At 69.8% G+C, this 57,671-nt stretch carries 46 protein-coding genes (2 of these 46 running past the window's edge); 28 read left to right on the top strand and 18 right to left on the bottom strand.

Annotation, left to right across the window (positions count from 1 at the left end; translation table 11 throughout):
• From BLU09_RS12435 to BLU09_RS12420, 4 genes are all read left to right on the top strand, one after another.
• Positions 1 to 866 carry the 3' portion of a TfuA-like protein gene (locus BLU09_RS12435; protein ID WP_090489547.1) on the top strand. 298 nt of this gene lie to the left of the window's left edge, so the window shows 866 of its 1,164 coding nt (coding positions 299-1,164); its start codon lies beyond the left edge, outside the window; the stop codon is at positions 864 to 866.
• A 191-nt stretch (positions 867 to 1,057) separates the two neighbouring features.
• Positions 1,058 to 3,115 carry a serine/threonine protein kinase gene (locus BLU09_RS12430; RefSeq protein WP_244171650.1) on the top strand — a complete coding sequence of 686 codons (2,058 nt, stop codon included), beginning with the start codon at positions 1,058 to 1,060 and terminating at the stop codon, positions 3,113 to 3,115.
• A gap of 50 nt (positions 3,116 to 3,165) precedes the next feature.
• Positions 3,166 to 4,080 carry a DUF2381 family protein gene (locus tag BLU09_RS12425; protein WP_090489543.1) on the top strand — a complete coding sequence of 305 codons (915 nt, stop codon included), beginning with the start codon at positions 3,166 to 3,168 and terminating at the stop codon, positions 4,078 to 4,080.
• Between the two features lie 50 nt (positions 4,081 to 4,130).
• Entirely contained in the window at positions 4,131 to 4,913 is a 783-nt protein-coding gene (locus BLU09_RS12420; protein ID WP_090489541.1) for a DNA-methyltransferase, read from the top strand.
• Here the strand turns inward: BLU09_RS12420 and BLU09_RS12415 are convergent.
• A complete protein-coding gene (locus BLU09_RS12415) occupies positions 4,892 to 5,530 on the bottom strand; it encodes a 2OG-Fe(II) oxygenase (RefSeq protein ID WP_090489539.1) in 639 nt (212 codons plus the stop codon). The genes BLU09_RS12420 and BLU09_RS12415 overlap by 22 nt on opposite strands.
• 80 nt (positions 5,531 to 5,610) lie before the next feature.
• Between BLU09_RS12415 and BLU09_RS12410 the strand changes: the two genes are divergently transcribed.
• The 3 genes from BLU09_RS12410 to BLU09_RS12400 all read left to right on the top strand — a co-directional run bounded on the left by BLU09_RS12410 (position 5,611) and on the right by BLU09_RS12400 (position 9,445).
• A complete protein-coding gene (locus BLU09_RS12410) occupies positions 5,611 to 6,888 on the top strand; it encodes a dicarboxylate/amino acid:cation symporter (RefSeq protein ID WP_090489537.1) in 1,278 nt (425 codons plus the stop codon).
• Positions 6,889 to 6,961: 73 nt separating this feature from the next.
• Positions 6,962 to 7,447 (top strand): FKBP-type peptidyl-prolyl cis-trans isomerase, encoded by a 486-nt coding sequence (locus tag BLU09_RS12405; RefSeq protein WP_090489536.1) that lies wholly within the window; start codon positions 6,962 to 6,964, stop codon positions 7,445 to 7,447.
• A gap of 102 nt (positions 7,448 to 7,549) precedes the next feature.
• Positions 7,550 to 9,445, top strand: a complete 1,896-nt coding sequence (locus tag BLU09_RS12400) for an OPT family oligopeptide transporter (RefSeq protein ID WP_090489534.1) — start codon at positions 7,550 to 7,552, stop codon at positions 9,443 to 9,445.
• Positions 9,446 to 9,465: 20 nt separating this feature from the next.
• Here the strand turns inward: BLU09_RS12400 and BLU09_RS12395 are convergent, their stop codons facing one another.
• The 3 genes from BLU09_RS12395 to fusA all read right to left on the bottom strand — a co-directional run bounded on the left by BLU09_RS12395 (position 9,466) and on the right by fusA (position 14,736).
• Complete coding sequence (locus tag BLU09_RS12395; RefSeq protein WP_244171649.1) at positions 9,466 to 10,335, bottom strand: flagellar motor protein MotB; 870 nt, start codon at positions 10,333 to 10,335, stop codon at positions 9,466 to 9,468.
• Between the two features lie 272 nt (positions 10,336 to 10,607).
• Positions 10,608 to 12,536: an ABC-F family ATP-binding cassette domain-containing protein gene (locus BLU09_RS12390; protein ID WP_090489532.1), complete on the bottom strand. Its 1,929-nt coding sequence runs from the start codon at positions 12,534 to 12,536 to the stop codon at positions 10,608 to 10,610.
• 85 nt (positions 12,537 to 12,621) lie between these two features.
• Positions 12,622 to 14,736, bottom strand: a complete 2,115-nt coding sequence (gene fusA, locus BLU09_RS12385) for an elongation factor G (protein ID WP_090489530.1) — start codon at positions 14,734 to 14,736, stop codon at positions 12,622 to 12,624.
• 159 nt (positions 14,737 to 14,895) lie between these two features.
• Between fusA and BLU09_RS12380 the strand changes: the two genes are divergently transcribed.
• Both BLU09_RS12380 and encD read left to right on the top strand, forming a co-directional pair.
• A complete protein-coding gene (locus BLU09_RS12380; protein WP_011552484.1) occupies positions 14,896 to 15,258 on the top strand; it encodes a nuclear transport factor 2 family protein in 363 nt (120 codons plus the stop codon).
• 40 nt (positions 15,259 to 15,298) lie between these two features.
• Positions 15,299 to 15,628 (top strand): encapsulin nanocompartment cargo protein EncD, encoded by a 330-nt coding sequence (gene encD / locus BLU09_RS12375; RefSeq protein ID WP_090489528.1) that lies wholly within the window; start codon positions 15,299 to 15,301, stop codon positions 15,626 to 15,628.
• Here encD and sthA read toward each other — a convergent pair.
• Positions 15,612 to 17,015, bottom strand: a complete 1,404-nt coding sequence (gene sthA / locus BLU09_RS12370) for a Si-specific NAD(P)(+) transhydrogenase (RefSeq protein ID WP_090489526.1) — start codon at positions 17,013 to 17,015, stop codon at positions 15,612 to 15,614. The two genes, encD and sthA, sit on opposite strands and share 17 nt — an antisense overlap.
• A 50-nt stretch (positions 17,016 to 17,065) precedes the next feature.
• On the bottom strand, positions 17,066 to 17,872 hold the full coding sequence (locus BLU09_RS12365) for a pseudouridine synthase (RefSeq protein ID WP_090489524.1): 807 nt from the start codon (positions 17,870 to 17,872) through the stop codon (positions 17,066 to 17,068).
• Positions 17,873 to 18,055: 183 nt separating this feature from the next.
• Between BLU09_RS12365 and BLU09_RS12360 the strand changes: the two genes are divergently transcribed.
• On the top strand, positions 18,056 to 18,316 hold the full coding sequence (locus BLU09_RS12360; RefSeq protein ID WP_090489522.1) for a hypothetical protein: 261 nt from the start codon (positions 18,056 to 18,058) through the stop codon (positions 18,314 to 18,316).
• On the opposite strand, the gene BLU09_RS12355 is transcribed toward BLU09_RS12360, so the two are convergent.
• Positions 18,313 to 19,035 (bottom strand): RNA methyltransferase, encoded by a 723-nt coding sequence (locus BLU09_RS12355; protein ID WP_090489520.1) that lies wholly within the window; start codon positions 19,033 to 19,035, stop codon positions 18,313 to 18,315. The genes BLU09_RS12360 and BLU09_RS12355 overlap by 4 nt on opposite strands.
• A gap of 267 nt (positions 19,036 to 19,302) precedes the next feature.
• On the opposite strand from BLU09_RS12355, the gene BLU09_RS12350 reads away from it, so the two are divergent.
• A complete protein-coding gene (locus BLU09_RS12350; protein WP_090489518.1) occupies positions 19,303 to 25,044 on the top strand; it encodes an alpha-2-macroglobulin family protein in 5,742 nt (1,913 codons plus the stop codon).
• Between the two features lie 22 nt (positions 25,045 to 25,066).
• Here BLU09_RS12350 and BLU09_RS12345 read toward each other — a convergent pair whose 3' ends face one another.
• Positions 25,067 to 25,750: a phospholipase D-like domain-containing protein gene (locus tag BLU09_RS12345; RefSeq protein WP_090489516.1), complete on the bottom strand. Its 684-nt coding sequence runs from the start codon at positions 25,748 to 25,750 to the stop codon at positions 25,067 to 25,069.
• A 33-nt stretch (positions 25,751 to 25,783) separates the two neighbouring features.
• On the opposite strand from BLU09_RS12345, the gene pbpC reads away from it, so the two are divergent.
• Positions 25,784 to 28,153 (top strand): penicillin-binding protein 1C, encoded by a 2,370-nt coding sequence (gene pbpC / locus BLU09_RS12340; protein ID WP_186818011.1) that lies wholly within the window; start codon positions 25,784 to 25,786, stop codon positions 28,151 to 28,153.
• Between the two features lie 61 nt (positions 28,154 to 28,214).
• Here the strand turns inward: pbpC and BLU09_RS12335 are convergent, their stop codons facing one another.
• Positions 28,215 to 30,020, bottom strand: coding sequence for a CotH kinase family protein (locus tag BLU09_RS12335; RefSeq protein ID WP_090489512.1), 1,806 nt, complete (start codon positions 30,018 to 30,020; stop codon positions 28,215 to 28,217).
• A gap of 288 nt (positions 30,021 to 30,308) precedes the next feature.
• On the opposite strand from BLU09_RS12335, the gene BLU09_RS12330 reads away from it, so the two are divergent.
• Positions 30,309 to 30,779 carry a hypothetical protein gene (locus BLU09_RS12330; RefSeq protein WP_244171647.1) on the top strand — a complete coding sequence of 157 codons (471 nt, stop codon included), beginning with the start codon at positions 30,309 to 30,311 and terminating at the stop codon, positions 30,777 to 30,779.
• Between the two features lie 7 nt (positions 30,780 to 30,786).
• Here BLU09_RS12330 and BLU09_RS12325 read toward each other — a convergent pair whose 3' ends face one another.
• Positions 30,787 to 34,503: a tolB protein precursor protein gene (locus BLU09_RS12325; RefSeq protein ID WP_090489507.1), complete on the bottom strand. Its 3,717-nt coding sequence runs from the start codon at positions 34,501 to 34,503 to the stop codon at positions 30,787 to 30,789.
• A 184-nt stretch (positions 34,504 to 34,687) separates the two neighbouring features.
• Between BLU09_RS12325 and BLU09_RS12320 the strand changes: the two genes are divergently transcribed.
• Positions 34,688 to 36,139: an LVIVD repeat-containing protein gene (locus tag BLU09_RS12320; protein ID WP_244171645.1), complete on the top strand. Its 1,452-nt coding sequence runs from the start codon at positions 34,688 to 34,690 to the stop codon at positions 36,137 to 36,139.
• 9 nt (positions 36,140 to 36,148) lie between these two features.
• Complete coding sequence (locus BLU09_RS12315) at positions 36,149 to 37,243, top strand: EAL domain-containing protein (protein ID WP_090489503.1); 1,095 nt, start codon at positions 36,149 to 36,151, stop codon at positions 37,241 to 37,243.
• On the opposite strand, the gene BLU09_RS12310 is transcribed toward BLU09_RS12315, so the two are convergent.
• The 8 genes from BLU09_RS12310 to BLU09_RS12275 all read right to left on the bottom strand — a co-directional run bounded on the left by BLU09_RS12310 (position 37,233) and on the right by BLU09_RS12275 (position 46,822).
• Entirely contained in the window at positions 37,233 to 38,726 is a 1,494-nt protein-coding gene (locus tag BLU09_RS12310) for a hypothetical protein (protein ID WP_244171644.1), read from the bottom strand. The two genes, BLU09_RS12315 and BLU09_RS12310, sit on opposite strands and share 11 nt — an antisense overlap.
• Positions 38,727 to 38,906: 180 nt before the next feature.
• Positions 38,907 to 40,523, bottom strand: a complete 1,617-nt coding sequence (locus tag BLU09_RS12305) for a hypothetical protein (RefSeq protein ID WP_186818010.1) — start codon at positions 40,521 to 40,523, stop codon at positions 38,907 to 38,909.
• On the bottom strand, positions 40,520 to 41,302 hold the full coding sequence (locus BLU09_RS12300; protein ID WP_090489496.1) for an outer membrane lipoprotein-sorting protein: 783 nt from the start codon (positions 41,300 to 41,302) through the stop codon (positions 40,520 to 40,522). Before BLU09_RS12300 ends, BLU09_RS12305 begins: the two co-directional genes overlap by 4 nt.
• Before the next feature lie 4 nt (positions 41,303 to 41,306).
• Positions 41,307 to 42,608, bottom strand: a complete 1,302-nt coding sequence (locus tag BLU09_RS12295; protein ID WP_090489494.1) for an ABC transporter permease — start codon at positions 42,606 to 42,608, stop codon at positions 41,307 to 41,309.
• 4 nt (positions 42,609 to 42,612) lie between these two features.
• A complete protein-coding gene (locus BLU09_RS12290; RefSeq protein WP_090489492.1) occupies positions 42,613 to 44,721 on the bottom strand; it encodes an ABC transporter permease in 2,109 nt (702 codons plus the stop codon).
• 2 nt (positions 44,722 to 44,723) lie between these two features.
• Entirely contained in the window at positions 44,724 to 45,467 is a 744-nt protein-coding gene (locus BLU09_RS12285; protein ID WP_090489490.1) for an ABC transporter ATP-binding protein, read from the bottom strand.
• Positions 45,464 to 45,961 carry a GbsR/MarR family transcriptional regulator gene (locus BLU09_RS12280; RefSeq protein WP_090489487.1) on the bottom strand — a complete coding sequence of 166 codons (498 nt, stop codon included), beginning with the start codon at positions 45,959 to 45,961 and terminating at the stop codon, positions 45,464 to 45,466. The genes BLU09_RS12285 and BLU09_RS12280 overlap by 4 nt, the downstream gene beginning before the upstream one ends.
• A 243-nt stretch (positions 45,962 to 46,204) precedes the next feature.
• A complete protein-coding gene (locus BLU09_RS12275; protein ID WP_090489485.1) occupies positions 46,205 to 46,822 on the bottom strand; it encodes an RNA-binding protein in 618 nt (205 codons plus the stop codon).
• Between the two features lie 265 nt (positions 46,823 to 47,087).
• On the opposite strand from BLU09_RS12275, the gene BLU09_RS12270 reads away from it, so the two are divergent.
• The 13 genes from BLU09_RS12270 to sctQ form a co-directional block, all read left to right on the top strand.
• Positions 47,088 to 47,363 carry a hypothetical protein gene (locus tag BLU09_RS12270; RefSeq protein ID WP_026113931.1) on the top strand — a complete coding sequence of 92 codons (276 nt, stop codon included), beginning with the start codon at positions 47,088 to 47,090 and terminating at the stop codon, positions 47,361 to 47,363.
• A gap of 138 nt (positions 47,364 to 47,501) precedes the next feature.
• Entirely contained in the window at positions 47,502 to 48,068 is a 567-nt protein-coding gene (locus BLU09_RS12265; protein ID WP_090489483.1) for a hypothetical protein, read from the top strand.
• 30 nt (positions 48,069 to 48,098) lie between these two features.
• Positions 48,099 to 48,530, top strand: coding sequence for a tetratricopeptide repeat protein (locus BLU09_RS12260; RefSeq protein WP_090489481.1), 432 nt, complete (start codon positions 48,099 to 48,101; stop codon positions 48,528 to 48,530).
• 16 nt (positions 48,531 to 48,546) lie between these two features.
• A complete protein-coding gene (locus tag BLU09_RS12255; protein WP_011552511.1) occupies positions 48,547 to 48,942 on the top strand; it encodes a hypothetical protein in 396 nt (131 codons plus the stop codon).
• Positions 48,943 to 48,949: 7 nt separating this feature from the next.
• The gene (locus tag BLU09_RS12250; protein ID WP_011552512.1) at positions 48,950 to 49,786 is read left to right on the top strand and encodes a sigma-70 family RNA polymerase sigma factor; all 837 of its coding nucleotides are present in this window, start codon (positions 48,950 to 48,952) and stop codon (positions 49,784 to 49,786) included.
• Positions 49,680 to 50,225 (top strand): ATP-dependent helicase HrpB, encoded by a 546-nt coding sequence (locus BLU09_RS12245; protein WP_244171643.1) that lies wholly within the window; start codon positions 49,680 to 49,682, stop codon positions 50,223 to 50,225. Before BLU09_RS12250 ends, BLU09_RS12245 begins: the two co-directional genes overlap by 107 nt.
• 114 nt (positions 50,226 to 50,339) lie before the next feature.
• Entirely contained in the window at positions 50,340 to 51,158 is an 819-nt protein-coding gene (locus tag BLU09_RS12240; RefSeq protein WP_011552514.1) for a type III secretion system protein, read from the top strand.
• A gap of 71 nt (positions 51,159 to 51,229) precedes the next feature.
• Positions 51,230 to 53,395, top strand: coding sequence for a hypothetical protein (locus BLU09_RS12235; protein WP_090489480.1), 2,166 nt, complete (start codon positions 51,230 to 51,232; stop codon positions 53,393 to 53,395).
• A gap of 24 nt (positions 53,396 to 53,419) precedes the next feature.
• Entirely contained in the window at positions 53,420 to 54,091 is a 672-nt protein-coding gene (locus BLU09_RS12230; RefSeq protein WP_090489477.1) for a FliH/SctL family protein, read from the top strand.
• A 24-nt stretch (positions 54,092 to 54,115) separates the two neighbouring features.
• The gene (gene sctN, locus BLU09_RS12225) at positions 54,116 to 55,429 is read left to right on the top strand and encodes a type III secretion system ATPase SctN (RefSeq protein WP_011552517.1); all 1,314 of its coding nucleotides are present in this window, start codon (positions 54,116 to 54,118) and stop codon (positions 55,427 to 55,429) included.
• 51 nt (positions 55,430 to 55,480) lie between these two features.
• Positions 55,481 to 55,969: a flagellar assembly protein FliH gene (locus tag BLU09_RS12220; protein WP_011552518.1), complete on the top strand. Its 489-nt coding sequence runs from the start codon at positions 55,481 to 55,483 to the stop codon at positions 55,967 to 55,969.
• A gap of 33 nt (positions 55,970 to 56,002) precedes the next feature.
• Positions 56,003 to 56,911, top strand: coding sequence for a flagellar hook-length control protein FliK (locus tag BLU09_RS12215; RefSeq protein WP_090489476.1), 909 nt, complete (start codon positions 56,003 to 56,005; stop codon positions 56,909 to 56,911).
• A protein-coding gene (gene sctQ / locus BLU09_RS12210) for a type III secretion system cytoplasmic ring protein SctQ (protein ID WP_090489475.1) crosses the window boundary here: on the top strand, positions 56,908 to 57,671 show its 5' portion. Its footprint extends 640 nt past the window's final position; the window shows 764 of its 1,404 coding nt (coding positions 1-764); it begins with the start codon at positions 56,908 to 56,910; its stop codon lies off the right edge, out of view. Before BLU09_RS12215 ends, sctQ begins: the two co-directional genes overlap by 4 nt.

Below are 57,671 nucleotides of genomic sequence, written 5' to 3'. Positions count from 1 at the left end.
GGCGCATCTTCGAGTGGTACCGCGACGGCGACGTGGTGGACGACTCGGAGGTGGCGCTGCTGCACGCGGATGGTGAGCATGGCTGGCGCCCGCTCACGGTGCCCCTGGTCAACGTCCGGCACGCGGCGGCATGCGCGGCCCAGGCCCGGGTGCTGACGCGCGATGCGGCCCGGGCGCTCGTCGAGGCCGGCCAGTCCGTCTTCTATCAGGAGCGGTCGTGGGCGCGGGTGCTGGAGGCCGTGGCACCTCGCTGGTCCGCGTCCACCCGGGCCGCGTGGGACGCGTGGTTTCCGCACGGCGCGGAGGACCTGAAGCGACAGGACGCGCTCGCGTGCCTCCGGATGGCGGCGGAGTGGGTGGCCTCGGGTGCGCCCGCGCCGCACGGCGCCTCGCGTGAGCCGTCATCCCTGGTCCGGCGTCGGCACCTGGTGGATGACGTGACGGCGACGCAGGCGGGGACCGTGTCCTCGGGGCAGGTGCTGGACGTCCTTCGGGAGTCCCCGAACGCGGCGGCGCTGGCCGAGGCGGGGTTGCGGCGGGCGCTGCTCGCGGGCTGGGCGCGCACCCTGGGGCTGGGCGTCTCCGAGGCCGAGGTGGCTGAGGAAGAGGCCCGTTGGTGGCAGGTCCAGCGCGTGCCCGCCTCGCGCCGTGAGGCCCACCTCGCGCGCCTGGGGTTGGACGCGGTGGGGCTGCGGCGGCTGTGTGGGGAGCTCGCGCTGGAGCGGCTCGTCCTGGCGCATTCGGCGCGCCTGCTGCCGGACGGCCCTTCTTGGGACGAAGCGCTGGCCGCCGAGGCCCGGCTGAGCGGGGCCTGGGTGGACGCCGCCGAGGCGGTGAACCCAACGGAGGGCGTTGGGTCCTCCTGAGCAGTGGACTTACCTCGCGGGTAAGTGAAAACGTGACATCCCCGGGGAAAAGGATAGGGTCAACCCTGGAGGTTGCCCTTGTCCAGCCCCGCTCCCTGGGTGGTTACCGAGTCTTTCGCGCGAATGGCGCCGCCACGGGCCGTGTGTCCCGCGCGTGACGTCGCGGGTGGGGCGGGAGGAGGGCAGTGGTCGTGGCCGTGAGGTCGCCTCCCTTCCATCCGGATCAACTCGTCCCGGGCAGCGAGGTCGGCCCCTGGCGCGTGGTGGCATCGCTGGGCTCGGGGGGCTTCGGCCGGGTCTTCCAGGTGGAGCGGGCGGGCCGCCACTACTCGCTGAAGATGGCGCTTCGCCCGGCGGGACTCCACGCGGCGGAGGAAGAGGACATCAACGGCCGGCTGGCGCACGAGGTCGCGGCGCTGCTGGCCTGCGCGCCCCATCCGAACCTCCCGGCACTGCACGCCGTGGACCGCTGGCCCGAGCCTCCCGACGGCTACCTGTACTTCGTCACCGACTACATCGATGGCGAGACGTTCCATGAGTGGCGCTGGCGGGTGAAGCCGACGGCGGCGCACTTGCTGACCGTCTTCACGGAGCTGGTGCGGGTGGTGGCGGACCTGCACCGCCGGGGCGTGCACCACCGGGACATGAAGGGCGACAACGTCCTCATCCGCCGCGAGGACGAGCGCCCCATCCTCATCGATCTGGGCACGGTGCGGCTGCCCGGGGCCACGACGCTGACGGTGGGCGTGGCGCCCGCCGCGCCGCACCTGCTGCCGCCCGAATGCGTGGCCTTCCTGCGTGAGGGCACCTGGCAGCAGGGGGCCAACTTCGACGCGGGCGTTCCCGGGGACCTCTACGCGCTGGGCGCGTTGCTGTACGAGGCGCTCACGGATGGCTACGCGTTCGACCCGAAGCTTCCGTATGACCGCCTGCTGCCGGCCATCGAAACGGTGACGCCGCGCGCGCCCCACGTCGTCAACCCGAAGGTGCCGCGCGCCCTGGGGGACATCGCCCTGCGGCTGCTCGCGAAGCGCCCCGAGGACCGCTACGCCAACACGGAGGCCCTGCTGCAGGCCCTCTGGGACGTGGCCAAGGAGAAGCGGCAGCCCGCCTGGAAGGTGTCGTTGGACCGTCCGCCCGAGGGCGCCGACGCGGAGGCGCCGCGGGTGCGCATGGTGCCCGACGCCTCCACGTCCTCGCGGCCTGGCCGTTCTCGGGAGTCGTCCGAGGTCGCCGCGGTGCTGCCCCTCAATCCGGAGCCCCGGGATGCGCCCGTGGCGGATGCGAACGCGCCCGTCACTCCCCCTGAGCCATCCGGAGTGCCCGCGGTCGAGGCGCCCGCCGTGCCCGCATCGGCGGTGCCCGTGGCGGAGACGCCCCCGCCGCGAGCGCCGCGTTCAAGGCGCCGAGCCGCCATGGGGTGGGGGGTGGCCGTCCTGCTGGGCGTGGGGTTGGTGGTGTTCGGGGTGAGCCGCCTCGCGATGCCCGTCGCGGGAGCCCCGGCTCCTGCCCCGCCTGTTCCCATTGAGAAAGGAAGTCACGCAGTGACGAGTCGTTCTTCGAATCCCTCCGAGATGCCCCTCCTAGAGGCGGTGCCGTCCTCTCCGGACGCGGGCGCGGTCCACGACACGGACGCGCAGGACGAAGTGTCCGCGCAGGTGGCTTCCTCCGACGCGGAGGGGGAAGCAGCCCATGCGTCACCGTTGAAGAAGCGCCCGTCGCCAGGAAGCGCGCTGGGCAAGGCCGCCGCCGTGGCCTGCCTCTCGGCCGCGTGCGCCAGCGGGCCCCAAGTGCGGGACATGCCGCCTCGCATCCAGTGCCCGACGGAGGTGTTGGACTCCATGGCGAAGCTGGGCTTCCACCCGCCCAAGATGATTGGCAACGACTTGACGCTCTCCATGACGCCCGATGTTTCCGTGCGTCCGGTGCCCGTGCCGCCAGACGGGGAGCCCATCACCCTCTATGCCATCGACGAGGTTCGGAGCGCTTGGAGCGGCCGCCTCCCGAAGGGGAGCCGCTTCTATGGGACGGTGTACCACGGGAAGACGGCCATCTACGGGTGGTTCACGGAGGTGGAGTACCCGGACGGCCGGCGCATCCCCATCTGCGCCAACATCGTGGACAGCGCCGCCCGGGAAGCCGTGGGGATGGAGTATGACCCTTCCAGCACTCCCGGCCGACCGATGATGTTTCCGGGCGTCAACCTGGCGATCTCCCAGGTTCTTGGAGAAATGGGGCACCGCAGGTAGCCCTTCACCTGTCATGGTGTGGAGGCGTCCTTGCTGGAGGTTGCTCGGCCTTGACTGGTTCGCCCACTTTCATCGTGCTCGCGTGGGGCTTGTTGTGGGCCACCCTGGCGGAGTCCGCGGCGGTGGACGCGCCCGCGGGGGCCGCCGTGGTGCGGCGAATCGACGTGCAGGCGGGAGGTCTGGCCACGCCGCCGGAGGTCCGCATCAGCCCCGGTCTGTCCACCACCCTGTTCTTCGATGCGCGCATCCGTCCGGAGCAGCTGGCGCTCGAAGGCCGTGAGCGGTTCCAGCGCTTCGGCGTGACGGAGGACCACCTCGTGCTGGTGCCCTCGCCCACCTTCCGGGAGGGGGAGCGGCTGCGGCTGGAGGTCCGGTTCCATGATGGCGCCGTGCCGGATCGGGCCGTGTTGGACCTCGTCGTGGATGCCACGCGGCCGGAGCGCCAGGTGGAGATCTACCGCCATGCCCGGTCCGCCGCGTCCTACCGGCAGGAGGTGGAGGAGCTCCGTGCGGGGATGCTCCGGCTGGAGCGCCAGGTGCAGCAGCTCCAGCGCTCCCGCACGGGAGGGGAGTACACGCGCGAGTCCCTGGTGGCGGACATCCGCGACGAGAGCACCGTCATGTTCAGGCGCTGGGCGCCCCGGAAGGTGACGGGTGACTTCGTCGTCCGCCGCGCGAGCCTCGTCCGTCTGTCCCCCGGGTGGGCCGCGCTGCGGCTTTCATTGTTTCCCTCGGAGGCGGGGAAGGGATGGGTCGCGGCCGGCGCGGCGCTCACCGACGCCCAGGGCAACCGGATGCGGACGCTCCCTCCCTGGCAGGCAGGGCCCTTGGACGCCACGGGCAGCGCGCCCGTCATCATCGTCCTGGAGGAGCCGGAGGCCGCGGACGCCGGCCGGTACACGCTCGAGCTGTGGGACGAGGGCCGCAAGCGGACCTTGAAGTTGGAGGGTTTCCAGGCGCGGTGAGCGCGCCACTTGAGCCTCGCGCCCCGCCGTGTAGGGTGCCGCCCAGGCCGATGACCTCCATTCCCCCGCCCGAGTCCCTTCGCTGCATCAACGCCGATTCCCGCGAGCCGGCGGGCTACCGTGCCGCGTTGGGCGACACCCGCGCCGCGTTGCTCCACACGGACCCGCCGTACTGCCTGCTCACCCGGCGGCGCAAGGGCGGGGACCTGCGAGACACGCGCGCACACAAGAAGATCGACCAGAACCCCATCGTCCGCTTCGAGACGGTGCGCGACTACCGCGCCTTCTCCGAGGCCTGGCTGTCGCGCGCCACCGCGCACCTGACGCCGGACGCGCCGCTCATCATCTGGACGAACCTGCTGGGCAAGGAGCCCATTCTCACCGCCGCGCGCGGGCTGGGCTACCCGCACCTGCGCGGCGAGTACGTCTGGGGCAAGCGCACCACCGACAAGAACGCCAACGAGCAGACGCTGCGCGTCTACGAAGTCGCGCTCGTGATTGCCCGCACGCCCGCGCCGCCGCTGGCGCCAGGAGATCTGCCCACCGTCTGGGCCGTGGTCGGCGGCTATGACGATGAAGGCGAAGCGAAGCGCTGGGGCGGCCACCCGCACCACAAGCCCTTCTCCGTCCTGGAGCCCCTGGTGCGCACGTACAGCCGCCCGGGGGACACGGTGCTGGACCCCTTCGCGGGCAGTGGCTCCATGCCGTCGGCGGCGCTGCGGCTGGGCCGGCGGCCCGCGTGCCTGGAAATCGAGCCGGAGTGGGCCGAGCGCGTCACCCACCGCCTGCGCGAGACGGCCCGCGAGGAAGCTCAGCGCGCCAGCGCCCGGTAGAGGCGCGTGTCCGCCCACGCGGGGATGTCGGTGGGACGGTGGCCCCACCAGTTCATCACCAGCGTGCGGCGCTGCCGGGACGTTCCGGGCAGCTTCCCGTCAGGAATCTGGTTGTTCGCGTCCAGCACACCGTGGGTGAGCGTGCCGTCGAACACCACCAGCCGGTTGGGCCGGGGCGTCACCAGGTCGGCGGTGTCCAGCCGCGTGGGGGCCAGGGACGGATTGGCCGGGTCTGGCAGCTCGGGCGTCACCACCAGCGCGCCGCCGCGCACCCGGTTGAGGAACAGCACGGAGGAGATGCGCGGGTGCACCAACTCGCCGGTGCGCTGCGCCAGCTTCTCGTCGCGGTCCTGGTGGAAGTCCACGCGCACGTCCGTCGGGTACATGCGCGACAGCCACCACTCCACGCCGGCCACGCGGCGTTTGCCGGCGATGTGCGGGCGCAGCGTGAGGATGATGTCCTCCACCACGTTGGCCGAGGGGCCGAAGTCGTACCAGAAGGTCGTCTGGTAGGTTTGACGCAGGCGCTCCGTGCCCACGGCCCCCAAGCGTCGCAGCAGGCGGCGGAAGAGCAGGGGGGGCACGGCGTTCTCAGTGAGTCGAACGAGGGTTTCCACGAGGAGGACAGCATGCCATCTTCGCCTGCCGCCCGGTGGCGCGGACCATTCTCCTCCGGCGAGGAGGGCTCGGAGATTCGATGAAAGCGCACCAGAAGATGCTCGTCGGCATTGCCTCCGGCGCGGTGGCGGGCCTCGTCGCCAATGTCGTCGCGGGCGGCGCGCCCTGGCTGGCCTTCGTCGTGGACAACGTGGCCTCGCCGGTGGGGCAGATCTTCATCCGCCTGCTGCTGATGCTCGTGGTGCCGCTGCTGTTCTCCGCCATCGTCGTGGCCGTGGCGGAGCTGGACCTCAAGCAGGTGGGGCGGCTGGGGGCTCGCACGCTGGGCTACACCGTCGTCCTGTCCTCCATCTCCGTCCTCATCGGGCTGGTGCTGGTCAACACGCTGCAGCCCGGCGCGGGCCTCAGTGACGAGGCCCGGGCGCTGGCCCAGGGCGGGATGACCATCCAGGCGGCCGCCGCGCCGGGAGCGTCCTCGTTCGGCGCGGTGCTCGTCTCCATGGTGCCCACCAACCCCATCAAGGCCGCGGCGGATGGGGACTTCATCGGCCTCATCGTCTTCTCGCTCATCTTCGGCATGGGCGTGGCGCTCACGCCGAGCGAGCCCGTCCAGCGCCTGCGCGAGTCCATCCAGGGCCTCTATGACGTGATGATGAAGCTCATCGACGGCGTGCTGAGCCTGGCGCCCGTCGGTGTGGCCGCGCTGCTGTTCGCCATGACGGCGCGGCTGGGCTTCGGCATCTTCGTGCAGCTCGCCTCCTACATGGGCACGGTGTTGCTGGCGCTGGGCCTGCACATGTTCGTCGTCTACTCGCTGTCGGTGCGCTTCCTGGGCGGGCGCAGCCCCATCGACTTCTTCCGCAGCAGCCGGCTGGCCATCGTCACCGCCTTCTCCACGTCGTCCTCCAGCGCCACGCTGCCCACCGCGCTCAAGGTGGCGGAGGAGAACCTCAAGCTGCCGCGCAACGTGTCGCGCTTCGTGCTCACCGCCGGCTCGGCCATGAACCAGAACGGCACCGCGCTCTTCGAAGGCGTCACGGTGCTCTTCCTCGCCCAGGTCTACGGCGTGCCGCTCAGCCTGTCCGACCAGGCGCTCATCATGTTCATCTGCATCCTGGCGGGTATCGGCACCGCGGGCGTGCCGGCGGGCTCCATTCCCGTCATCGCGATGATTCTGGGCATGTTCAAGATTCCGGTGGAGGGCCTGGGGCTCATCCTGGGCGTGGACCGCTTCCTGGACATGTGCCGCACCACGCTCAACGTCACCGGCGACCTGGCCGCCGCCGTCTACGTGGCGCGCGGAGAGTCGGCCGACAGCCCGGCCGAAGAGGGAGCCGTGGACCCCTCTGCTTCCTGACGCCGGGCATTTCCCGCCGCACCTTCCCCACAGCAAACGCAGTCCCACCGCCGTCATCGGCAAGGAGCCCCGCATGAGGGTCGCCAAGGATTCCGTCGTCTCGCTCGAATACCGGCTGCACCTGGGAGACGGCCAGGTCATCGACCAGAGCGCGCCCGAGCAGCCGCTCTCCTACCTGCACGGGCACCGGCAGATCGTCCCGGGGCTCGAAGGGGCCCTGGAGGGCATGAGCTTCGGCGAGAGCAAGCAGGTGGTGGTGGCGCCCGGCCAGGGCTACGGCGAGCACGACCCGGCGGGCGTGCGCACCGTGCCTCGCAGCATGCTGCCGCCCGGCTTCTCGCCGCAGGCCGGCCAGTCGCTGATGGCGCAGACGGACCAGGGCGACATCCCGCTGCGCATCCAGGAAGTGCGCGATGACGGCGTCGTGGTGGACCTCAACCACCCGCTGGCCGGCAAGACGCTGCACTTCGACGTCACCGTGAAGGGCGTGCGTGCCGCCACGCAGGAGGAACTCTCCCACGGCCACGTCCACGGGCCGGGCGGGCATGAGCACGGCTGACGCAGGCTCCTGACGCGGCGCGGCCAGCCTCCCGGGTTGGTCCGCCCCGTCAAACGCGGTGCTCGCCGGGGGGCGTGGGGGTGAACTATCTTCGCCGCCCCCATGAGCCAGTCCCCCTCCCAGACGCCCAGTCCCAGCGGCCTCCGCATCCAACCGTCCGACTCACCGGGTGACGCGGGCGCCTCCGCGGCTCAGGATCCGGAACGTTACTGGCTGGAGCACGTCTACCAGGGTGGGGTGCGTCAGCTCACGGTGCGCGCCGTCATCGCCGGTATGGTGATTGGCGCGGTGATGTGCCTGTCCAACCTGTACGTCATCCTCAAGACGGGCTGGAGCCTGGGCGTCACCATCACCGCCTGCATCCTGGCCTTCGCGGTGTTCGGCACGCTGCGCTCGATTCGGGTGCTGAAGACGGAGTTCACCGACCTGGAGAACAACGCCATGGGCTCGGTGGCGTCGGCCGCCGGCTACATGACGGGCGGTGGCAACATGGCCGCGGTGCCCGCGCTGCTGATGCTGACGGGCACGCTGCCGTCCTCGGGCTGGCTGATGGTGTGGTTCGCCGTCATCTCCGCGCTGGGCGTCTTCGCGGCCATCCCCATCAAGCGCCAGCTCATCAACGTGGAGGCGCTGCCGTTCCCCACGGGCACGGCCACCGCGGAGACCATCCGCGCGCTGCACGGCCATGGCGAGGTGGCCCGCCGCAAGTCGCGGCTCCTGGGCATCGCGGGTGGCATCGGCGCGCTCGTGGTGGCGCTGCGGGACGCGCGCTTCACGTGGCTGACCAACATCCCGGAGAAGGTGAGCCTGCCCTTCACGATGCTGGGCAAGAAGGCGTCGGCGTGGTCGCTGTCCTTCGAGTTCAGCCTGCTGCTGGTGGGCGCGGGCGCGCTGGTGAGCTTCCGCACGGGCTGGTCCATGCTGCTGGGCGCCGTGCTCACCTACGGCTTCCTCGCTCCGGCCATGGTGAGCCAGGGCGCCATCGGCGAGGTGACCTACCGCTCCATCAACAGCTGGATGGTGTGGACGGGCTCGGCGGTGCTGGTGTCCTCGGGCCTGCTCTCCTTCGCCTTCCAGTGGCGCAGCGTGGCGCGCTCCTTCAAGTCGCTGTCCGGCCTGTTCAAGGGGAAGAACGCGAAGGAGGAGGAGGCCGACCCGCTGGCCGGCATCGAGTGCCCGCCCGCGTGGTTCCCCCTGGGCTTCGCGATTCTCGGCCCGGTGGCCGTGTTCCTCATGGCCTACCTGTTCCAGATTCCGTGGTGGGCGGGCGTGCTGGCCATGCCGCTGGCCGTCGTCATGGGCGTCATCGCCAGCCGGGTGACGGGCGAGACGGACACCACGCCCACCAAGGCGCTGGGCCCCGTCACGCAGCTCATCTTCGGCGGCCTGGCGCCGGGCAACATCCCCGCCAACGTCATGAGCGCCAACGCGACGGGCGGCGTGGGGCTCCATTCCGCGGACCTGCTGACGGACCTCAAGTCCGGGTGGCTGCTGGGCGCCAATCCGCGCCAGCAGTTCGTCGCGCAGCTCTTCGGCGTGGTGGCCGGCGCGGCCGTGGTGGTGCCCGTGTTCAAGATTCTGGTGCCAGACGCCAGCATGCTGGGCACGGAGGAGTTCCCCGCGCCCGCCTCCATGGTGTGGGCCGGCGTGTCGAAGCTGCTCGCCACGGGCGTGGCCGCGCTGCCGGGCTCGGCGCGCATGGGCGCGCTGTGCGGCGCGGCGCTGGGCATCTTCCTGGTGCTGCTGGAGCGCTGGGCCCCGGCGAAGGCCAAGGCCTACGTGCCGTCCCCCGCGGGCTTCGGGCTGGCCATCGTGATTCCGGGCTCCAGCTCCATCGCCTTCTTCCTGGGCTCGGCCATCGCCGCGCTGCTGCGCCGCACGAAGCCGAAGCTGGCGGAGGACATGGTGCTGCCGGTGTCCTCCGGCTTCATCGCCGGGGAGAGCCTGCTGGGCATCGGCATCGCGATGGCGAAGGCCTTCGGCGTGATGCCCAAGTAGGCCCCGCGGGGCGGGGCGCCTCAGTCCACCCGGAAGGTGGAGAACGAGGCGCCCGCCACGAAGCGGAAGGTGGGCGTGTCCATGCCGGCGCCCACGCCCGGCCCGCCCAGGACGTAGAGGTCCAGCCAGGACAGCGCGTGCTTGCGGATGGCCAGCAGCAACTCGCCGCCCGGACGGCCACCTTGCAGCGGCAGCCCCGCCACCAGGCTCACCTCGCCGCGCGTGCTCTCCCCGGCCCGCGACGTCACCGTGGCGCCCAGCCGCAGCTCGCTGCCGATGACGTCCTGGGAGAAGCCGGACACGCTGGCGAGCTCGTGCTTCTTGCGCACCAGCACGCCGGCCTCACCGCCCACCTGCCACGTCTCCGCCAGGAAGCCGACCTGCAGGCGGGGGTGCACCGCGTAGTCGTCCCGGGCCAGCAGCGCCGTGCTGCCCACCGGAAGCGCGGCTGACAGGTCCGCCGCCAGCTGGAGGCCAAGGTCCTGACGCTTCAGCGCCGCGCGCAGGCCCAGCCACGGCGTCCCCATTCCCGAGCCTTCCGGGGCGTTGAAGTCCCGGAAGCGCGTGCCCCCCTGGCTGACGATGAAGGGCACCTCCGCGGCGACCTGGAGCCACGGCAGCACGCCGTAGGCGGCCGTCAGGTCCATGGTGAAGCGGTCCTCCACCAGGCCACGGCCGCTGCCCGGCTCCCAGCGACGTTGGAAGGTGAAGGGGAGCTGCTCGTAGTGCCCCTGGACCGACATCCGCAGCGCGCCCTGGGGCAGCGTGCGGCCCGTGCCCACCATCAGCGAGCCCAGCGCCGCCGGGTCCAATTCCAGACGCTGGAGGTTGAAGGAGGGGAGCGACCGGCCCTGGGCCCGCGCTTCAGCGGGGCCAACGAACAGGGCCAATGAAGACAACACAGAGACAAGCGCAAGCGCAGGCCGGGACGGCAAGACGCGCCTCCAATGAAACACGACGTGAATGCGACGGCCCGAAGTCCCGCACGAGTCGCACGACACGCCAGTTCCGTGCAAGGGCGGCACGCCTACCCTTGCGGCCAGCAAGTATTGGGGTTCCAAACAACTTGCCGGCTTGACGGGCCAGTCGTCCGGATTCTTCCCGTGTTTCCGTGAAGTCTCATTCCCAGACATGGCTGGGAATGGACGGACGCGCGCGGCGCCTACGCGCTGGCGGCGGCCAGGTCCTGCAGCTCCTGCCAGCGCGTGTACAGCCGGTCCACCTCGGCGACGGCGGCGTCCAGCTCCTTCTGCACCTCCGCCACCTTGGGGCCGTTGCTGTACACGGCGGGGTCGGCGAGCTGGGCCTCCAGGCCGGCCTTGCGCGACTCGGCGGCCTCGATGGTGGCCTCCATGCCGTCCAACTCGCGCTGGTCCTTGTAGGAGAGCTTCCCGGGCTTGCGCGCGGCCTTGGCGGGCGCGGGCGCGGGCTCCTCCTGCTTGGGGCCCGGCTTCGGGGCGGCGGGGGCCGCGGCCTTCGCGTCCGCCTGCTCCTTCAGCCGCCGGTACATGGCGTAGTTGCCCTCGTAGCGGGTGACGCGGCCTTCGCCTTCGAAGGTGAGGATGCTGGTGGCCACCTTGTCCAGGAAGTACCGGTCGTGCGTGACGAGCAGGGTGCTGCCCCCGAAGTCCAGGAGCAGCCGCTCCAGGATGTTGAGGGTGACGATGTCCAGGTCGTTGGTGGGCTCGTCCAGCACCAGCACGTTGGCGCCCTCCAGGAACAGGCGCGCCAGCAGCAGCCGGTTGCGCTCGCCGCCCGACAGCGCCTTCACCTTCATGCGCTGCATGGGCACGGGGAAGAGCAGGTCGTCCAGGTAGTCGCGCAGGGCAATCTTCTGGTCGCCCAGCTCCACCCAGTCCTCGCCCTGCGAGGCCGCTTCGTACACGGTGGCCTCCAGGTCGAGCTGCGCTCGGCTCTGGTCGTAGTACGCCACCTTCGTGTTCTTCCCGATGACGAGCTTGCCGCCGTCGGGCTCCACCTCGCCCAACAGCACGCGCAGGAAGGTCGTCTTGCCCACGCCGTTGGGACCCACCAGGCCCACGCGCTCGCCGCGCTGGAGGCGGAAGTTCACACCGTCCAGCACCTTGCGGTCGCCGAAGGCCTTGTTCACGCCCTCGGCCTCGATGACGGTGTGGCCCAGCCGGGGCGCCGCCGCCACGCGCAGCTCCGCCACCTTGGGGCGCTCGAAGCCCTTCTCCGCCATCAGCTTCTGCGCGCGCTCGATGCGGGCCTTGCTCTTGGTGCGGCGGGCCTCCGGGCCCTTGCGCAGCCAGGCCACTTCCTGGGCAATCCAGCGCTCGCGCTTGTGCTGCGCCAGCGCGGCGTTCTCCTGCGCCACCAGCTTCTGCTCCACGTAGGCCTGGTAGTTGCCGGGGTAGGACGTGACGCCCGCGCCGGGCTGGATTTCGACGATGCGGTCCACCAGCCCGTCCAGGAAGTACCGGTCGTGCGTGACGAGCAGCAGCGCCCCGGGCAGCTTGTCCAGCTCCTCCTCCAGCCAGTCCACCGTGTCCGCGTCCAGGTGGTTGGTGGGCTCGTCCAATAGCAGCAGGTCCGGCCGCGTCAGCAGGGCCCGGGCGATGGCCACGCGCTTGCGCAGGCCGCCGGACAGCTGCGCCACGGGCCGGTCCCAGTCCTTCACGCCCAGCCTGTCCAGCAGCGTCTTCGCGTGGTGCTCGGTGTCCCAGCCGCCCATCTGCTCGATGCGGTCGCTGAGCGCGGAGAACTGCGCCATCAGCTTCTCCTGCTCTTCCGCCGGGGCGGACTCCATCCGCTTCGCCAGCTCCGCGTGAGCGGTCAGCGCCTCCTTCAGCGGCCCCTGGGACACGGACAGCTCGGAGGCCACCGTGGCGCCTTCGGGGAACTCCGGTTCCTGGGGCAGGTAGGTGACGCGGGCGCCGCGGCGCAGCTGGAGCTCGCCCGTGTCGGCGCGGGCGGCCCCGGCCAATATCTTCATCAGCGACGACTTGCCGGAGCCGTTGACGCCCACCAGGCCCACCCGTTCCCCCTCCTCGATGGTGAAGGTGAGGTCCTGGAAGACGGTGCGGCTTCCGAAGCTGAGCTGAACGTTGGCGGCGCGGAGCAGCGTCACGGGATTGGACTCCTGAAAAGGCGAAAGGCGCCCCTCATTGAAGAGGGACGCCTTCCTTACCGCCAGAGTGTGGCGGATGCGCGGACTACTTGCGCGCGGCCTGCTCGGCGGCCAGCTTCTCCTTGTACGCCGCCATCAGGGCCTCGGACTCGTTCCGGGGCACCGGCGTGTAGCGGGAGAACTCCATCGTGTACTCGCCCTTGCCCTGGGTGGCGGAGCGCAGGTCCGTGGAGTAGCCGAACATGGTGTTCAGCGGCACCTCGGCCACCGCCGTGACGTAACCATCGGCCGACTCGGTGGAGATGATGGTGCCACGGCGCTGGTTCAGCTGACCCACGACGGAGCCCTGGAAGTCCTCGGGAGCCTGGACCTCCACCTTCATCATCGGCTCGAGGATGATGGGCTTGGCGGCGGCATAGCCCTCACGGAAGCCCATGATGGCGGCCGTCTTGAACGCCATTTCGGACGAGTCCACCGCGTGGAAGGCGCCGTCGTTGATGACCACGCGGACACCGACCACGGGGAAGCCGATGAGGCTGCCCTTCTTCACGGCCTCGGTGAAGCCCTTGTCGCAGGCCGGGATGAACTCGCGGGGGATGGTGCCGCCCACGATGTCGTCCACGAACTCGTACTGTTGCACCGCGTCCGAGGGCAGCGGCTCGATGTAGCCGCACACGCGCGCGAACTGGCCGGAGCCGCCCGTCTGCTTCTTGTGCGTGTACGCGAACTCGCCCTTCTGGCTGATGGTCTCCCGGTACGCCACCTGCGGCTTGCCGGCCTGGACCTCGCAGTTGTACTCGCGCTTCATGCGCTCGATGTAGATCTCCAGGTGGAGCTCACCCATGCCGCGGATGATGGTCTGCCCGGACTCCTCATCGCGGTGCACGCGGAAGGTGGGGTCCTCCTTGGTGAAGCGGTTGAGCGCCTTGGAGAAGTTGGCCAGCGTGGAGCGGTCCTTCGGGGCCACGGCGAGCGAAATCACGGCGTCCGGGACGTGCATGGACGTCATCGTGTAGTTCACCGCGCCATCGGTGAACGTGTCGCCGGACGCGCACTCGATGCCGAACAGCGCAACGATGTCACCCGCGGTGGCCTCGTTGATGTCGTTCATCTGGCTGGAGTGCATGCGGACGATGCGCGGAACCTTGACCTTCTTCTGGTTCGACTGGTTGATGATGAAGTCGCCCTTCGTCACCCGGCCCTGGTAGATGCGCATGTACGTCAGCTGCCCGTAGCGGCCGTCCTCGAGCTTGAACGCGAGGCCAACGAAGGGCTTCTCCGGGTCGGAGTCGAGGATGACCTTCGCCTCGTTGTTCTTCTGGTCCAGCGCCTCGTTTGTCGCCTCTTTGGGGTTGGGCAGGAACGCGCAGACGGCGTTCAGGAGCAGCTGCACACCCTTGTTCTTGTACGCGGAGCCGCACATGACCGGCGTCATCTTCAGGCCGATGGTGGCCCGGCGGACGGCGGCGATCAGCGCCTCGTTGGAGATGGGCTCGTCGGCGAGGAACAGCTCGCCGAGCTGGTCGTCGACCTCGGCCACGCCCTCGATCATCTGCTGGCGGCGCGTCTTGGCCTCCTCGAGCAGCTCCGCCGGGATCTCCTCTTCACGGATGTTCTCGCCGCTCTCGCCATCGAAATAGAACGCCTTCATTTCGATGAGGTTGATCAGACCCTTGAGGCGGTCCTCGGCGCCGATGGGCATCTGCATCTTCACCGCGTGGTGGTTCAGCTTCTCCTTCAGCTGGGCGGCCACGCGGTCATAGTTCGCGCCGGTGCGGTCCATCTTGTTGACGAACGCGATGCGCGGGACGCGGTAGCGCTTCATCTGGCGGTCCACGGTGATGGACTGAGACTGCACGCCAGCGACCGAGCAGAGGACCAGGATGGCGCCGTCGAGCACGCGGAGCGAGCGCTCCACCTCGATGGTGAAGTCCACGTGTCCCGGGGTGTCGATGAGGTTGATGTTGTAGTCGCCCCACATCGCGAACGTGGCGGCGGACTGGATGGTGATGCCCTTCTCACGCTCCAGGTCCATGTTGTCCATGACCGCGCCCACGCCGTCCTTGCCGCGGACCTCGTGGATCTCGTGAATGCGACCCGTGTAGAACAGGATACGCTCAGAGAGCGTCGTCTTGCCCGAGTCGATGTGGGCGGAGATACCGATATTTCGAATCTTCTCGATGGGTGCGTTGGCGGCCACGATCCGGTCCTTCTTCTCTTGAAAGTGCCTGACGGAACAGAGCAGGCGGGGCCTCTACTTCCCACAGGACGTAGTTTCCAGCCAAATCCGCATGGAAATTGACCCACCCGGGCCTACCTCCACCTACTCAATGCCATTCTCAGTTGGGGTTTTTTAACGATGAGCGCGACAAAAAACTTCTCCCTCGCCCGAGCCTGGCTGGACGCTTTCAACGCCTATGACGTGGACGCGCTGGTGGCGCTCTATGCAGAGGACGCCACCCACACGTCCCCCAAAATCCGGGTGCTGCACCCGGAGACTGGCGGGCGGCTGGTGGGGCGGCAGGCCCTGTCCGCATGGTGGAAGGCGGCCAACGCCCGGCTGCCGGGGCTGCGGTATGAGCTGGTGGCCCTCACCGCGGACGAGGACCGGGTGTTCATGGAGTACCTGCGCCATGCGCCGGGGGAGGCCCCCATGCCGGTGGCGGAGGTCTTTGAGGTGCGCGACGGCCGGATTGTCGCCTCGCGGGTGTACCACGGCTGAAGTCCCCCACCTTCCGTGAAGTGGGCTAGCGTGGCCGCCAATGGCGAAGAACTCGAACCCCAGCGCATTCGACAGGGACTTCGGTTACCTGATGCCGTTCCTGGACCGCGTGACGGCGGCCGCCTCTGACCTGGAGGATGCGTCCGCGCGCGCGGAGCTGACCCGGCTGATGGTGGAGGAGAAGGCGCGCTGGCAGCGCATCCAGGAGCTGCTCGGAGGGGCGGGGGGCCGCGGCGCCGCCGCGCCCGCGCCGGCCCGGGAAGCGCCCGCCGAGCCACCCCGGCTGGCGCGGGGCTCGGCGGACGAACTGCACGAAGCGGCCCCTTTCGCCACGGGCCTCACGGTGGGCAGCCTCAGGGGCAGCCGCTGAGCTGGTCCAACGCGTCGAAGGTGGCCGCCTTGTAGGCCTCTGACAGCGTCGGGTAGTTGAAGCACGTCTCCACGAAGAGCCGGGCAGTGGAGCCGGTGAGCAGGGCGGTGAGGCCCACGTGCACCAGCTCGGAGGCCTGCGGCCCCATGACGTGCACGCCCAGCAGCTTGAGGCTCTCCCGGTGGAAGAGCAGCTTCAGCAGGCCGTGCGTGTCCCCCAGAATCTGTCCGCGTGGGTTGGTGGCGAAGGCGGCGCGGCCGGCCACGTAGGGCACGTTCAGCTTGCGCAGGGCCTCCTCCGTCTCGCCGGCCATCGACACTTCGGGGATGGTGTAGATGCCGTAGGGCAGCACCGGCGCCATGGTGCGCACGCCGCCCAGGTCGAACGCGTGCTCCACGGCGATGCGCGCCTGGTCCATGGACGTGGAGGCCAGCGCCGGGAAGCCGATGACGTCCCCCACGGCATAGATGTGGGGCAGGGCCGTCTGGTACGTGGGGCCCACCTCCACCTGGCCGCGCGGGCCCACCTTCACGCCCAGGGCCTCCAGCCCGAGGCCCGCCGTGTTGGCGGTGCGGCCGGAGGCGACCAGGACCTGGTCCGTCTCCAGCACGGCGCCGGAGGAGAGCATCATCCGGATGGGGGTGTCCGCGTCCCGCGGTGCGTCCACCTGCTCCACCACTTGGCCAAAGCGCAGCTGGATGCCGAGCGCCTCCATGCGCTGGCCCAGCAGCGCGGAGAACTCGTCGTCGAGAAAGGGCAGCAGCTCCTCGCGCGCCTCCACCAGCGTCACGGGGATGCCCATGGCGGCGAACATGCACGCGTACTCACAGCCGATGACGCCGGCGCCCACCACCACCAGTGAGCGCGGCAGCCTTTCGAGCTCCAGCACCTCGTCCGAGTCGTGGATGCGCGGGTCCTCGAAGGGGTACAGCTGCGGCCGGTACGGCGACGAGCCGGTGGCCACCAGGATGGTGCCGCCGGTGAGGCGCCGCTCCGGAGAGTCCTGGCGCCGCACGACGACGGTGTTCGCGTCCACGAGCGCGCCGGTGCCCTGGATGATTTCCACCTGGTGACGCTGGAGGTTGCGGGCAATGCGCTCGCGCTCGATGTCCTTCACCCGCCGTTCGCGGAAGAGGAAGTCGGACACCGTGGCCTCGTGCCGCAGCGTCGTCTCCACGCTGTACAGCCCGCGCGCCCGGAAGCCGGACAGGTGCAGCGCCGTCTCGCGCAGCGTCTTGGAGGGAAGGGTGCCCGTGTTCGCCGCGGTACCGCCCAGCACGGGCTCCCGCTCCACCACCGCCACGCGCTTGCCCGCAAGCGCCGCCTGTACCGCGCCCCACTCACCCGCCGGGCCAGAGCCAATCACCACCAGGTCGAAGTCCGCCATGGAGGCGAAGGTACGCGACCCCGCCGGTCGTTTGAAGCCGCTGCAAGCGGCTAGGGGGCCGAGGGCGCGCGCCCCTCGTAGCGAAGTCCCTCTCGGACCTCATCGTCCGTCAGCAACCGGAAGGTGCCTTCGGGGATGCCTTCCAGGTCCACGCCGCCAACGGCCTCGCGGTGCAGCGCGCGCACGGGCAGGCCCACGGCGCCGAGCATCCGCTTCACCTGGTGGTGCCGGCCTTCCGTGAGCGTCACCTCCACCGTGTGCTCGTCCCGCACGTTCACCTTCGCGGGGCGGGCAGGGCCATCATCCAACGTCATGCCTCGGCGCAGGGGCTCCACCCGCTCGTCGCTCGCGGTGCTGAAGACGGTGGCCACGTACCGCTTGGGCAGGTGCGCGTCCGGGGACGTGGCGTGGGCCACCAGCTTGTCGTCGTTGGTGAAGAGCAGCAGGCCCGTGGAATCCACGTCCAGGCGGCCCACGGCGTGCCACGTGTATCCCGCCAGCTCCGGTGGGAGCTGGGGCAGCAGCGCCTCGAAGACGGTGCCGGTGCGGTGTTGCCGCTCCGTGGAGGACAGCAGGCCCGCGGGCTTGTGGAAGGCCAGCACCCGCGTGGGCGGGGCCTCCAGGGACACGACGAGGCCGTCCACTTTCACGGTGGCGCCCGGCGGCACGGGCGTCAGCGCCATCTTCGCCACGCGGCCGTTGATGCTGACGCGGCCGGCGCGGATGGCGTCCTCCGCTTCCTTCTGGGGAAAGATGCCCGCGCGGGCCAGCGCGCGCGACAGCCAGTCCGGCTTCTCCTTGCCCTCCCAGCGTTTGTGTTGCGGCGGCGGCTTCGGCTTGTCGGGCTTGCGAGGCATGGGCGCGGCACTGTACCCGGCCGGGCCTCGGGCGGGGGCGGGAGTTGAACGGGCCCAGGAGGCGCTGTCGCGGTGAAGCCGCGTGAACGGGGGGCCGCCCGGCCGGCCGGTCTGCGTCCACGCGGCCGGCGTGGCCCTTCGGGATGACGGGCAGGAACGTGCGTCGGTGGACACCTTCCGAACATGCGCACCCGGATTCCATACCTGACGCTCCTGGTCCCCGTTCTCGCGCTCGCCCAGTCACGGGCGCGGGTGCCCATCGCCGGGGAGCCCGCGCCCGCCCAATCCACGTGGCTGTGGGTCCTGCTGCTGGTCGTGGCCGCCGCTGTCCTCGCCTGGGGCGCGGTGCGCATGGCGGGGCGCAAGGGGCCGCCGACGTCCGGCTCCGGGGGGATTGGCGTGGGGAAGGGGACGGGGCTGCCCCAGAAACCGCGCTCCGTCTAGGGCGCGGGCTGACGCTTGCGGAGGCTGTGCAGCGCGGCCAGCCACAAGCGGGCTTCCTTCCGCGTCAGCCGTGAGCGCCGCAGCGGTGCGAACAAGTCCCGCACCGCCGTGCGGCCCGGCTGGGCGTCCACGAGGAAGCCTCCCGTCGTGAGGATGGATTCCAGCGTGGACTCCACCTGCGCGAGCTCCGCGTCCGTGGCCGCCGCGGGCAGCGGGCCGGGCGGCGTGGCGGCGGCCTCCAGCATCGCCACGCGGACCTCGTAGGCGTACAGCAGCACGGCCTGCGCCAGGTTGATGGAGGGCTGTTCGGGCGCGGTCGGCACGGCGGACAGGTCGTGCACGCGCTCCACCTCCGCGTTGGTGAGTCCACTGCGCTCGTCACCGAAGACGAGCGCCACGGGCCCTTGGGGCGCCCGGGCCACCAGCTCCTCACCCACCGCGCGCGGGGGAAGCCGGCGCTTGCCTTCGACCTTGCGCGAGCTGGTCCCCACCACCCAGACACAGTCAGCCACGGCCTCTTCCAGCGTGTCCGCGCGCCGTGCCGCGTCCAGCACGTCCCCGGCGTGGACGGCGAGCCTTCGCGCCGGCTCCAAATCCTCCACCTCCGGGCGGACCCAGACCCAGTCGGACAGGCCGCAGTTCTTCAAGGCCCGGGCGGCGGCGCCCAGGTTTTCCGCGTTGCGGGGGCGCATGAGGACGAATCGGACGGGCAGCACCATGCGCGGGGCACCTTAGCGGTTTCTCGCAGCCTGAGGACCGCGGATGGAGGTCCCGCCGCGTCGCGGACTCCGCTAGCCTGGGGGCCTCGAAAGCCTTCGCAGGCGTCCAGGAGCCACGGACGGTGTGGCTCCCTGGACACCCTGCGGGTCCGCTGACGCGCGGGGGACGCGTCAGAGCCGCGGGCGCCTGACCACAGCCCTCTCTTCCTCGGCGTGTCCCCGTCCGGCACGCCTTGTGAAGAACACGCGTCATCTTCTGGAGGAATCATGGGTTCGCAGTCCGTCGTCACGCAGCGGCCAACGTGGGCGAAACGCTCGCGCTGGCTCCTCGCGGCCATGTTGGTGAGCGCCACGCTCGCAGGCTGCAAGAAGGAACCGGAGTCCACCGAGCCGCCCGCGTCGCAGCCCCAGGCGCCCGTCGCCGCGCAGCCGGCGGACTCGGGGACGGCCGTGGCGCAGGCGCCGACGCCCCCCGCGCCCGAGCTGCTGACGCCCGTCGTCCGCGCGGTCTCCACCAACGACGTGCTGCCGCAGGACATCGTCATCGAGTTCCCGCGGGAGGTGCGCCCCAACGATGGCTCGGTGTTGAAGGACACCGTCGTGACCATCACTCCGGAGGTGCCGGGCAGCCTCTCCTGGTCCTCCCCGTCCACGCTGACCTTCAAGCCGTCGGGGGCGGGCTTCGCCTTCGACACGAAGTACGCCGTCTCGCTGGCGTCGGTCGGGCTGGATTCGGGCGTGGTGAAGCCGGCCGCGGTGGGGGACTGGTCGCACACGTTCACCACGCCGCCCTTCCAGTTCGTCCGGATGGTGCCGCGTCAGCTCGACACGGTGAAGGGCCGCGTGGAGGTGGAGGTCGTCTTCTCCGGTCCCGTGGATATCGCCGCGGTGCGCTCGCGTGCGGGCTTCCGGGTGGGTGGGCAGGCCGTGGGTGACGTGAAGTGGCGCACCCTTCCCACCACGCGCAACGTCGTCAGCGCGCAGCTGACCAGCGGGCTGCTCAAGCAGGGCCGCACGGTCGACTTCAGCCTCCAGGCGGGCCTGCCCGCCGCGTCGCAGGCGAAGGCGACGGCCCCCGCCGCGCGCAGCGCGTTCGAGCTCCGCGCCGGCAAGCGCATGGACATCACCCGCGCCTCGGTGGAGCAGGGGGCCACGGGCTTCTACATCGAGGTGAGCTGCCGGGACGTGGACGGCGCCGAGCCGCCCTCCCCGCGCGAGACGGAAGGGTATGACCCGTACTACTGGGACCACCGCAACAAGGGCTGCACGCTGGATGACGGCGTCGCCGCGGAGGCCATCCACCTGACGCCCGCCGTCAAGGTCTCCGTCGCGCCGTCCCGCCGCGGCTTCCGCATCTTCGGTGACTTCAAGCGCGGCTCCTACGCGCTGCGCATCGACGCGGGCACGACCTCGGTGGGCGGCGGCATGCTGCTGGCCACCTACGAGGAGGCCTTCGCCGTCCCCGCGCGCTCGCCGCAGCTGTCCTTCGCCACCTCCGGCCGCTACCTGCCGCGCAGCGCGTGGCGCAACCTGCCGTTGCAGCACCTCAACCTGGACTCGGTGGAGCTCACCGTCCGCAACGTGCCGCCGGAGAACCTCGTCTTCTGGATGAGCGACGACTACCGCGAGCGCGCGGACGAGCGCACCTCCAACGTGGTGGCGAAGCGGACGCTGGCGCTCAAGTCGCAACCGGACACGCTGGCGACCACCTACGTGGACGTGGCCAGCCTGGTGCCGGCGAACACGAAGGGCCTGGTGGAAATCACCGCGAAGCAGAGCCACCACGTGGCGGCCAGCCGCATCCTCCTCACCAACCTGAGCCTGGTGGCCAAGCGCGGTGAGGCCGCGCCGGGCTCCAGCGGCGCCGGTGAGGTCTGGGTGTGGGCGCTGGGCATCGAGAGCACCGAGCCGCTGTCGGGCGTGGAGGTCTCCCTGGTGAAGAAGAGCGGCGAGTCGGTGGCCCGCTGCACCACGGTGGCGGCGGATGGCTGCCGGCTCCAGGTGCCCGCGCCCGGCGTCGACGACAGCGCGCCCTTCGCGCTCATCGCCCGTGACGGCGAGGAGCTGACGTACCTCAAGTACAGCGAGCTGAAGACGGAGATTGCCAACGCGGACGTGCATGGCGAGCCCTACCGTTCGGAGAAGGCCTACCGCGCGTCGGTGTGGTCGGACCGGGGCGTGTACCGCCCGGGCGACACGGCCCACATCGCCGCGGTGCTGCGGGGCCAGGATGACAAGGCGCCGCCGGCGGGCATGCCCGTGGAGCTGGTGGTGGTGGACCCGCGTGAGCGTGAGCTGAAGAAGGTGTCGCTGAAGACGAACGAGGCGGGCCTGGTGACGCTGGACCTGCCCTTCGAATCATTCCAGGACACGGGCAGCTACCGCGTGGTGCTGAACGTGGCGGACCGCGAAGTGGCAATCTACTCCGTCAGCGTGGAGGAGTTCGTCCCGGAGCGCATGAAGGTGGAGGCGCGCACGGAGCAGGCCGGCTACCTCCAGGGGGACGAAGTCCCGGTGGGCGTGGAGGCCGCGTACCTCTTCGGCGGCTCGGCGGAGGGCAGCCCGGTGGAGCTGACGTGCCGGCTGATTCCGTCCGCCTTCAAGCCGAAGGAGAACGCGCAGTACGCCTACGGGCTGTGGCGCCAGGACGGCAGCGAGCCCCGCCCCGTCACGCTGGGCCAGGTGCAGGGCACGCTGGACGCGAAGGGACAGGCCGTCCTTCGTTGCCCAGCCCAGGGCGCCATGGGGGCCCTGCGGGGCGCCGGGGCGCTGAGCGCGCTGGCCAGCGTCTTCGAGTCGGGCAGCGGCCGTTCCACTCTGGGCAGCGTGACGGTGCCGGTGCACCCGGAGGCGTACTACGTGGGCCTCCAGGGCAGCACGGGCAAGGTGAAGGCCGGCAAGCCCTTCACGGTGAAGGGCGTGGTGGTGGACTGGGACGGCAAGCTGCTGGCCGCCTCGGACAAGACGCCCAAGACGGTGGACGTGGAGTTCCTGCGCCTGGAGGAGGAGTACGGCTCCTTCTACGACGAGAACGAGGGCTACGAGCGTTACCAGCGCTACCTGCGCCCGGTGCGTGAGGGCCGCTCCACGGTGGCGGTGAAGGATGGCCGCTTCTCGCTGGACGTGACGCCGGGCGCGGACTCCGCGGGCTACATCGTGCGCGTGCGCTCGGGTGGGGCCCAGACGGACCTGGAGCTGGAAGGGGAGGGGCGCTACTACTGGTGGGGAGAAGGCTCGCGCGTGGACCAGACGCCGCGCCCGCTCAAGCCCACCTCGCTGGAGCTGGCGCTGCCGGCGAAGGGGCGCGTGGGACAGGCCATCACCGTGAAGGTGAAGTCGCCCTACAAGGGGCGCATGCTCTTCACCGCGGAGACGGACCGCGTGCTCGCCTCCCACTGGGTGGCGGTGGAGCCCGGCGAGGTGACGTGGAGCTTCACGCCGTCCGCCTTCGCGCCCAACGTGTACGTGAGCGCCTTCCTGGTGAAGGACCCGCACCTGGAGTCGGCCGAGGCCTTCATGCCGGACCGCGCCTTCGGCGTGGGCAGCGTCACCCTGGAGCCGGTGGAGTACACGCAGTCGGTGACGATGAACGTGCCCAAGGAGGTTCGCTCCAACGACACCCTCACGGTGGACCTGGAGCTGGGCCCGCAGGAGGGCCCCACCTTCGCCACCATCGCGGTGGTGGACGAGGGCATCCTCTCCCTCACGCGCTTCCAGAGCCCGGACCCGCAGAAGCAGCTCTTCACCCGGCGGGCGCTGGGCGTGGAGACCTACGAGACGCTGGGCTGGACGCTGCTGGTGCCGCCGGGTGGCGCGTCCCGCTCCACGGGTGGTGACGGCGAGGGCGGCGCGGATGGCCGCGTGCAGCCCGTCAAGCCGGTGGCGCTGTGGAGCGGCCTGCTCCCGGTGCCGGCCAACGGCAAGCTGCGCGTGCCCTTCAAGCTGCCCCAGTACCGCGGCGCGGTGCGGGTGATGGCGGTGACGGCGGGCCCGCAGCGCATTGGCCGCGCCAGCGCGCAGGTGTTGGTGCGCGACCCGCTGGTGCTCCAGACGACGTTGCCTCGCTTCCTCACGCAGCACGACGAAATCCAGGTGCCCGTCTTCGTCACCAACCTGTCCGGCAAGGCGCAGGACGTGAAGGTGACGCTCAACGCGGAGTCACTGCCGGTTCCAGGGCTGGTGATGCCCGCGGCGGCCACTTCGCCGCTTCAGCTGCTGGGCAAGAGCGAAGGCACGGCGCGGGTGGCGGACGGCAAGTCCCACACCTTCGTCTTCCAAGCCCGCGCGGTGCAGGCGGTGGGCGCGGCGCGGCTGTCGGTGACGGTGGAGGGCGGCGGCTACACCTCGAGTGAGTCGCTGGACGTGCCGCTGTCTCCGGCGGGCCCGCGCGAGCGCCTGGTGCAGCAGATTGAACTGGCGCAGGGGACGACGGACGTCTCGCAGTACCTCCAGGGCTGGGTGCCCACGACGGAGCGCTCCACGCTGTGGGTGACGGCCAACCCGTACGCGCGCTCGTTGCAGCACCTCGCGTACCTGGCGCGCTACCCCTACGGCTGCGTGGAGCAGACGACGTCCGCCACCCGTCCGTTGCTGTACGTGTCCGAGCTGGTGAACGACGTGGACCCCACGCTGACCGGGGGCGGGACCGTGGGCGACATGGTGCTGTCGGGCATCAACCGCATCCTGGCCATGCAGACGCCGTCGGGCGGCTTCGGCTACTGGCCGGGCGCCACGGAGCCGGTGGGCTGGGGCTCGGCGTACGCCACGCACATGCTGCTGGACGCGCAGAAGCTGAAGTACCCCGTGCCGCAGGACCGGCTGAATGACGCGCTCACGTGGATGTCCACCGAGCTGAACAAGTTCGAGAGCCGGCAGGGCCGCGACGACATGTACACGGACAGCGCGGAGGCCTACATGCACTACGTCCTCTCCGTGGCCGGCAAGGGCCGCAAGGCGCGTGTGCAGAAGATGGTGGACGCGCTGGCGGAGCGGGCGAAGAAGAAGGCGCTCACGGGCGAGGAGCAGGAGCGTGACTACATGCTCAAGGCCTCGCTGTGGCTGTCGGGCGACCGGCGCTACGAGAAGGAGCTGCGCAACCCCGACCTGTCGCCCGTCACCGAGGAGCGGAAGAACGACTGGTCCTTCTACTCCGACCGGCGCCGCCGTGGCTTCATGCTCAGCACCTTCCAGGACTTGTTCGGCAAGGACGCGGCGGGTGAGCCGCTGGCGCGCATGGTGGCCGAATCGCTCCAGGCGCACTCCAGCGGCTGGTACACGACGCAGGAGTTGGTGTGGGGCATCACCGGCCTGGGCAAGCGGCTGCAAGGGACGTCCACCCAGTTCTCCGCGCCGGTGCTCAAGGCGGACGGAAAGGTCATGACGCCGGTGCAGGACAAGACGGTGCGTTCGTCGGACCGGACGTGGTCCCTGGCCCGCGCCAGCGAGCGGCAGGGCCTTCAGCTGGAGGTGACGTCCAAGGACGAGGGCCGGCTGTACCTCGTGCTCAGCAGCGAGGGCGTGCGCTCGGACAGCAAGCCCCGCACGGGCGGTGAGGGCCTGGCGCTCACGCGCACCTGGCGCAAGCTGGACGGCACGGTGCTGGCCATGGGGCAGGCCCCGGTGGCGTTGGCGGACCTCGTCTACGTGGAGCTGGAGATTCGCAACACGACGGGCGAGCGCGTGCAGAACATCGCCCTGGTGGACCGGCTGCCGGCGGGCTGGGAAATCGAGAACGCGCGCCTGGGCCGGGGTGGCTCCACGGACTGGGTGGACCCGGCGTCGCTGTGGTCCGCGGACTACGTGAACATCCGCGATGACCGGATGGAGGTCTTCGGCAGCCTGGGGCCTCGCGAGGCGAAGAAGGTCGTCTACGCGGTGCGCGCGGTGACGGCGGGTGCCTTCACCCTGCCGTCGGCGGAGGCGGAGGCCATGTATGACCCGCGCTTGTGGGCGCGTGAGCCGGGCCGGACGATTCAGGTGTCCGGGCCGTGGAAGGACAACCTGCTGTAGCGCGCGGCGCGGGGAGACGCTCCTAGTCGAGCGTCTCCCACAGCGCGTCGAACGCGCGGTTGAAGGGCTGCACCAGCCGCGCGTCGTCGGAGACCAGGACGTTCTCGTGGTTGTACTCGGCGGCCGAGCGCGTCCAGTTGTAGCTGCCCGTCACCAGCCGCAGCCGGTCGAACACGGCGAACTTGTGGTGCATGTGCGCGGACGTCCTGTCCAGGCGGATGGGGATGCCGGCGTCCCCCAGCCGCTCCATGTCGGAGCCCGGGTCCATGGCCTTGTCATCGTCACTCACGATTCGCACCCGCACCCCGCGCCGGTGGGCGTCCAGCAGCGCGCGGGTGATGCGGTCATCCGTCACGGTGAAGACGCAGACGTCGATGGAGCCGCGTGCCGACTGGATTTGCTGGACGATGGCGTTGAGCGGCCCCTCACCCGGAGAGAAGTGCGCCTCCATGCGCGATGTCTGCTCGGGCTGGGGCGCGTGCAGCGCCTGCACCGTCTCCTCCAGCCAGGAGATGATTTCCCGGGAGCGCGCGTCCTTCATCGACGCTCGCGCCAGGGCGAAGGCCCGGGAGCGGAAGAGGGTGAGCAGGGCCTCGCCAGCCCGCCGCTCAGCCAGGACGGACTGCAACGCCTGCCGCTCGGTAGGGGTCAGCCGCCGGTCGTCGAGAATGGACGTCAGGATGGCGTCGATTTCAAAGGCATTCATTGCGCGGAGTATATGCCTGGGATTCACCGTCTCATGAGCCGTGCCCGTCGAATCACCCGGAAGCTCTTGTTCGTCGGCCTGGGGTTGTCAGGCCTCGCGGTGGCCGCGTGGGTGGCCGCCTGGCGCGTACCCCTGCCTGCCCGTCTCTTCGCGCCCGCATCGGTGGTGATGGAGTACCGGGACGGCACGCCGGCCCACGTCTTCCTGGCCCCGGACGAGCGCTGGCGCATCCCCACGCAACTGGAGCGCGTGGACCCCGACTACGTCCAGGCCCTGCTGGCCCTGGAGGACAAGCGCTTCTTCCACCACCCGGGCGTGGACCCGCTGGCGGTGCTGCGCGCGGCGACACGCAACCTGTCCACGGGGCGGCGGGTGTCCGGCGCCTCGACCTTGACGATGCAGTTGGTCCGCGTGTTGGAGCCGCGGCCCCGCACCTTCACGTCGAAAGTCATCGAGTCCTTCCGGGCGATGCAGCTGGAGGTGCGGCTGACCAAGCAGGAGGTGCTCGCGGCCTATCTCCAGTTCGTCCCGTACGGGCGCAACGTCGAAGGCGTGGAGGCGGCCGCGCTGACGTACTTCGGCCACACGGCGGCGAACCTGAGCCCCGCGGAGATTGCCACGCTGCTGGCGGTGCCGCAGAACCCGAACCGGCGCTTCCCCACGGCGCAGAACACGGCCCGGTTGAAGTCGGCGCGGGACGGCGTGGCGCGAAGGCTGCTGGACGTGGAGGCGCTTCCCCGAGGGCCCGAGGCGGCCCGCGTGTCGGCGGAGACGGTGCTGCGCGAGGTGCGCGACACGCCTGTGCCCACGGACCTGAAGCCCTTTCCCCGTGAGGCGCCACACGTGGCGGTGTGGCTGCGCACGCAGCGGCCGGAGCATGCCCGGCTGCGCACCACGCTGGACGCCGGCACGCAGCGGATGGTGGAGCGGTTGATGCGGGACGCGGCGGTGGGCCTGGCGCCGCGAGGCATCTACAACGGGACGGCGGTGGTGGTGGACCGGCAGCAGGCGGAGGTGCTCGCGCTGGTGGGCAACTTCGACTTCTTCGACCAGAAGCACGGCGGGCAGATTATCGGCTTCGCCACGCCGCGCTCGCCGGGCTCGGCGCTCAAGCCCCTGCTGTATGCCATGGGCATCGACCTGGGAATGGTGGGGCCGGAGCAGCTGGTGGCGGACGTGCCCACGGCCTACGGCGGCTATGCGCCGCGCAACTTCGACGGCCGCTTCCAGGGTTTGGTGCGCCTGGAGTACGCGCTGTCCCAGTCGCTCAACATGCCCTTCGTGCGGCTCTTGGAGCGCGTGGGGGTGGAGCGCTTCCTGGGCGCCCTGCAAGCGGCGGGAGTCACGAGCCTGGTGCAGGAGCCCGGGTACTACGGCCTTTCCGCGGCGGTGGGCGGCATCGAGCTGACGCCGCTGGAGCTCGCGGGTGTCTACGTCGCGCTGGCGGGGGATGGACGCGCGCCGCCGCTGCGGCTTCTGCTGGACGAGAAGGCGGCCGCGCCGGTGGAGGTGCTGTCCCCTGGCGCGGCCTGGCTGACGCGCCAGGCACTGTCGCTGAGGGACCGGCCGGACTTCCCGGCCCGCCGTCGGCTGACGGGCATGCCGGCGCGCGTGCACTGGAAGACAGGGACCAGCTTTGGCCACCGCGACGCGTGGGCGGCGGGCTCGGGGCTGCGGCACACGGCGGTCGTCTGGCTGGGGAACTTCAATCACACGCCCAGCGTGCACCTGGTGGGTGCTGACGCGGCGGGGCCGGTGTTGTTCGACATCCTGGAGGGCGTGGGCCCGCGCGGCCTCAACCTGCCGGACGAGAGCGTGAATCCGCCCGATGACCTGGCCGTGGTGGAGGTCTGCGCCTATTCGGGCCACCTGCCGACGGACGCCTGCGTGCAGCGCAAGCACGTCTACGCGCGGCGCTCGGCGGTGCCCACCGCGCGGTGCCCGTACCACCAGCACGTGGAGGTGGACGTGGCCACGGGGCTGTCGGTGGGGCCCATGTGCCGGACGGGGCGGAAGACGGAGACGCGGGTGTATGTGACGTGGCCGGCCACCATCCGCCGCTGGCTGGAGGAGCAGCACCGGCGCCTGCCGGAGCCGCCCGCCGCCGCGCCTGGCTGCGAGCCCGGGGGCGCGCGCACGGCCCCGTCCATTGTCTCCCCCGCGCCGGGACATGTGGCCGTGCTGATTCCCGGTGTCCCGGCCTCACAGCAGGAGGTGCCGCTGGAGGCGGAGGCCTCACACGAGCGGGCACTGACGTGGTTCGTGGACGGGGCCCTGCTGGGGACGGCGCGCGCCGATGAGCGCGTGTGGTGGACGCCGTCCGTGGGCTCCCACGAGATTCTCGTCACTGACGACCGGGGACTGAGCGCGAAGCGGACGCTGGAGGTCCGCATGCGGCCCTGAAACGCAGCGCGGCGCCCCCGAGGACAGGCGCGCCGCGCTCAGGAGTGGCTGGCCGCCGCGCTCAGCGCACTTCCCAGCCCCGCGCGCCGCGCTCGTAGCGCTTGCCCACGCCCAGGTCGCCGTAGAAGAGCAGGTCCTTCACGCCCACCACGGAGCGCCCGTCGAAGAGGCCAATCTCGCCTTGGGCGGGCATCTGGATGCCCAGCTGCGCGGCGTTGAGGCGGACGCGCTGTCCCGGGGCCACCGTCAGCGCCGGCAGCACCGCGCCGATGGGGGCACGCACCTGCGTGGGCAGGTGGCCGGGGCTCTGCGCCAGGCTGATGCGCAGCTGCGTCGTCAGCACCATGCCCGCCAGGGACAGGGGCGCCGACGTGCGGTTGCCCACCTCCACCCAGCCTTCACGCGGGTGGACGGCCTCCAGCACCAGCGTGGGTTGCTGCTGCGCGAGCCGCTCCAGTTCCTTGAAGATGAAGTTGCGGCGCTCGCGCACGTAGCGCTTCAGGTAGGAGCGGCCCGCGGTGAAGCGGCCGTAGTCCATGAAGGGGTCGTCACGCATGTGCGGGTCGATGAGCGCGTGCAGCTTGTCGATGTGCGCGTCCATCACCTCGCTGGTGAAGAGCTCCTCCATCGCCTTGTCCAGCCGCGCCTCCAGCCGCTCGCGCAGCACGGGGTTCATCACCACGCGGGTGGCCAGGTTGGAGAACACCGGCAGGTAGCCGGGGTACGAGGCCGTCTCCAGCTTGCGCTGCTCGTACATCTTCGCCACCCAGGCGTCGATGAGGGTGAAGCCGAACAGCGGGTGGCGCATGTTGCTGGTGCTCTGGCTCATGTCCTCCACGCTGATGGGGTACCACCAGCGCGAGTCCACGTTGTTGAGGTCCCACGGGACGTAGGACCACTTCGCCACCGCGCGGTCGTAGATGAAGTAGCTCTCCGAGTCCTCCACGTAGTTGTTGGACATGAGCGCGTCCATCACCATGGCGCGCAGGTAGTGCTCCAGCTCGAAGCGCTTCTCCATTTCGCTGACGAACTGGGGCTCGGGTGTGTGGTTGATGGCGCCCACCATCTCCCAGAGCTTGTCGTCCGGCTGGGACTCGTTCGTCTTCTTCGCCCAGTCACCCTGGTACGGCACCTTCACCATCTTGAATTCGCAGTCCTTCCAGCCACACCGGTAGATGGTTCCATCCGTGTCGGCATAGGCGTGCGCCCGCAGGAAGGCCTTGTTCACCTGCTCGATTTCCAGGAACACGCCCTGGTACACGCCGTTGACGTTGAGCCGCACCAGCGTGCCCTTCGACGCGGGGACGCGCATGGCCTCCAGCAGGTCGAAGGCAATCTTCTCCGCCAGCAGCGTCGCGTCCGCGTACTCGGCCACGAGGTTGAGTGACGTCCTCCCCTCGAAGCGCACGCCGTCCTCGAAGCTCACGTTCCAGCTCTTCTTCGGGAAGAAGCGCGCGGAGGCGCCCCGCAGGCGCACCTGCACGCGGTACGTCGTCCCGTTCGCCTTGAAGAGGCCGTCCTGCTCCGGCGTCCAAGGGTCCGCCTCGAACATCCGCATCGTCTCTTCGGGGATGATGAGCTCGTATTGCGGCACCGACGTCTGCACGGGCGGCATCACAAAGGGCCGCTCCGTCTCCGGCACGGGCGGTGGCGGCTCCGGAGGCGGATCCACCGGCGGTGGGTCGACGGGAGGCGGGTCCACCGGTGGCGGCTGCGTCGGCGGCGGCTCCTCCTCGCCAGGGGGCGTTTGCGGATTGTCCACACCCGGAGGGTCCTGGAGGAGCGGTGGCCGCTCCGCCTGGAGTCCATCACACGCCCACAGGCTCAGCAGCGGCAGGCACAGCAGCAATCGAGAAGGAGTCATCAACCCCGGCGCAAAGCAACGGTTGTGCCCGCCTCCAGGGCCCCTTTTTGGTGGAGAGCGAACGCTTGAGCCGGCACGCAGGCCCCCACCGTCGCGTGCAAGGGAAACGGATTACCCAACCTGGCTGCTTGTCCCACCCTGGAGGGAATGGGACGCGAAGGGGCCCCTGGCGGGGCAGGCGGCCGGGCGGAACGGGGCCCCTTTCCCCGCGTGGGCTGTGCACGGGGGGCGGCGGCGGTCCTAGCTTCAAGAGAAGAGGGGGCGCGCCGCGTCAGGGAGAGAGGGCCTCATATGGAATCGTGGAACCAGACGTCGTCAGACACCGTGCGTGTCCACACGCCGCTGGTGGTGAACCGGCGCATCGACGAGCACGTGGAGCGCTGCGTCCGATACATGGCGGAGAAGGGGGACCGCGCGGAGATGACGCGCTACCTCGCCCGGCTGGAGCGCGAGTGGGACATCAACCGCGCCCTCGCCGTGGGCACGTCGGCCCTGGGCCTGCTGGGCCTGCTGCTGAGCCGGCGGGACGGCGGACGCTGGTGGGGGCTCACCGCGGTGGCGGGGGGCATGCTGCTCCAGCACAGCGTGTCCGGCTTCAGCCCCCTGTCCGAGCTGCTGCGCGTGCTTGGCGTGCGCACCCGCCGGGAAATCGACCTGGAGAAGTTCGCCATCAAGGCGCTGCGCGGCGACTTCGAGCGCATTCCCATGGAGGGCGGGCCCATGGCCCGCGCCAACGCCGCCCTCGTCGCCGCGCAGTCCTGACGCCGCCTCAGCGGCGCGGCGCGGTGTAGCCGCCTCCCAGGGAGGGCATCAGGGCCGGGGACATGGGCGTCGGCGATGGGCCGACGCTCTTCCCGGTGTTCGCCTGGTCGAAGAAGCCATTGAGGCCGGCGATGCCCAGCGAGAAGTTCGTCACCCAGCCCGGGTCCGGCCGGCCGGCAGCGGCGCCGACGTCGAACGGCCGGGCGAAGTGCAGGCGCAGCAGCAGGGGGCCCAGCGCGAGGTTGAACCCGACGACGCCGTTCACCACGCGGTGGTTCCACAGGTCATCCCGGCCCTCGCCGACGCCGCCCGCGTCGATGGCGGCAATCGCTTCCAGGTCGCTGAGGAAGGCCACCCGGATGATGTCGTTGAGCGGCAGCTGCGCCTCCAGCGTGGAGTAGACGTAGTGCCGGCCGAGCAGCCACTGGATGTCGCCGAAGTTCACGCCGCGCAGCGTGTCGAACGAAGACAGGAAGTAGGAGCGCGCGTACCGGCCTCCCAGCGTGGTGCCCAGGCCGCCGCGGATGAAGATGTTGGCGCGGCCATAGATGGGGAAGTAGCGCTCCGCGTCCACGCGCACGTTGCCGTAGGCCTGGTTGTCGAAGGGCTGCACGCCCACCGTCGTCTCCAGCATGGCCGCGCTGCCCGACAGCGGGCCGGTGGCGTAGTGGTACTTCAGGCTGTCGTAGCCAATCTGCCCGCTCAGCTCCGTCTGGAAGCGGATGGCGCGGTTGCGCGCGTTCCAGGCCGTCAGCAGCTCCCGGTTGGCCGCGTTGCGCTCGGGGAAGAACAGCTCGAACTCCGTGTAGTCGTCCAGGAAGTACCGGGTGCCACCAATGGCCAGGTCACCCTGCACGAACAGGAAGGTGCTCAGCGGGTAGCGCACGCTGCCGAGCGCGCCGAAGAAGCGCTCACCCGACGTGAAGAAGGCATTCTGCGCGCCCTCTTCACCTTCGAAGGTGCGGTCCACGCGGAAGCGCAGGGACTGGAAGATGCCGCCACCCCACGTCGTGCGTGACTTGTCGTTGACGTAGAGCAGGTAGCCGTCCGTCAGGTCGAAGCTGCCGTACACCGCCAGGGTGAGCAGGAACTGGTGGTCCTTCATGCGGTCACTGGCCGCCGCGAAAAGCTGGCCCACGAAGCCGCCGCCGCCCGCGCCCGCGAAGCCGAAGAAGGGACCGAACTCCAGGTTCTGCCGGGTGAAGGGCTCGTAGTTCTGCGCGTCCGTGAGGGGCCGCACCGCCAGCGGGTTGGGCGGCTCCGGCGGCGGTTCGGCGGGGACGTCCAGCGACAGCATGCGCGGCGGGCGCAGCACCGCGGGCCGGCGCTCACCGGAGACGTGGAACAGCATCCACAGGCTGCCGTCCGGGCCGGGGCCGGGCTCGAAGACGCCCGTCGTCAGGTCCGTGCGCCGCACGATGCGGCCGTCCTTCGTCAGCTCATGCAAATCGGAGCTGCTGTTGTTGAAGGCGGTGAAGAAGAGGCGTCCGTCCGCCAGGGCCACCGGGGCCGTGTGGTCCCGCTCCTCGCTGGTGAGGCGCTCCACCTGCCGGGGCGCGTCCGGACGCACCCGGAAGAGGTTGAACTGGCGGTGGGACGTCGCGTCCGACGTGAAGACGATGCCCGAGGGCCCCCATGTCACCTCTCGCTCGGAGAACACGTCGTCGGTGAGCTGCAGCGGCGGGGCGTCCGGGCCCGCCTGCAGGTCGATGGCGTAGATGTCCCGCAGACCCGCGTCGTTGATGCCGATGAAGGCCACCCACCGGCCGTCGGGCGAGAAGGCCGGCGAGTACGCGGCGAGCAACCCGTGCCGGTCGATGCGGTACGCGGTGCGTCCGCCCAGGCTCAGGTCGACCACCAGGCCCACCTCCCGGTCGATGCCGGTCCGGATGGCGTTGCGGCGCACCAGCACGTCCGCGCCGCGCCGCTCCGACTTGTGCGTGTAGTCCTGCACGTAGATGACGTCGCGCCCGGTGATTTCGGCGATGAAGGCCAGCTTGTCGTTCGTCAGCGCGAAGCTGCGTCCGGAGATGGGGTGCAATGACTCCACGCCCGGCACGCCATCACCCGTGACCTTCACCGTCTTGTCCGGCACGCGCGGATCCATGAGGTACAGCCGGCTCTCACCCGTCTCCGGGACGATGGTGCGCAGCCCCAGCACGTTGCCCGACGGGGAAGACGCCATGGCGGTGGTGTAGCCGGGCGCCTTGTCGAGCAGGTCCAGCGCCGGCGCGGACTGCTCGGACGCCAGGTACGTCTTGAAGGCCCGGCGCTTCAGCCAGTTCTCGAACCGCGCGGAGATGCGCTTGGGGTTGTCGCCGGTGAGCCGCTCCAGCAGCTCCTCGAACTTGAGCGACGGTGAATCGCGCGAGCCACCCGACAGCCGCGGCGACTCCTCCAGCACGCGCTGGATGAAACCGGCGCCGTACTCCTCTTCGAGGAAGGACACGCGGACCTGGCCCACCTTGTAGATCCACAGGTAGCCGTAGGGCCCGGGGGAGAAGAAGTCGAGGAAGGCGTAGCCCTTGAAGAGGTCCGGGTTCACCAGCAGGTCCCGCACCAACATCTCCGCTTCCGGGTCCATGCCGCGCTTGGCGTAGAACTCGGCGAGGCCTTCGATGAACCACAGCGGAATGGCCTGCAGCGGGTCGCCGAACATCTTGGCCTGCTCGGCCACGGTGCGGACCTTCTGGATGGTGAACTGGTGCGCCAGCTCGTGGGTGCTGACCTCCTCGAAGAGGCGGTGGTCGCCCAGGTACGGCAGCGTCAGCTTCAGGTCCTCGCCGGTGCTGGTGAGGCCGAGCGTGCCCTCGGACACGGCGAAGAGGTTGGTCTGCAGGAACTCCTGGTAGCTGCTGTAGAGGATGTACGGGAACGTCTTGGTGGGGACGTACTTGAACTGGTCCACCAGATACCGGTAGGCCTCCTCGATGAGCGGCGCGGCGCGCTCGGCCACCATGCGCTCACGCTCATAGAAGTAGAAGCGCACCCCGCCCGACTTGTCCCCCAGCGACTTCGCGTAGGTGTAGTTGAAGCCGCCGTCCGCGCCCGCGAACACCGACTGGCCGCCGCCCAGCACCGTCCCGCCGTCGTCATCGGCGTCGCTGGCCATCAGGTAGGTGGCGCCCGCGTCCTGCTCGCCGCCGTCGGTACCACCGGCCGCGAGCGTGCCGCCATCCGCCGTCCCTGCATCGGCCGCGGCCAGGGCACCGCTGTCCGTCGTCCCCGCATCGGCCGCGGCCAGGGCACCGCCGTCCTCCGCTCCCCCGTCGACGGCCGCCAGGCCACTCTCCGGGACGCCCCCGTCTTCACCCGTCGTCAAAGGGGGTACGCCCGCGTCGGTCGCCCCCCCGAGCACCACCGGCGTGCTGCCGGGCAGCCCCGTCTGGGACTGGGGCTCGGACGTGCCGCCCGTGGACTCCGAGGGCGGACCGGTGGGAGGCGCCTTCGTGTCGCCCTGGTCCGGCGAGGGGGTGGGCGCGCCCGGGTTGGCGCCGCCTGGACTCTCCGGTGGTTGTTCGTGCGCGGTCCGCTCGGGAGGTTCCGCCAGACCCGTGGCCCCCGGTCCGACGAGGATGTCCGTGTGTCGCCACTCGAATTCGTAGCTGTTCACCGCCGTTTTCCCGGGTCTTCGGGGCACGACGTAGAACTGGGCAAGCGCGAGCCCCGGGAAGAGCACGACGAGCAGGGCTGCGGCGAGGGGACGGGGGTTCACTGAAGGCACCTCTGTGGGTGGGGTACCGGCGAGACTACACCTGCTGGGGAGGCTGCCTCCCAGCGGTCCCGGTATACAAGCGCCCCGACGATTTCTTTCCGTTTACTTGACGGGCAGTGGGCATCGCCCCCTCGGAGGCCGGGGGAGCGCGCTGTTTCGTCGGGTGCTGGCGCCGGATGATATGCATGGGGGCATGAAACGCCTCCTCGCACTCACCAGCACCCTGGCGCTCGCCACCGCTTGCGGCAATGACAATCCGTCCGTTCCCAAGGCGGAGTGTCAGGTCGAGGCCATCGATGTGTCGGCCTGCCAGCTTTCAAGCCTCTCCGCCGTACAGCCCGAGGGCATCTGGAACCTCAACATCAACCTCAACGACGGTTCCGGAGCCGCGGCCGCCATGAGGTTGTCGGGAGGGGGCAACAACACCCAGATGCTGATGGGCCTCGCCGCCACGGAGCGGCAGAGCACCCCGGAGTCGTTCTTCCTGGCCAGCGAGTTCCAGGGCGCCAACAACGTGACGATGCGCTTCGCCGTCGCCGGGTGTTCCTCGTCCGGGCCCGGGCAGATGTCCGGCATCTTCCGGCGTTGCGCCAATGGCACCGCGGACATGAAGGGCACCTTCGAGGCCATCCGGCTGGGCCGCCGCGCGGGTGAAGCAGAGGCGTCCGGCGTGGAGCTGGTCGGCGAGGTGAAGCTGAACGAGGCCACGGCCACGAATGTCGCGGTGGCCCATGGCCACGCCTACGTGACGGCGGGGGCCAAGGGCCTCATCACCTTCGACCTGAGCGACCCCTCGCAGCCGCGCCAGGTCCGCCAGTACGAGCTGTCCAACGACTACTACACGGACGCGCTGGTGAACGGGAACACGCTCTATGTGGCCAGCCGCCGCAGCGGCATCGCCGTGTTCGACATCACCAACCCGGCGATACCTGTCCGCCTGCGCTCCGTGCCCGAGTCCGTGGTGGAGGTGAACTCCCTCGCGCTGGACGGAAACGTCCTGTACGCGGCGTCGCCCGCGCCCAACGCGGAGGTGTACGTCTACGACGTCGCCACGCCCGCGGAGCCGAAGCAGCTCAAGCGGTACTTCGTCGAGGGCGCGGAGCCCCTGGCGGGGGAGGTGCCCCTGCACGTCGCGGCGATGGGCGGCCGGCTCTACGTGAGCAACTGGTCCTTCGGAATGACCGTCTCGGACGTCACCACCCCGGCGAGCCCGAAGCTGTTGGGCCGCTTCGCCAACGGCACGTCGGCCGCCACGGCGGTCGGCATGGTGGGAGACCGCGTCTACGCATTCGACGCGGGCGAGGACTGGGGCGCGCACCTGAGCGTGCTGGACGTGAGCGCGCCGGCCACGGTGGCCCGGACGGGTGAGTTCCGGACGCGCCCGGAGGTGTCCATCCGCTCGGTGGCGTTCTCCGGGACGAAGGTCTACCTGGCCTATGGTCAGGATGGCCTGCGCATCGTGGACGTGTCCGTCCCCGGCTCGCCCCAGCAGGTGGGTTACTACAACACCTGGCGGGAGACGGATGCGGGCCACGGCGTCGTGTTCCTCGAAGGCCTGAGCAAGGTGCACGTGCCGGGCGACGGATTCGTGTACGCGACGGATTCCTCGCGAGGCCTGCTCATCTTCCGCGAGACGACGGAGTAGGCTGTCTGGATGAGCGACACCCCGACGCGGTCCTGCGGCAGGTGCCAGACGCTTCCTCCCATCGCGGAGGGCGCCGGGCGTCTGTTCCTGTGGAGCCCGGTGGGGCACAGCCAGGGCCGGCTGCTGTCCTACCTCCGGGAGGCGCGGCACGAGGTCCAGGTGCGCGCCGAAGCCCAGTGCGTCGAGGTGTGGGTGCCGGAGGCGGCGCTGTCGTCTCTGGCATCGGACCTGTTGGCCGCGCTCACGCAGGAGGAGGCGCGGGCCACCCGGGCGCTGTTCATGCCGGGGGCGGCGGAGCCCGGGCTGGGTGACTATCCCCGGGTGGGCTCACTCCAGCGGCTCGTCACGCGGACGCGCGCGGGGTGGCTGGTGGATTTGCTCTCCGAGGAGCGGCTCACCACGCACTTCCAGCCCATCGTCCATGCGCGGGACACCCGCTGCATCTTCGCGCACGAGGCGTTGATGCGAGGCCTGGAGCCGGACGGAACGCTGGTGCTGCCCGGACGGATGATGCAGACGGCGCGCGAGGCGGACCTGCTGTTCCAACTGGACCTGGCGGCGCGTACCACGGCCATCCGGCAGGCGGTGAGGCACGGGCTGGACACGCACCTCTTCATCAACTTCACGCCCACGGCCATCTACGACGCCACGTTCTGTCTTCGCTCCACGGTGGAGGCCATCCACGCGGCGGGCATTCCGCCGGAGCGGGTGGTGTTCGAAATCATCGAGACGGACCAGACGGCGGACGCGGAGCATCTGCGCGGCATCGTGGACTTCTATCGCAAGTCGGGTTTCCAGGTGGCGCTGGACGACCTGGGCGCGGGCTTCTCGTCACTGAACCTCATCCACCGGCTGCGTCCCGACATCATCAAGCTGGACATGGAGCTGGTGCGTGACGTCCACCTGGACCCGTACAAGGGCTCCATCGTAGGGAAGCTCCTGGAGATTGCGCGGACGCTGGGCATCCGCACGGTGGCGGAGGGCATCGAGACGCACGAGGAGCTGCGCTGGGTCCGCGCGCACGGGGTGGACTTCGTGCAGGGCTACCTCATCGCCCGTCCGCAGAGCCCCCCTGTGGGGGCGACGCCGTCGTTCACGGATTGAGCAGGACGTTGCCGGTGGCCTGCCGCTCGAGGTTGGCGGCGCGGAGGATGTTCAGCTGGACACCTGCCTCCTGGAGGGCGAGCCGGGCATTGTAGCCGTCGCGGTTGTTGACGAAGTTCCGGGCGAGATTGAGCAGCGCACGCAGGCGCTCCGCGTGGACGACGACAGTGCCCTGGCCGTCCTCCTCCGCGCTGTCACGCAAGTCGACGAAGGCGTTGTCGGCGGTATCGAGCGCATTGACGACGTCCAGCTCACCCTGTTCCAGCGCCGTGTCCGCCGCGAGCATCCACTGACTGGCGGTCTGAATCTGGGCCAGCCGGTCCTGTCGCGCCTGCTCCACGTCGACCGCGCGGTCACCGTAGGTGTCCACCTGGAGCTGGACGGCCTGGTTCCGCACGGTGAGGTCGGCGTCGCGCTCGTTGAGCTGGGCTTCGAGCTGCTTCATCCGCTCACGCAGTTGTTCCATCTGCTGCGTGGGCGTCGGCTGAGTCGTGTTCTGCGTTCCTGCGCCGCCAGTGCCCATCGGGTTGTTCACGGGCGCTACGGTGGGCGGTGTGCCAATGGGCTCGGAGCGGCCGATGGGTTCCGAGCGGCCAATGGGTTCCGAGCGGCCGATGGGCTCGGAGCCGCCAATGAAGGCCGGCGTCGCGGGGGCAGGGGAGGGGACTGCGCTGGTCGTGCCTGTGCCGCTCTGGCCCGTGGGGGTTCCCTGCTGGGGTGCCGCCTGAGCGCCGGTCGCGCCTGTGTCGCCGAGGTTCTGCTGTTCCGCGGGGACGGCGTTCTCAGGGGGCGCTCCGCTGCCGTCTTGCGAGCCCGTCGTTCCGGCGCCACCCGTGCCAGTGTTGCCGATGCTCGTGCCGGTGCCACCCGTGCCAGTGTTGCCGATGCTCGTGCCGGCTCCACGCACGTCCTGCTGTCCGCCGGTGCCTGTGCCGCCGGTTCCACGCACGTCCTGCTGTCCGCCGGTGCCTGTGCCGCCGGTTCCACGCACGTCCTGCTGTCCGCCAGTGCCAGTGCCGCCGGTTCCACTCACGTCCTGCCCCGTCACCCCTGAACCACCCGCACCGTTCGTCGTCCCACCCGTGGTGTCCTGGCCCGTCGAGGTGCCGTCACCCTCCGGCTGCTGTCCGCTCCCACCCATCGCGGCCTGCTCCTGTTGCAGCGCCTCCAGTGGCGAGGGAACCGGCTCGTAGCGCTGCGCGGCCTCCTCGGCGGCGACCTGCCCCGCCATCGGCGGTGGCGCGCCGTCGGGCAGGACGGGCGTCAGCACGAAGTCGCGCGGTGACGCATCCTCCGGCGCCTCATAGACGTAGCCCGCCGGGGGCCTCCGTCCTTCAATCTCTTCCGCCGCCTGCTGGTTCGCGTCCTGGAGCGCCGCTGCGGCCGGGTCCCGGATGGAAGGGTCCTCGGGAGGAATCATGACCGGCGTGTCCGGCAACTGGCCGAGGCCCAACCCTGCAGCGATGGCAATCCAAAGGGGCATGGCGGAAATCTGTCCATCCGTCCGCCCTCGGACACCCCAACTGCCTGTACGGCGCCCGGCGGGCCGCTCGCGGGGCGGGCGTCCCCGAAACGGCCTGCTCAAGCCCTGAAAACACCCAGGGCCGCGCTCCCGGAAGCAGGGGAGCACGGCCCTCGGGCACCTCAGGGCGAGTCGACGGACTCAGAGGCTGATGCGGAGCCCCGCTCCCAGTTGGAACGTCGGCGCGGGGATGGAGAAGGCCGGAATCGGCTGCCCGTCCACGACGAGCCCCTCCGGTACATCAACGGCGAGCCGGAACTCACCGCCGCGCCGTCCGTAGTTCACCGAACCGTACGCCTCCACCGTGAGATACGTGAGCGCCCGGTGCATCACGTTGAGCCGCGTGGTGAACGAGCGGTCCGACAGGTTGCCCAGCGTGAACAGGTTGAAGGACGTCCGCTCCAGGGGACCAGGCCGGTCCAGGAAGAGGTACGCGGCGCCGTAATGCCGTCCCAGGTAGAGCGGGTTGAAGGCGTCCTTCAGCAGCAGGTACGGATACCCGAACGAGCCGGTGTAGCCCGTGGAGTTGAAGAAGTACTCCACACCCAGCACGGCCAGGTCGTTCTCCCCATAGGGGAAGCTGTAGTTCGCGCCCGCCGTCATCTGCGGCGTGAGCCCCGAGGGAATGTACGCCTCCACCTGGACGCCGTTCTGCGCGATGTCCTCGAGCGTCGTCCCTTCCGGAATGCGGTACAGCGGCCGGTCCGTGCCTTCCTTCAGCGCAACCTCGGCGTAGACGTCCAGCGGCCCCAGCGGTGAGGACACGTCGAGCCCGAAGCGGGGCTTGCGTCCATTCTGCGCCACGGCGCTGGCGCCCAGCTCCGCGGGCCCCAGCAGGACTTCCGCGCGCAGCGCGCCGCCCAGGCGGCCCAGCCGGTTGACCGGGTCGCTGCCGCCGGCCTGCGACGTGGGACTTCCGCTCGGGTCGGTGATGGCGCCCACGTCCGTGCCCAGGTCATCCATGACGAGGATGCCGTACACGTTCCAGCCCTTGGACTCCCAGGGCACGTGCACCTTCAGCATGGACACGCCCGTGCGCAGGTCCACGAAGGCCAGCGGGTCTCTCCGCTGGGGCGACAGGAAGTCCGTGGGGTTCCAGATCTGCCCGGTGCCCCACTTCACGTGCTGCTTGCCCACGGTGAAGAACACCGTGCGCTCCAGGTCGAAGCGCAGCCACGCCTGGTCCAGCAGCACGCGCGGGTTCGCCGGGGCGTCCGGCGTGGTCCGGGGCGGGATGGCGGGGTCGTAGTTCAGGCGTCCCACGACGAAGCCACGGATCCGGTCGGACGGGCGCGCGTCGAGGTAGCCGTCCACCAGCGTGGGGGCGGAGAAGGACGTCTGGCGGAGCGAGGTGTTCTCGCTGCCCGCCATGAAGCCGCGCAGGTAGAACTGACCGCCAATCTTCAGCGGATCGTCCACCACGTCCTCGGTGTCGAAGGCGCTCCGGGTCGCAGGGCCGTTCAACACGTCCGCGTCCCGGTCCTCCTCAGGCGCGGTCAGCGGCGGCTGCCGCTCCGTGGCGCCACCGGTGGTGCCAGGGTCCACGTCCGCCGCTGGCGCCGAGCCGTCACCGCCGAAGAGCGCATCCTCGTCAGGCCGGCCTGAGTCCTCGCCCGCGGGTGCCTCCGTGGGCGTCTCCTCCTGCCCGCCTCCGAAGAGCGCGTCCTCGTCGGGCCGCTCCTCGGACTGGGCCCACGTGGGCGTACCGGTGAGGGCCGCGGACAGCGCCGCGGCCAGGGTGAGCGTGCGCGGGGTCATCGGCTCTTGCTCTCGAGCCACGCCTTGGTGAAGAGGTTGGCTTCCAGCGGACGCAGGTCCACTGTCTTGACGAGGATGGTGGTGGAGTTCCCCTTCTCGATTTCGTCGTAGATGCGCATCTCCTCCGGAATCCAGACGTCGCCCTTCTTGGACTCGCTGAACATCTTCTTCCAGCGGGGGTAGAGCGCCGTGCGCATCTTCCGGCCGGACAGGGCGTATTCCTCCTGCTTGAGGATGTTGCCGGAGACCTTGTCCACCCAGACCTTGAGGACGGGGTAGGCCACGTCCACGCCGGGCTTGACCTTCAGCGTCATCAGGTGGGCCGTGTACTTGCCCAGCTTCGCCTCGCCCTCGTAGGACGGGTCATACTCCTCGGCCAGCCGCGACTCGTCGAAGTCCGCACGGCGGCTGTCGGTACCGGCGATGCGCTCGCGCTCGGTGCGGCGCTCCCAGCGGCCCACGTTGGGGTCGTAGTTCCAGAGGTTCTTGTCCAGGCGCAGATAGCCCTTGCCCGCCTCCGTCTTGGGCTTGGTGAACAGCATCATCAGCTTGTCGTCCTCGTCGCGGCGGTAGACGACCAGCTCGTAGACGAGGTCCGCCTTCCCCTTCTCCTTCTGCTCCAGGTAGACCATCGCCTTGTAGTCGCCGCCGTTTCGCTGGCGGTCGTCGATGGTGGCCAGGAGCTTCACCTGCTCGGCCTGCTCCAGGGCCAGGGCGGCCGGGGCGGACAGCAGCGCCACGGCCAGCGCCGCGGCGGACAGCATGTTCTTGAGGCGCATAGGGTCACCCGATGTGGTGCATCGCCGTCACCGGCTTGAGCCGCGCGGCGAGGAAGGAGGGAATGAGCGAGATGGCGGTGGTGCACGCGGTGATGAAGGCCATGGCACCCACGATGGACGAGGGGTGCACGGCCAGATTCAACGTGTCCGACATGATGAAGACCGCGACCACCTCCGGGACGTGCACGGCCATGGCATTGACGGCCAGGCACAGCACCAGCCCGGCGCTGGCGCCCGCCAGCGTGCCCAGCAGGCCCAGCAGGAGCGCCTCGAAGACGAACATCAGCAGCACGCGGGTGCGCTGCATGCCAATGGCGCGCAGGGTGCCAATCTCCCGGGTGCGCTCCCGGATGGCGATCCACAGCGTATTCATGATGCCCACGCCGATGATGACCATCAGCACGAAGATGAGCACGCCGGTGAGGCTGTTGAGCGCGGTGAGCGTCCAGGTGATGAAGGAGATTTCGTCCTCCCAGTTCGTGATGTCCAGCCGCTGGCCCGTCCAGGCCTCGCGGTTGACGGTCTCGAACTTCATGAAGAACGCGCGCGGGTCGTGGTCCATCACCGTGTGGCCCGCGTCCGTCAGCGTCTGACGCAGCCGCGCCTGCACCACTGGCACGTGCCGGATGTCCTTCAGGTAGAGCAGCAGCGCGCCCGCGGTGTCGCTCTTGAACTGGTACAGCGAGCGCAGCGTGTCCGACGGCACGAAGATGCCGAAGTCGCTCAGCATGCCCATGTCGGCCGCGATGGCCACCACGCGCGCGTCCACCGTGTTGCTGGCGCCTCGCAGCGTCTGGGCGGCCAGCGTCACGGACTCGCCCACCTGGACGTTGAGCTTCTTCGCCTGCTTCTCGAAGAGCAGCACCGTGCCGGACTCGGCCAGGCCGTCCAGCGCGCCCGCGCGAATCTGGAGCACCTGACGGAGGCCCGGCTCGGACTGGATGTCGATGCCGCCCACGCCCACCTGAATGGAGGACGTCTCACTGACGACCTTGAGCCAGCCCCGGCCGCGCTGGACGGCGAAGTCCAGCTCCGGCACGTCCTTGCGGATCTGCTCCAGGATGGCCGGATAGCCCGTGACGACCGGCGCCGCCTGGCCCGCCGTCACCTTGTAGAAGCCGGCCACGTTGACGTGGCCGGTGGACAACGTGGTGGCGGAGCGGAGCATCGACTCCTTCATGCCCGTGGACAGGCCCATGAGGATGACGAGCAGCGCGGTGACGCTGGCGATGGCGCCGCCCAGCAGCAGGGTGCGCCTGCGGTGGGTGCCGAGGTTGCGGAATGCGATGAGGAAGAGCTGGAGCATGTTCTCACTCGTCCGTCTGCATCGCCTGGAGGGGCGAGACCCGGGTCGCGAGGAACGCGGGATAGAGGGTGGAGATGGCGGAGACGCCCAGGACGATCACGAACGCCGCCACCAGGTTGCTGGCGCTCAGCGTGGGGAACAGCCGGGGGCCGGAGAAGAAGAAGTAGAGCGCTTCATTGCCCGCGGGGATGCCGGCGCTGTTGAGCAGGGCCATGATGCCGCTGCCCACCAGTGAGCCGGCCGAGCCGAACACGAGCCCCAGCACCAGCGTCTCCACCAGCACCATGCCCAGGATGAAGGAGCGCTGCGCGCCAATGGCCCGCATCGTCCCCACCTCGCGCACGCGCTGCATGGTTGCCATCATCATGGCGTTGTTGATGATGACCAGCGCCACCACGAAGATGATGAAGACGGCGAAGTAGAGCACCAGCTTCCCGAGCAACACGAACTGCCCGATGATGCCCGCCGCCTCCTGCCAGGACACCACGCGCAGCTTCAGGCCTGCATCCTTCGCCGCCTGCCGCAGCTCCACCATCGTCTGTTCCAGCAGCTCCGGGTCCTTGAGCATCACCGCCGCGCTCAGGGCCACGCCTTGCTCGATTTCCTGCTGGGTGTAGACGCGCTGGAGCAGGTTCTCGCGCGTGAGCGCCCCCTGGTCCCCGGTGAAGGCGGCCTGGTCGTCCACGTCGCTGGACGTGGCCTCGGCCACCAGCTCGTTGTCGCTGCCCTCTCCGAAGAGGGCCTCCTCGGCCTCGTCCCGGCTGAGGGCTTCCAGGCCGCTCTGCTTCTGGATTTCCGCCAGCTCCGCCTTCTTGTCCGCGGTGAGGTACCCGTACAAGTCCCGGAACGACATCAGGTCCATCAGGCTCAGCGCGCCGGCCATGGCGGACTTCTCCAGGCCCTTGAACTGGTAGGTGCCGTAGACCTTCACGTTGACGCTCTGCATGTAGCCGGTGCGCGTGAAGGCGGTGATGGTGAGCACGTCCCCCATGCGCAGCCGGTACAGCTCCAGCAGCGGCGCCAGCTCCGAGTAGAACTGGGCGTAGCGGGTGTCGAAGTTGGCGTCGTCGGTGGTGAAGAACTGCGTCAGCAGCTTGTCCAGCGCGGGCTCCTGGCTGCCCAGCAGCTTCTGCAGCCGCTCCACCATCTTCCGCGTCTTGACGGGGTCCAGCTGGAAGATGATTTCCCGCGTCTGCGTCTGGTTCTCCTTCACCCAGCGCTGCAGGTCCGGGTCGGTGGCGATGGTCTTCTGGTTGAGGTCCCGCTCCTGCTTGATGTGGTCCAGCCGGAGCGCCGACTTCATCTTGAGGAACTCTTCGTAGAAGAACTTGGACAGCAGCATGCCTCGCTGCCCGGTGGGCACCGGCTGTCCGTCCACGATCTCCATGCGGTCGAAGGTGCGCTGGAACGCGTCCAGGTCCGTGCCGGCGTAGCGCAGCTCCAGCATGTCCCCGTCCGGAATCTGCGGGGCGATGCGGTTCTCCAGCAGCTCCAGCGCGCTGTACGGGGCCTCCTCGAAGGCGTCCCAGAACGCGTCCGTGCGCGCCCGGGCGAGTGCTTCCACCTCCGCGGGGTCCTTCTGGGCGCCGCCCAGCTCCTGCTCGCTCTTGGCCGTCTGGTCGGCCATCAGGTCGACCATCTGCCGCACGTGCCCCTTGACGCTGTCGATGCTCTCCCGCAGCTCGGGCGTCTCACCGGTCTCGTCGCGCTTCTTGTAGAGCGCGCGCAGGTTCGACAGCGTCAGGTCCACCGTGTTGCCGGAGGTGACGATGGCGCCGCTGGTGCCCAGGGGCACCACCGTCTTCACGTTGGGGTGCTTCTCCAGGAAGGGCCGGAGCTGGCTGAAGTCGTCCAGCGCGGCCAGGTCCGGCTCGCCGCTCATGCTGCCGTAGAGGGCCAACGGGTCCTTGGAGTCATCCGAGTAGACCTGGATGTGGCCCGCGACGCTGCCGATGATGCTGCGGCTCATCGCGCTGTCCATGCTGTCCATCAGCGCTCCGCCCACCACCACGAGCAGGGTGCCGAAGAAGATGATGCCGCCGATGAGCAGGTTGATCTTGCTGGAGAACAGGTTGCGGAAGGCCACCTGCAGCAGCAAACGGAGTTGTCCCATGGTCAGTGGCCTCCAGAGGCCATGGCGCGGCTGGCCTCGGCGGCGCTGATGCGGTCCAGGAACTTGCCGTCCGCCAGCCGCACCACCGCGTTGGCGTGGCTCATCACCTTCGCGTCGTGGGTGGAGAAGATGAAGGTGGTGCCCTCCTTCTGGTTGAGCTCCTTCATCAGGTCGATGATGTTCTGGCCCGTCACCGAGTCCAGGTTGGCCGTGGGCTCGTCCGCGAGCACCAGCTGGGGCCGCGTGACGAGCGCGCGCGCCACGGCCACGCGCTGACGCTGGCCGCCGGACAGCTCGTTGGGCCGGTGCTTGGCGTGGTTTGCCAGGCCCACCTGCTCCAGGAGCTGCATCACCCGCTCCCGGCGCTGGGCCTTGTCCAGCTTGCGCTGGAGCAGCAGGGGGAACTCCACGTTCTGGAAGACGCTGAGCACCTGCACCAGGTTGAAGCTCTGGAAGATGAAGCCAATGGTGTTGAGGCGCAGGTTCGTGAGCTGGCGCTCCGTGAGCTGCTTGGTGTCCTGCCCGGCCACCCGGACTACGCCTCCGGTGGCGGTGTCCACGCACCCGATGAGGTTGAGCAGCGTCGTCTTGCCGCTGCCGGAGGGCCCGGCGATGGAGATGAACTCACCGGCATGGACCTCCAGGTCCACGCCCCGGAGCGCCGGGACCACCACCTTCCCCAGGGTGTAGTCCTTGGTCACGTTCGTGATGGAGACGATGGAGGACTGCGAAGCGGTGGGATTCATGCGGTACGTCCTTTCGAAGTCTTGACGGGGCGTGGCGGACGGGGGGCATTCGCTGCGCGCCACCGCTCGGCGATGCCTGTGAGCTCAGCCTTGTAGAAATCACAGAAAGCAGACGCCTCTCGCAAGTTACGATTTCCAGCGAGACGCGGAACCGCGAGGGCCTCGGAGCAGAGGCGGGCGAAGGCGCTCAGGGACTCCTCGGCGACGCGCAGCTTGCTTTCCCAGCCCTGTGAATGGATGACGTAGTAGTGCTGCCGGTCCCCCGGAACGCTGGCGGGTTCCACCAGGCCCATGTCCGTGCAGGCCCGCAGGTTGGTGGACACCGACGCCGCGCTCACGTTGAGCAGCATGGCGATGCGCTTGTTCGACAGGGGTTTGCCCGCAAGCATCAACAGCGCGTAGATGCGCCCGCCGATGCGCGTGCCACCCCGCCGCTCGAAGTACAGCCCCACCGATTCGATGAAGCGACGTTCGGCGGCCTCCAGTTCCACCATGCCTGTCTCCGCGCCTCGCCGGCTGGGCGTCGCGGTGCGGAGCGCGCGGCAGCCGGGGGGACGGGCAGGCTTTTAGGCGGCGGGGTTTCGTTCAGTCAATACTGAATGAACTGTATGGAGTGGAGGGTGGGGCGAACCCTCCATGCGCACGTCCCATGGCGCGGGGCCCACAGCCGACGCGCGGCTGCGGGCCCCGAAATCCCCTTCATGGGGTGCAGGTCTGACATGCCCAAGGGTGTGTCATCAGTACGTGTCGGGCGAGGTATTGGAGCCCGTGTCCGGGTTCAGGGTGCTGTCGTCACCCGCGCCACCGGTGCCCTCGTGCTTGTCCACGCCGGAGCCGCCCATGTCTTTGTCCTGGTTGATGGACGAGTCCGGCGTCAGCGTCGGGTCACCCGCGCCGCCCGTTCCCGAGAGGGAGATGCTCTTGGCGACGTTCTTGGTCTCCTTCACCTCGTAGCTGGCGCGAATCTCCTGACCGGGGCGCAGGTCCTTGGCCTTCTTCAGGGTCGGGTCGCTGAAGCGGGTGCTGCGGTCGACCTCCAGGGGGACCACCGCGCCATGCATGTCGACGAAGATCTTGTCGCTCTCCGCCTTCACCACGCGGCCGTTGAGCTCCTTCTGACCCATGTTGGCCTGCTGGCCCATGGTGCCGGAGCCGCCCTGGCCCGGCTCCGTGGGCGTGGTGGTCGTCTCGCGTTCGATGGTGGTGGTGTCCTGCTGGATTTCGCTCTGCCCCACCTGGCCCGAGCCACCCTGGGCCGCCGAGGAGTCCTTCGGCTTGTTCTCATCGTTGTTGGCCAGGGCGGTACCGGCTCCGAGCATGGCGATGGTGGCGAAGACGCCAACGAGCTTCTTCATGGAGGTTCTCCTGTGGTTGTTGTGAGTGGGCGGGGGCGGCGACGTCCCCCGTTGGAGAGAACCTAGGTGCGCTCGTGGAACTGGACAGGGCTTGCTCACCCCCCTGCTGGAATGGCCGTTCGCTCTCCGGCCGGTGGTTCGGGGGCCGCGCGCGTCCGGGGAAGAGGGGAGCGCCTTGTAGGAAGCGGGGCTTTTCCCTTACCGTCGGGGGCCCAGCGCCCACTGGCCAGCCCGGCCGGTGGCCCGACAGGAGACCGTCTCCGCAATGCCCCCGACCGCCAAGCCGTCCCAGACCGCGCAGGACCTTCCCGCGCCCTCGTTTCCCGCCATCGAGTCCCTGCTCGAGGCGGCCTCCGTGGAAGAGGTCCGTGGCTTCTTCGATGGGGTGAAGACGGGCCTCACGGAGCTCAAGGGCCCCAAGGTGGAACAGGGCAAGAAGGCCCAGGCCGCCATTGGCCGCGCGGAGGAGCTGCTGGAGATGCTGGTGGAGACCCGCGAGCGGCTGATCGCCGAATCGAAGGGTGGCAAGGGCCGGAAATGACGGTGGTTTTTCCCCGGGAGACTCTTTTTTTCCGGGGTTAGGCAACCGGCGAGGCCCCCCGCCGATAATGCAAGAGAGAGCATCTTGAGTATCGATGATCTCTGACCTTTCCGCTGAAAGCAGCGCCTGGAGGAAGCAATGGCGAAGATCGACAACATGATGGGCCCGAACGTTCGTCTCTCGACCAACGTCACGACGGCGCGGCAGACGCCGGACACCGGTTTCGGCGCGCGGCTTCACAATGGTCTCAACAGCGCCGCCAGCGCCGTGGGCACGGGTGTGGGCGCGATGGCGGGCATGGTCCCCGGCGGGCAGATCGTCTCCGCCGCCGTCTCCTCGATGCACACGTTCTCCTCGACGGGTGGCTCGGGCATGGGCGCGCCGTACGCGGGCGTGATGAACACCGCGGTGGCGGGCAACCTGGGCGGCGCGGTGGCGCCGGCTGGCGGCGGTGTCGTCGCGGGCGGTCTGGGTGGCGCGGTGGCTGGCTCCGGCTCGCCGCTGGGTCTGGGTGCGCAGGGCACCGGCAGCACCACGGACACCGTCAACGGCAACTTCTCGCTGAACAAGATGGCCGAGGAGAACTCCAAGCTCCTGAACCTGCAGGCCGCCATTCAGCAGGAATCGCAGACTTTCACCGCGATCTCGAACGTGATGAAGTCGCGGAACGATACGATCAAGAACTCCATCAGCAACGTCCGCTAACTGCGGGCGTTGTCGCCCTAGGGAGCGTCAATGGCGGACACCTCGGAGATTTCGAACAGCCTCGTCCCGCTCGGACGCCAGCAGGCCAGAGTCCTGCTGGAGGCCGGTTACCTGTGGCTCGACATGGGCCACTTCGACAAGGCGAAGGAGATCTTCTCCGGGGCGGCCGCGCTGATGCCCCGGAGCGAGGTGCCCCAGTTGGCGCTGGGCGCCGTGGAGTTCTCGCAGGGCCGTCATGACAAGGCCCTGCAGGCCTACCGCGTCGCGCAGCGCCTGGCTCCGCAGTCCGGGCTCCCGCGGGCGCATGCGGGCGAAGCGCTGCTGTTCATGGGGAAGGTTCCCGAGGCGCTCAAGGAGCTGAAGGCCGCCATGGACCTGGATCCGGACGGGGACGGTGCCCGCCTGGCGCAGTCCCTCATCCAGGCCAAGGAGGCGGGAGTCCTGCCTCCGGCGAAGTCGTAGGACGGAGGTCACGGCGATGGCTGTCGGAGGTGTCGGACGAGGCGGTGGGAAGGGCCGCGCGGGTGGCGCGAAGGGTCCTGCCGGCGCGGCTCCGGCGGGTGGCGCCAGCTTTGGTGGCCGGGTGGACCGGACGGAGTCTCTTGTCGGGCCCTCGGGTCTGGTAGGCTCCAGCAATGTCCAGGGCCCCCAGGCCGCGGATCCAGTGGCCTCCCAGGCGGTGGCCATTGCCCGGAAGCTGAAGAACGGGGGCTTCAAGAGCAAGGAAGAGGCGACGCAGGCCCTGGTCGCCGAAGTCCTGAAGGAGAAGCTCCGCATGAAGTCTTCCTCCCTCACCACCAAGATTGCAGACGCGCTCCAGGATGATCCGCGGCTGAATCAGGTCCTCGAGCGGCTGTGGTCTAAGGCCGAGTGAGCGGCGCTTGGCTCTGGGCGACGACAGGCAGGTCATCCTCGAGAAGTACGGCCCCTACGTCCGGTCGCTGGCGGCGACCGTGCGCAAGCAGTTCAATGCCCAGCTGGAGCTGGATGAGCTGCTGGCCTACGGCCAGATAGGCCTTCTGGAGGCCGCCGAGCGGTTCGACCCGAAGGTCGGGGCCAACTTCCTCACCTTCGCGCACTACCGCATCAAGGGCGCCATCTTCGACGGGCTTCGGAAGATGGGCGTGCTGCGTGGTTCCGATGCCCGCAACGCCTATGTGGGAGAGCGGGCGGCGGCGTATCTGGGAAATCTTTCGGATCGTGAGGCCGGAGCAGGCAACCGCGGCAGCTCATTCGACGATGATGTGAATGACATCTCGGATGCGGTGACGGGGCTGGCGATGGTTTTCGCCACCAGCATCGAAGGCGCGGACACGGCGGGTTACACCGACGAGTCGCTCCCCGTCGACATCCGGATGGAGCAGGAGCAGCTGAAGACGCGGGTGCGGGCGGCGATCGAGAAGCTTCCGGAGAAGGAGCGCAAGCTCCTGATGGGGTACTACTTCCAGGGCAGGACGCTGGAGGAAGCGGGAGCGGAGATAGGGCAGTCGAAGAGCTGGGCTTCGCGGCTGCATGCGCGGGCAATCGACCGGCTCAAGGAACTCTTGAACGAGGAGGAGGAGCTTCCTCCTTCTCCGATGGATGCAAGGAGGGTCTCACATGGCGGGTCCGATGGCCGGAGTCTCCGCGGCGCAGGTCGCGCAGCAGAAGCTGCAGGATCAGGGCGCTCAGCAGACGAACAAGCAGGGCGCGTCGAAGTTCGACGGAGTTCTCGCTGACAAGGCGCAGGGCGCCGGTCAGGTGGACGCCGCCCAGCAGGTGAACAAGGCCCAGGCGGCGCAGGCCACCCAGCGCACGGATGCCGTGCGTCAGGTGGAGTCCGTCAACAAGACGGAGAAGGCCGCCCTCAACAAGGTGCACGGCGCCCAGGAGTCGGTGACGACCAAGGCGGCGGAGCCGGTGACGGCCAAGGCCGAGGCGTCCAAGTCGTCCAAGGCGGGCGACATGATGACGCAGATCGTCGGCGACCTGGAGAAGGGCCAGGTCAACCTGGAGCACATCATCAAGCAGGCCTCCAGCGGCAAGGCGTTCTCCAACGCGGAGCTGCTGTCGCTCCAGGCCTCCATGTACCAGTACACGCAGCAGCTGGACCTGACGAGCAAGGTCGTGGAGAAGGCGACCACCGGCCTGAAGGACGTCGTCAAGACCCAGGTGTAGGCCCAACCCCGGTTTCCCGGCGGCGCGGCCTCAAGAAGGGCGGTCCCTCCCTCTACGAGCGGGAGGGGGCGCCCTTCCGCGTTTTCCGGGGGCCTAGTAAGCTCCGACCCGCCCATGATTCGCCGACCGCACGCGTTTGCCGCCTCGCTTCTCGCCCTTCTCTTCCTGACGGGCTGCCACATTGAACTCCAGCACGCGCTGAGCGAAGCGGACGCCAACGAAATCTACGTCCTGCTCAGCAAGAACGGCATCAACGCCAAGAAGGAAAAAGAAGAAGGCGGCAACGAGGTGCGGTTCATGATCACCGTGCCCAAGGCGGATGCCGCGCAGGCGGCGGAGCTGCTCAAGCTCAATTCGCTGCCGCGGCCGGTGGAGAAGGGCCTGGCCCATTTCGCCAAGGGCAGCATGGTGCCCACCGCGACGGAGGAGCGCGCCATGCTCCTCAAGGCGATGGGCGGCGAGGTCTCCAATGCGCTGAATCAGATCGACGGCGTGCTGGAAGCGCGCGCCATCGTGATGATTCCGGAGAACAACGACCTCACGCAGCCGGAGAACAAGCCGATGCCGTCCGCGTCGGTGTTCATCAAGTACCGCCCGGGCGAGGGTGGCAAGCCGCCCATCGACACCGCCGTGGTGCAGCAGTTCGCGGCCACCGCGGTGCCGGAGCTGAAGGCCAGCGCGGTGACGGTGCTGATGACGCAGGCCCTGCCGCCGTCGGCGGAGACGGACGCGGAGAGCCGCCTGCAGGACGTGCTGGGGCTGCGCATGACGGCGGCCAGCGCCAGCCAGTTCAAGGTGATGTTCGCGGGCGCCTTCGTGTTGGTGCTGGCGATGCTGGGCCTGACGATGTGGACCTTCATGCGCGGCGGCTCCAGCAGCGCCCCTGCCACGCGCGCTGGAGCGCGTACCCGCGGTCGTCCTCCCGAGGCTTGACGTCATCGCCCCTCACGGTGGGGCTTCCCTCCTTCTCCCAGCGGGCGCCCGTGGGGCCCGCGAGGTGACGTTTGGACTCGTTCTTCACCTCGCTCAACAAGCGCCAGAGCATGCTGCTCCTGACGGCCGTGACGTTCTGCGGCCAGGAGAGCCTCGGCGCCTTGGAGCACCTTCCCGAAGAGGAGGGGGCGCTTCTGCGTCATCGCGCGCAGGAGCTGCTTCAGGTTCCGCGCGAGAAGCGCATTCCCGCGCTGGTGCAGGAGATCAAGCGGCTGGTGAAGGACCGCCGTGGTCAGCTCTGGAGCGCCGAACCGGAGCGGCTGGCCGCGCTGCTGCAGCGTGAGCGGGGCGCGCTGGTGGAAGTGGTGCTGCGCGCGCTGCCGGGCACGCTGGCGGAGGCGGTGCGCGCGCATCTGCCGCCCTCGCGCGTGAAGCTGACCCGCGAAGTCCGCCCGCAGGTCCTGGACATCGTCCGGTGGAAGCTGGAGGAACTGCTCGCGCGCGAGGTCGCTGGGCAGCAGGCCGCGGGCTTCAAGTTCGCGGACGTGCTTCAGCTTCAGCAGCGGGAGCTGCTCACCATGTGCGACCGGTTGGGCGCGCGGGTGCTGGGGCCGGCGCTGGCGGGCCTTCCGGACGCGGAGCGCGAGGCCATGCTGGAGCAACTGCCGCCGGACTTGAAGCTGCTGGCCACCAAGGCCGTGGCCGCCAACGCTCCGCGCAAGCTGCCGGAGGAGGATGCCCGGGCGCAGTTGGAGCCGCACGAGGGGCTGACGCGGCCCTCGGTGGCGCTGCGCAGCGCGGGGGCTCAGCGGCTGGCGCGCGCATGCGTGGCGCAGTCTCCGGAGTTCGCCGCGCGCATGCTGGAGAAGTACCGCGGTGAGTTCGGAAGCCTGCTGGCGAAGTGGGTGCGCGAGGAGCGCGTGCGCCCCACCGCGCGAGGCGATGGCGGCCGGACCGACATCGTGATGGACCTGGAGCGGCTGGCCACGCGTGGCCTCATCGAGCGGCCGGTTCGCCTGGCGACACCGCCGCCTCCGCGCCAGTCCGCGGTTCTTCCTCCGCCTCCGGGAGCCCGGAAGGCGGCTGCCGCGGCGGCGCCACCCGCGGCCAAGGCGGCGGCGCCCGGTGGGGCAGCGCCTGCTGGTGGGGCGGCACCTGCCAAGGCCGCACCTGCCAAGGCGGCGCCTGCTGGCAGGGATGTGCCGACACGACCGCCGGTGCGGGGGCAGACCCCGGGGGCGGCTCGCCAGGGCGGGGGAGCGCCGGCCCGGCGGGACTTCATGGCGGAGCGGGCGGCGCGAAACGCGGGTGTGTTGTCCTCGCGTGAGCCGTCCCGCGTGGCCACGCCCGCGAAGCGACAGGATGGCTCCGCGGTGCAGCGGATGCCGGCCCGGCGTGAGCCCGCGAACGCGGGCGGCGCGGGGGCTCACCGTGAGGGGGAGGGGCCCGATACGCGTCCGCCTCGCGCGGATCCAGAGGGCGCGCGCATTGGTCCGCCGCCTTCTCGGCTGGGGCAGCGCGGCGCACGGCCTCGCCCCCAGGACCCCGACACGCTGTCAGAGCGGGACCGCGCGCGGGTCGCCGAGGGTTCCCGGGTGCATTCGCGTCCGCCCGACGAGCGTTCCCGGGTGGCCGAGGGCTCGCGGGTTCAGGCTGGAGGCCAGGGCGAACGCTCGCGCGTGGCCGAGGGCTCGCGGGTCCACGCCCGACCTGCGGATGAGCGTTCCCGTGTGGCGGAGGGCTCGCGCGTCCATGCCAACGTCCCAGACGAGCGCTCACGCGTGGCCGAAGGCTCTCGCGTCCAATCCGGAGCCCCAGATGAGCGTTCCCGTGTGGCCGAAGGCTCCCGCGTCCAGGCGCGCCCAGCGGATGAGCGCTCCCGCGTCGCGTCCCGGGGGCAGCAGCGTCCGGCGGAGGAGCCTCCCCGGGCCGCCCGGATGAAGTTCGGGGCCGCGGAGCCGGAGCAGGAGGTCTCGGAGGTCTCCCGGGTGTTCCGCTCGCGCGCATCCGGTGCCCAGGGAGGCGGCCGGGCCAAGCCCCCCGAGGCGGAGCAGGAGCCGGAGCGTCCCCCCCGGGTGCTGGTGGGGCGGGCCATCACCTCGCCGGCCCTGGCGCCCATGCCCAAGCCCCGGGGGGAGGGCACGTCCGTCCAGCGGCGTCCCCGCTCTCCGTCGGGGACCGACCGTCCTGTGCCTCCGGGTGCAGGGGGACGTGGAACCAAGGGCGGAACGCGCTAGCATCCGGCTCGCAAGGAGCGGCCCATGGCGATCGGCAAGGTGATTCGAGGTGATGGGACGGCGGAGCCGGCGCACGCGCCCGAGCGTCCCGTGCTGCGGCCTCCCCGCGCGGGGGTGATGAACGCCGAGGTCTTCGAGGCCCGTCAGGGCGCGTCGGCCATCCTGGAGGAGGCGCAGCGCGAGAAGGAGCGCATCCTCGCGGAGGCGCAGCGCGAGCGCGAGGAGCTCCTCGCCAAGACGCGTGAGCAGGGCCGTCAGGAAGGCCTGGCGCAGGCCACCGAAATCATCCTTCGCGCGAAGATGCAGGCGGGGGAGGTGCTGACCGGCCACGAGCAGGACGTCATCGCGCTGTCGCTCAAGGTGGCGGAGAAGATCATCGGCCGGAGCCTGGAGAAGGACCCGGAGCTGATGGTGGAGCTGTGCGCCGCGGCCATCGAGAACCTGCGCAGCGCCCGCTCCATGATTCTGCGGGTCCACCCGAAGACGGCCGCCGTGCTCCGCGCGAAGAAGCCGGTCCTGATGGAGCTCATCGGCCGCGCGGTGGACCTGGCCATCAAGGAGGACCCCGAGGTGGCCCCCGTGGGCTGCATCGTCCAGACGGAGTTCGGCACGGTGGACGCACAGCTTCCCACGCAGCTGGAGATGCTCCAGAACGTCCTGTTGCCGGACACCGCGCGCAAGGAAGGGCCGGCTTGAGCCGGAGCGTCGAGGGACTCGCCCATGGCCATTGACCTCTCGCGGTACTTCGACCTCATCAAGGAAGCGCAGGTCGTGCGCGTGCGCGGCCGCGTCACGGAGCTGACGGGCCTCATCATCAAGGCCAGCGTGCCCAACGTCCGCGTGGGCGAGCTGGTGCTCATCAAGAGCCGCAACCGCGGCGCGGTGAAGGCGGAGGTGGTGGGCTTCCAGGGGGATGAGGTGATGCTCATGCCCCTGGGCGAGCTGCACGGCATCGGTCCGGACAGCGAGGTCATCCCCACCGGCAAGCCGCTGAGCATCAAGTGCGGAGAGGCGCTGCTGGGCCGCGTGCTCAACGGAATCGGCGAGCCCATGGACGGCCACCCGTTGCCGGAGGAGGGCCTCATCGACTGGTCCGTGGACCGCGACTGCCCGGACCCCTTCACCCGCCAGCGCATCGAGCGGCCACTGCCCTTGGGGGTGCGCTGCATCGACGGGCTGCTCACGGTGGGGGAGGGCCAGCGCGTGGGCCTCTTCGCCGGCTCCGGCGTCGGCAAGTCCACGCTGATGGGGCAGATTGCCCGGAACACCAAAGCGGACCTCTGTGTGGTGGCGCTCATCGGCGAGCGTGGCCGCGAAGTCCGTGAGTTCATCGAAGACGCCATGGGCGAGGAGGGCATGAAGCGCTCCGTGCTGGTGTGCGCCACCTCCGACCAGCCCAGCCTCGTGCGTCTGCGCGCGGCCTATGTCGCCACCGCCATCGCCGAGTACTTCCGCGAGCGCGGCGGCAACGTGCTCTTCATGCTGGATACGGTGACGCGTCTGGCGCGTGCCCAGCGTGAGATTGGCCTCGCCGTGGGTGAGCCCCCGGCCCGTCAGGGTTATCCGCCGAGCGTGTTCTCCATGCTGCCTCGCATCCTGGAGCGCACGGGCAACTCGGAGAAGGGCAAGTGCACCGCCATCTACACCTGCCTCGTGGCCGGTGGTGACATGGAAGAGCCCATCGCCGACGAGGTCCGCGGTATTCTCGACGGCCACTTCATCCTCAACCGTGCCCTGGGTGAGCGCAACCAGTGGCCCGCGATGGACGTGCTCGCCAGCCTCAGCCGTGTGATGAGCGGCATCGTCTCCAAGGACCACAAGAAGGCGGCGGGACGGCTGCGAGAACTGCTCTCCACGTATGAGAAGCAGCGCGACCTCATCCTCCTGGGGGCCTACCAGTACGGGACGGATCCCCGCACGGATCAGGCCATCGACAAGTACGACGCCATCATCGACTTCCTCAAGCAGGACACCCACTCCAACTCCGGGTTCGAGGAGACGGTGGAGCAGCTGATCGCCCTGTTCGACGAGTAAGGCGCTGGCCAGGGGTGCGCGGCGGGGATTCCGGGTTAGGATGGGGCCAACATGCCCCCGTACCGGTTGCAGGCCCTGCAGGACATGCGCGCCCGGGCCAAGGAAGAGGCGGAGCAGGCCTTTTCCTCCGCCATCAAGGCGCTGGAGAAGGAGAAGGCGGAGCTCCAGCGTCTCATCGACGACCTGGAGCAGCGCAAGCGCGAGCGCAAGGCGAAGGTGGCCGCCTACCTGAAGGAGGTCATGTTCAAGGGTGCCGGCATCAACGGCATGAACATGATGAACCGCTTCGAGGAGCGCCTGAAGGACGAAGAGGCGCAGGTGGCGCTGGAGGTGGAGCGCCAGCGGGAGGCCGTCAAGGTGGCTGAACGGCTGGTGGAGCAGCGCCGACGGGAGATGGCCGAGGCGGCGAAGGAGCTGAAGGCCATCGAGAAGCACCGAGAGAACTGGCAGAAGCAGGTGAAGTACGAGCGACAGCAGCGTGAGGAACTGAACCAGGAGGAGATTGGCAACGCCTTGTTCCTGGCGCGCCAGCGCAAGTAACCTGCGCCCTCCCCATCCCCCTGGAATGACGTCATGAGCCGAGTTGACGACGATCGCGAAGCAGCGCGCCTGGCCGAGCGCCTCCTCCAGGAGAAGAAGCTCGCCGAGGGCCAGGCCAAGAAGCGCCAGGAGGGGGCTTCCGCCTTCCAGCGGCTGATGCAGCAGGCCCAGCAGCCGCCTCCGTCGCCGGGCCCGGCGCCCGCACAGCCCCAGCAGCAACAGGGCGGTCTGGCGCGCGCCGTGCTCGCGCGGGCCACCCAGCAGGGCAAGACGTTTGGTGAGCGGGTGCAGCAGGAGCAGCAGCCCGCGATGAAGGAACTGGCCCAGCCGCAAGCCCAGGCACAGGGGCAGGCCGCGGAGGCTCGGGGCGGCTCGCGCGCGTCGGACGCCCGGGACGCCCGGCGCACCGACGAGAAGCGAACCTCCGAGAGCCGCGAGAAGGACCTGGGCAAGGCGGAGTCCTCCCTGGGGCAGGTCAGCTCCGAGCGGGGCGCCGCCATCCGGGCGGATGCCGACGCGGGCGGCGGCAAGGGCAGTGGCGGTGGCAAGGACAAGAAGGACGGCGGGTCGGAGTCCATCGCCCCCGGCTTCCGCTTCAACCCCGCGCTGATGGCGCCGGTTCCCGTGGCCAAGCCCAAGGACACCGCGGGCTCGGAGCGCCTGCGCGCCCTGGCCACCGAGATTGCGCAGAAGATTGTCGACCGCGTCCGCGTGGGCACCAACGCCGCGGGCAACGCGGAGTTCCAGATCGACCTGCGGGGCGACGTGCTCAGCGGTCTGTCCATCAAGGTCAGCGCCCGGAACGGGAAGATTTCGGCCACCTTCAGCGGAAGCAACCGCGAGGTGCTCAAGCAGCTCGAAGGCGCCAGCGAGGGACTGCGGACCGCGCTCAGTGGCCGTGGGCTCCGGCTTGAAGACGTCCGCTTCGAGGCGAAGGCATGAGTCTCGAATCCGAGGACGAAGGATCGGGCGTCCACGAGCGCACGATGCTGGTGGACCTGAGCCAGCTCCGGCCTTCACGCCAGGAGCCTCCGCAGGAGTCCCCGGCATCCCAGGAGCCACCCGCCAGCCAGGAGCGGCGCTGGCGGCCCTTCGCTTTCCGGAACCTGGAGAAGGTCTCCCGGGCCCAGGGGCTGCTCGCGGAGCGCTTGCGGTGGCTGACGCCCGCGGACGGCACGACGGTGGCCGTGGCGGCTCGGCTCACGGAGCTGTTCGACGCGGAGGTGCGCCTGACGGTGGAGTCCGTCCAGGTGCGGCCCATGGCGGAGCTGCGGCGCTTCCTGGGCGACCCCACCTTCCTGGCGGTGCTCGCGCCCGGGGCGCTCCAGGGCCGGGCGGTGCTGGAGGTGGAGCTCGCGCTGGCGCACGTGGCGGTGGATCTGCTGCTGGGCGGCGCCGGTGAGACGGTGGGCCTGCGGCCGCTGACGGACATCGAGGAGGGCGTGATGGCCTACGTCGTCCTCGAGGGGCTCAAGCTGCTGGTGCCGGGGCTGCAGGCGGCGGTGCCGCGCCCCCGGTTGGACGGCGTGGCGCGGGGCGTGGACGAGGTCTCCGCGCGGCTGGGGGATGACGGCCCCATGCTGGCGGTCCACCTGCAAGCGACGCTGGGACCGCACAGCGGCATGGTGCGGCTGGTGGTGCCCGCGGCGGTGCTGGACGCGGCCGAGCCGGCGGTGGAGAGCACGCAGCGGCGGGCCCGGGG

The sequence above is a fragment of the Myxococcus virescens genome (assembly GCF_900101905.1).
Lineage (GTDB): Bacteria > Myxococcota > Myxococcia > Myxococcales > Myxococcaceae > Myxococcus > Myxococcus virescens.
This window is presented reverse-complemented; position numbering and strand designations above follow the sequence as displayed.

Bases quoted from the DNA above. Each gene is read 5' to 3' on its own strand.
- BLU09_RS12420 (WP_090489541.1), top strand. From the start codon at position 4,131: ATGACCTCCATTCCCCCGCCCGAGTCCCTTCGCTGCATCAACGCCGAT.
- BLU09_RS12410 (WP_090489537.1), top strand. From the start codon at position 5,611: ATGAAAGCGCACCAGAAGATGCTCGTCGGCATTGCCTCCGGCGCGGTG.
- BLU09_RS12405 (WP_090489536.1), top strand. From the start codon at position 6,962: ATGAGGGTCGCCAAGGATTCCGTCGTCTCGCTCGAATACCGGCTGCAC.
- BLU09_RS12400 (WP_090489534.1), top strand. From the start codon at position 7,550: ATGAGCCAGTCCCCCTCCCAGACGCCCAGTCCCAGCGGCCTCCGCATC.
- BLU09_RS12380 (WP_011552484.1), top strand. From the start codon at position 14,896: ATGAGCGCGACAAAAAACTTCTCCCTCGCCCGAGCCTGGCTGGACGCT.
- encD (WP_090489528.1), top strand. From the start codon at position 15,299: ATGGCGAAGAACTCGAACCCCAGCGCATTCGACAGGGACTTCGGTTAC.
- sthA (WP_090489526.1), bottom strand. From the start codon at position 17,015: ATGGCGGACTTCGACCTGGTGGTGATTGGCTCTGGCCCGGCGGGTGAG.
- BLU09_RS12365 (WP_090489524.1), bottom strand. From the start codon at position 17,872: ATGCCTCGCAAGCCCGACAAGCCGAAGCCGCCGCCGCAACACAAACGC.
- BLU09_RS12360 (WP_090489522.1), top strand. From the start codon at position 18,056: ATGCGCACCCGGATTCCATACCTGACGCTCCTGGTCCCCGTTCTCGCG.
- BLU09_RS12355 (WP_090489520.1), bottom strand. From the start codon at position 19,035: ATGGTGCTGCCCGTCCGATTCGTCCTCATGCGCCCCCGCAACGCGGAA.
- BLU09_RS12350 (WP_090489518.1), top strand. From the start codon at position 19,303: ATGGGTTCGCAGTCCGTCGTCACGCAGCGGCCAACGTGGGCGAAACGC.
- BLU09_RS12345 (WP_090489516.1), bottom strand. From the start codon at position 25,750: ATGAATGCCTTTGAAATCGACGCCATCCTGACGTCCATTCTCGACGAC.
- pbpC (WP_186818011.1), top strand. From the start codon at position 25,784: ATGAGCCGTGCCCGTCGAATCACCCGGAAGCTCTTGTTCGTCGGCCTG.
- BLU09_RS12330 (WP_244171647.1), top strand. From the start codon at position 30,309: ATGGAATCGTGGAACCAGACGTCGTCAGACACCGTGCGTGTCCACACG.
- BLU09_RS12320 (WP_244171645.1), top strand. From the start codon at position 34,688: ATGAAACGCCTCCTCGCACTCACCAGCACCCTGGCGCTCGCCACCGCT.
- BLU09_RS12315 (WP_090489503.1), top strand. From the start codon at position 36,149: ATGAGCGACACCCCGACGCGGTCCTGCGGCAGGTGCCAGACGCTTCCT.
- BLU09_RS12310 (WP_244171644.1), bottom strand. From the start codon at position 38,726: ATGCCCCTTTGGATTGCCATCGCTGCAGGGTTGGGCCTCGGCCAGTTG.
- BLU09_RS12305 (WP_186818010.1), bottom strand. From the start codon at position 40,523: ATGACCCCGCGCACGCTCACCCTGGCCGCGGCGCTGTCCGCGGCCCTC.
- BLU09_RS12300 (WP_090489496.1), bottom strand. From the start codon at position 41,302: ATGCGCCTCAAGAACATGCTGTCCGCCGCGGCGCTGGCCGTGGCGCTG.
- BLU09_RS12295 (WP_090489494.1), bottom strand. From the start codon at position 42,608: ATGCTCCAGCTCTTCCTCATCGCATTCCGCAACCTCGGCACCCACCGC.
- BLU09_RS12290 (WP_090489492.1), bottom strand. From the start codon at position 44,721: ATGGGACAACTCCGTTTGCTGCTGCAGGTGGCCTTCCGCAACCTGTTC.
- BLU09_RS12285 (WP_090489490.1), bottom strand. From the start codon at position 45,467: ATGAATCCCACCGCTTCGCAGTCCTCCATCGTCTCCATCACGAACGTG.
- BLU09_RS12280 (WP_090489487.1), bottom strand. From the start codon at position 45,961: ATGGTGGAACTGGAGGCCGCCGAACGTCGCTTCATCGAATCGGTGGGG.
- BLU09_RS12275 (WP_090489485.1), bottom strand. From the start codon at position 46,822: ATGAAGAAGCTCGTTGGCGTCTTCGCCACCATCGCCATGCTCGGAGCC.
- BLU09_RS12270 (WP_026113931.1), top strand. From the start codon at position 47,088: ATGCCCCCGACCGCCAAGCCGTCCCAGACCGCGCAGGACCTTCCCGCG.
- BLU09_RS12265 (WP_090489483.1), top strand. From the start codon at position 47,502: ATGGCGAAGATCGACAACATGATGGGCCCGAACGTTCGTCTCTCGACC.
- BLU09_RS12260 (WP_090489481.1), top strand. From the start codon at position 48,099: ATGGCGGACACCTCGGAGATTTCGAACAGCCTCGTCCCGCTCGGACGC.
- BLU09_RS12255 (WP_011552511.1), top strand. From the start codon at position 48,547: ATGGCTGTCGGAGGTGTCGGACGAGGCGGTGGGAAGGGCCGCGCGGGT.
- BLU09_RS12245 (WP_244171643.1), top strand. From the start codon at position 49,680: ATGGCCGGAGTCTCCGCGGCGCAGGTCGCGCAGCAGAAGCTGCAGGAT.
- BLU09_RS12240 (WP_011552514.1), top strand. From the start codon at position 50,340: ATGATTCGCCGACCGCACGCGTTTGCCGCCTCGCTTCTCGCCCTTCTC.
- BLU09_RS12230 (WP_090489477.1), top strand. From the start codon at position 53,420: ATGGCGATCGGCAAGGTGATTCGAGGTGATGGGACGGCGGAGCCGGCG.
- sctN (WP_011552517.1), top strand. From the start codon at position 54,116: ATGGCCATTGACCTCTCGCGGTACTTCGACCTCATCAAGGAAGCGCAG.
- BLU09_RS12220 (WP_011552518.1), top strand. From the start codon at position 55,481: ATGCCCCCGTACCGGTTGCAGGCCCTGCAGGACATGCGCGCCCGGGCC.
- BLU09_RS12215 (WP_090489476.1), top strand. From the start codon at position 56,003: ATGAGCCGAGTTGACGACGATCGCGAAGCAGCGCGCCTGGCCGAGCGC.